The sequence below is a fragment of the Mycobacterium bourgelatii genome, from assembly GCF_010723575.1.
Taxonomy (GTDB): Bacteria; Actinomycetota; Actinomycetes; order Mycobacteriales; family Mycobacteriaceae; genus Mycobacterium; species Mycobacterium bourgelatii.
This window is the reverse complement of the sequence record NZ_BLKZ01000002.1, coordinates 860,411-918,081: the sequence shown is the minus strand read 5'-3', so window position 1 is coordinate 918,081 and position 57,671 is coordinate 860,411. Positions and strand designations below refer to the sequence as shown.

At 65.1% G+C, this 57,671-nt stretch carries 50 protein-coding genes and 1 pseudogene (2 of these 51 running past the window's edge); 22 read left to right on the top strand and 29 right to left on the bottom strand.

From position 1 onward, the window contains the following. The 3 genes in view from G6N68_RS29235 to G6N68_RS29225 are tightly spaced (at most 3 nt apart) and all read right to left on the bottom strand, a layout consistent with a single transcriptional unit that may run on beyond the window. Positions 1–1,034: the 5' portion of an LLM class flavin-dependent oxidoreductase gene (locus G6N68_RS29235; RefSeq protein WP_163719633.1), read on the bottom strand. The gene continues 157 nt to the left of window position 1, outside the view; 1,034 of the gene's 1,191 nt are visible here — the first part of the coding sequence; the start codon lies at positions 1,032–1,034; the stop codon falls past the left edge of the window. A 3-nt stretch (positions 1,035–1,037) separates the two neighbouring features. After that, positions 1,038–2,405 (bottom strand): aromatic ring-hydroxylating oxygenase subunit alpha, encoded by a 1,368-nt coding sequence (locus tag G6N68_RS29230; protein ID WP_240355988.1) that lies wholly within the window; start codon positions 2,403–2,405, stop codon positions 1,038–1,040. Beyond that, positions 2,402–3,295 carry an SDR family NAD(P)-dependent oxidoreductase gene (locus G6N68_RS29225; protein ID WP_163719629.1) on the bottom strand — a complete coding sequence of 298 codons (894 nt, stop codon included), beginning with the start codon at positions 3,293–3,295 and terminating at the stop codon, positions 2,402–2,404. Before G6N68_RS29225 ends, G6N68_RS29230 begins: the two co-directional genes overlap by 4 nt. 139 nt (positions 3,296–3,434) lie before the next feature. Here G6N68_RS29225 and G6N68_RS29220 point away from each other — a divergent pair, with 139 nt between their 5' ends. From G6N68_RS29220 to G6N68_RS29205, 4 genes are read left to right on the top strand one after another with little or no spacing between them, the layout of a single operon-like run. Next, the gene (locus G6N68_RS29220; RefSeq protein WP_163720059.1) at positions 3,435–5,237 is read left to right on the top strand and encodes an SMP-30/gluconolactonase/LRE family protein; all 1,803 of its coding nucleotides are present in this window, start codon (positions 3,435–3,437) and stop codon (positions 5,235–5,237) included. Positions 5,238–5,249: 12 nt separating this feature from the next. Further along, entirely contained in the window at positions 5,250–5,999 is a 750-nt protein-coding gene (locus G6N68_RS29215) for a GntR family transcriptional regulator (RefSeq protein ID WP_163719628.1), read from the top strand. A 10-nt stretch (positions 6,000–6,009) separates the two neighbouring features. Then, entirely contained in the window at positions 6,010–7,593 is a 1,584-nt protein-coding gene (locus G6N68_RS29210) for an AMP-binding protein (RefSeq protein ID WP_163719626.1), read from the top strand. A 1-nt stretch (position 7,594) separates the two neighbouring features. Then, positions 7,595–8,383 (top strand): SDR family NAD(P)-dependent oxidoreductase, encoded by a 789-nt coding sequence (locus G6N68_RS29205; RefSeq protein WP_163719624.1) that lies wholly within the window; start codon positions 7,595–7,597, stop codon positions 8,381–8,383. Here G6N68_RS29205 and G6N68_RS29200 read toward each other — a convergent pair. The 3 genes and pseudogenes from G6N68_RS29200 to G6N68_RS29190 all read right to left on the bottom strand — a co-directional run. After that, entirely contained in the window at positions 8,365–8,826 is a 462-nt protein-coding gene (locus G6N68_RS29200; RefSeq protein ID WP_163719622.1) for an SRPBCC family protein, read from the bottom strand. The genes G6N68_RS29205 and G6N68_RS29200 overlap by 19 nt on opposite strands. A gap of 60 nt (positions 8,827–8,886) precedes the next feature. Continuing rightward, the gene (locus tag G6N68_RS29195; protein ID WP_163719620.1) at positions 8,887–9,738 is read right to left on the bottom strand and encodes a rhomboid family intramembrane serine protease; all 852 of its coding nucleotides are present in this window, start codon (positions 9,736–9,738) and stop codon (positions 8,887–8,889) included. A 139-nt stretch (positions 9,739–9,877) separates the two neighbouring features. After that, positions 9,878–10,162, bottom strand: a pseudogene (locus G6N68_RS29190) (PE family protein); the annotation flags it as partial. Between the two features lie 273 nt (positions 10,163–10,435). Between G6N68_RS29190 and G6N68_RS29185 the strand changes: the two are divergent. Further along, positions 10,436–10,669 carry a hypothetical protein gene (locus tag G6N68_RS29185; protein WP_163719617.1) on the top strand — a complete coding sequence of 78 codons (234 nt, stop codon included), beginning with the start codon at positions 10,436–10,438 and terminating at the stop codon, positions 10,667–10,669. A gap of 311 nt (positions 10,670–10,980) precedes the next feature. Further along, a complete protein-coding gene (locus G6N68_RS29180; protein WP_240355986.1) occupies positions 10,981–15,822 on the top strand; it encodes a cation-translocating P-type ATPase in 4,842 nt (1,613 codons plus the stop codon). 17 nt (positions 15,823–15,839) lie between these two features. Here the strand turns inward: G6N68_RS29180 and G6N68_RS29175 are convergent, their stop codons facing one another. The 3 genes from G6N68_RS29175 to G6N68_RS29165 form a co-directional block, all read right to left on the bottom strand. Next, positions 15,840–17,402, bottom strand: coding sequence for an AMP-binding protein (locus G6N68_RS29175; RefSeq protein ID WP_240355984.1), 1,563 nt, complete (start codon positions 17,400–17,402; stop codon positions 15,840–15,842). Then, positions 17,399–18,298, bottom strand: a complete 900-nt coding sequence (locus tag G6N68_RS29170) for an SDR family NAD(P)-dependent oxidoreductase (protein WP_163719615.1) — start codon at positions 18,296–18,298, stop codon at positions 17,399–17,401. The genes G6N68_RS29175 and G6N68_RS29170 overlap by 4 nt, the downstream gene beginning before the upstream one ends. Positions 18,299–18,500: 202 nt before the next feature. Next, positions 18,501–19,448, bottom strand: coding sequence for an oxygenase MpaB family protein (locus G6N68_RS29165; RefSeq protein WP_163719613.1), 948 nt, complete (start codon positions 19,446–19,448; stop codon positions 18,501–18,503). Positions 19,449–19,570: 122 nt separating this feature from the next. Between G6N68_RS29165 and G6N68_RS29160 the strand changes: the two genes are divergently transcribed. The 4 genes from G6N68_RS29160 to G6N68_RS29145 all read left to right on the top strand — a co-directional run bounded on the left by G6N68_RS29160 (position 19,571) and on the right by G6N68_RS29145 (position 22,802). Next, positions 19,571–20,143 (top strand): TetR/AcrR family transcriptional regulator, encoded by a 573-nt coding sequence (locus tag G6N68_RS29160; protein WP_163719611.1) that lies wholly within the window; start codon positions 19,571–19,573, stop codon positions 20,141–20,143. Positions 20,144–20,145: 2 nt separating this feature from the next. Then, on the top strand, positions 20,146–21,513 hold the full coding sequence (lipJ, locus tag G6N68_RS29155; protein WP_163719609.1) for a bifunctional lipase/adenylate cyclase LipJ: 1,368 nt from the start codon (positions 20,146–20,148) through the stop codon (positions 21,511–21,513). Positions 21,514–21,523: 10 nt separating this feature from the next. Continuing rightward, a complete protein-coding gene (locus tag G6N68_RS29150; protein ID WP_163719607.1) occupies positions 21,524–21,742 on the top strand; it encodes a heavy-metal-associated domain-containing protein in 219 nt (72 codons plus the stop codon). Between the two features lie 223 nt (positions 21,743–21,965). Continuing rightward, positions 21,966–22,802 (top strand): pyridoxal phosphate-dependent decarboxylase family protein, encoded by an 837-nt coding sequence (locus G6N68_RS29145; RefSeq protein ID WP_163719605.1) that lies wholly within the window; start codon positions 21,966–21,968, stop codon positions 22,800–22,802. Positions 22,803–22,847: 45 nt separating this feature from the next. On the opposite strand, the gene G6N68_RS29140 is transcribed toward G6N68_RS29145, so the two are convergent. After that, positions 22,848–24,311, bottom strand: coding sequence for a PecA family PE domain-processing aspartic protease (locus tag G6N68_RS29140; RefSeq protein WP_163719603.1), 1,464 nt, complete (start codon positions 24,309–24,311; stop codon positions 22,848–22,850). Between the two features lie 54 nt (positions 24,312–24,365). Next, positions 24,366–26,300: a cytochrome c oxidase assembly protein gene (locus G6N68_RS29135; protein ID WP_163719601.1), complete on the bottom strand. Its 1,935-nt coding sequence runs from the start codon at positions 26,298–26,300 to the stop codon at positions 24,366–24,368. 108 nt (positions 26,301–26,408) lie between these two features. Between G6N68_RS29135 and G6N68_RS29130 the strand changes: the two genes are divergently transcribed. The 6 genes from G6N68_RS29130 (at position 26,409) to G6N68_RS29105 (ending at position 31,897) form a co-directional block, all read left to right on the top strand. Next, complete coding sequence (locus G6N68_RS29130) at positions 26,409–27,005, top strand: DUF5134 domain-containing protein (RefSeq protein WP_163719599.1); 597 nt, start codon at positions 26,409–26,411, stop codon at positions 27,003–27,005. A 170-nt stretch (positions 27,006–27,175) separates the two neighbouring features. Then, entirely contained in the window at positions 27,176–28,579 is a 1,404-nt protein-coding gene (locus G6N68_RS29125; RefSeq protein ID WP_240355981.1) for a PPE domain-containing protein, read from the top strand. Between the two features lie 22 nt (positions 28,580–28,601). Further along, positions 28,602–29,471, top strand: a complete 870-nt coding sequence (gene scoE / locus G6N68_RS29120; RefSeq protein ID WP_163719598.1) for a (3R)-3-[(carboxymethyl)amino]fatty acid oxygenase/decarboxylase — start codon at positions 28,602–28,604, stop codon at positions 29,469–29,471. Then, positions 29,468–30,022 (top strand): FcoT family thioesterase, encoded by a 555-nt coding sequence (locus G6N68_RS29115; protein WP_163719595.1) that lies wholly within the window; start codon positions 29,468–29,470, stop codon positions 30,020–30,022. Before scoE ends, G6N68_RS29115 begins: the two co-directional genes overlap by 4 nt. A gap of 23 nt (positions 30,023–30,045) precedes the next feature. Continuing rightward, a complete protein-coding gene (gene fadD10, locus G6N68_RS29110) occupies positions 30,046–31,629 on the top strand; it encodes a fatty acid--CoA ligase FadD10 (RefSeq protein ID WP_163719594.1) in 1,584 nt (527 codons plus the stop codon). 10 nt (positions 31,630–31,639) lie between these two features. Continuing rightward, complete coding sequence (locus tag G6N68_RS29105; RefSeq protein ID WP_163720053.1) at positions 31,640–31,897, top strand: phosphopantetheine-binding protein; 258 nt, start codon at positions 31,640–31,642, stop codon at positions 31,895–31,897. On the opposite strand, the gene G6N68_RS29100 is transcribed toward G6N68_RS29105, so the two are convergent. Then, the gene (locus tag G6N68_RS29100; protein ID WP_240356037.1) at positions 31,875–34,682 is read right to left on the bottom strand and encodes an MMPL/RND family transporter; all 2,808 of its coding nucleotides are present in this window, start codon (positions 34,680–34,682) and stop codon (positions 31,875–31,877) included. The two genes, G6N68_RS29105 and G6N68_RS29100, sit on opposite strands and share 23 nt — an antisense overlap. A gap of 86 nt (positions 34,683–34,768) precedes the next feature. Beyond that, complete coding sequence (locus tag G6N68_RS29095) at positions 34,769–37,078, bottom strand: heavy metal translocating P-type ATPase (protein WP_163720051.1); 2,310 nt, start codon at positions 37,076–37,078, stop codon at positions 34,769–34,771. A 113-nt stretch (positions 37,079–37,191) separates the two neighbouring features. On the opposite strand from G6N68_RS29095, the gene sigC reads away from it, so the two are divergent. After that, positions 37,192–37,746 (top strand): RNA polymerase sigma factor SigC, encoded by a 555-nt coding sequence (gene sigC, locus G6N68_RS29090; RefSeq protein ID WP_163719590.1) that lies wholly within the window; start codon positions 37,192–37,194, stop codon positions 37,744–37,746. On the opposite strand, the gene G6N68_RS29085 is transcribed toward sigC, so the two are convergent. The 4 genes from G6N68_RS29085 to G6N68_RS29070 all read right to left on the bottom strand — a co-directional run bounded on the left by G6N68_RS29085 (position 37,743) and on the right by G6N68_RS29070 (position 40,550). Further along, positions 37,743–38,447 carry a zf-HC2 domain-containing protein gene (locus G6N68_RS29085; RefSeq protein ID WP_163720049.1) on the bottom strand — a complete coding sequence of 235 codons (705 nt, stop codon included), beginning with the start codon at positions 38,445–38,447 and terminating at the stop codon, positions 37,743–37,745. The genes sigC and G6N68_RS29085 overlap by 4 nt on opposite strands. Before the next feature lie 101 nt (positions 38,448–38,548). Then, positions 38,549–39,355 (bottom strand): SDR family NAD(P)-dependent oxidoreductase, encoded by an 807-nt coding sequence (locus G6N68_RS29080; protein ID WP_163719588.1) that lies wholly within the window; start codon positions 39,353–39,355, stop codon positions 38,549–38,551. Between the two features lie 36 nt (positions 39,356–39,391). Continuing rightward, the gene (locus G6N68_RS29075) at positions 39,392–39,856 is read right to left on the bottom strand and encodes an SRPBCC family protein (RefSeq protein WP_163719586.1); all 465 of its coding nucleotides are present in this window, start codon (positions 39,854–39,856) and stop codon (positions 39,392–39,394) included. A gap of 1 nt (position 39,857) precedes the next feature. Beyond that, positions 39,858–40,550 carry an SDR family oxidoreductase gene (locus G6N68_RS29070; RefSeq protein WP_163719585.1) on the bottom strand — a complete coding sequence of 231 codons (693 nt, stop codon included), beginning with the start codon at positions 40,548–40,550 and terminating at the stop codon, positions 39,858–39,860. Positions 40,551–40,635: 85 nt separating this feature from the next. Between G6N68_RS29070 and G6N68_RS29065 the strand changes: the two genes are divergently transcribed. Beyond that, positions 40,636–41,232 (top strand): CGNR zinc finger domain-containing protein, encoded by a 597-nt coding sequence (locus tag G6N68_RS29065; RefSeq protein WP_240355980.1) that lies wholly within the window; start codon positions 40,636–40,638, stop codon positions 41,230–41,232. A gap of 13 nt (positions 41,233–41,245) precedes the next feature. Here the strand turns inward: G6N68_RS29065 and G6N68_RS29060 are convergent, their stop codons facing one another. From G6N68_RS29060 to G6N68_RS29040, 5 genes are all read right to left on the bottom strand, one after another. Next, positions 41,246–41,410, bottom strand: coding sequence for a hypothetical protein (locus G6N68_RS29060; protein WP_163719583.1), 165 nt, complete (start codon positions 41,408–41,410; stop codon positions 41,246–41,248). A 182-nt stretch (positions 41,411–41,592) separates the two neighbouring features. Next, positions 41,593–42,078: a winged helix-turn-helix transcriptional regulator gene (locus G6N68_RS29055; RefSeq protein WP_240355978.1), complete on the bottom strand. Its 486-nt coding sequence runs from the start codon at positions 42,076–42,078 to the stop codon at positions 41,593–41,595. Positions 42,079–42,082: 4 nt separating this feature from the next. After that, positions 42,083–42,598, bottom strand: coding sequence for a PaaI family thioesterase (locus G6N68_RS29050; protein WP_163719581.1), 516 nt, complete (start codon positions 42,596–42,598; stop codon positions 42,083–42,085). A 53-nt stretch (positions 42,599–42,651) separates the two neighbouring features. Beyond that, complete coding sequence (locus tag G6N68_RS29045; RefSeq protein ID WP_163719579.1) at positions 42,652–43,431, bottom strand: DUF2127 domain-containing protein; 780 nt, start codon at positions 43,429–43,431, stop codon at positions 42,652–42,654. Between the two features lie 305 nt (positions 43,432–43,736). Beyond that, positions 43,737–44,330 carry a class I SAM-dependent methyltransferase gene (locus G6N68_RS29040; RefSeq protein ID WP_240356035.1) on the bottom strand — a complete coding sequence of 198 codons (594 nt, stop codon included), beginning with the start codon at positions 44,328–44,330 and terminating at the stop codon, positions 43,737–43,739. Between the two features lie 163 nt (positions 44,331–44,493). Between G6N68_RS29040 and G6N68_RS29035 the strand changes: the two genes are divergently transcribed. Next, the gene (locus G6N68_RS29035) at positions 44,494–45,312 is read left to right on the top strand and encodes an SDR family oxidoreductase (RefSeq protein ID WP_163719576.1); all 819 of its coding nucleotides are present in this window, start codon (positions 44,494–44,496) and stop codon (positions 45,310–45,312) included. On the opposite strand, the gene G6N68_RS29030 is transcribed toward G6N68_RS29035, so the two are convergent. The 6 genes from G6N68_RS29030 to G6N68_RS29005 form a co-directional block, all read right to left on the bottom strand. Beyond that, positions 45,300–47,045 carry a SulP family inorganic anion transporter gene (locus tag G6N68_RS29030; RefSeq protein WP_163719574.1) on the bottom strand — a complete coding sequence of 582 codons (1,746 nt, stop codon included), beginning with the start codon at positions 47,043–47,045 and terminating at the stop codon, positions 45,300–45,302. The two genes, G6N68_RS29035 and G6N68_RS29030, sit on opposite strands and share 13 nt — an antisense overlap. 15 nt (positions 47,046–47,060) lie before the next feature. Further along, complete coding sequence (locus G6N68_RS29025) at positions 47,061–48,131, bottom strand: sulfate ABC transporter substrate-binding protein (RefSeq protein ID WP_240355976.1); 1,071 nt, start codon at positions 48,129–48,131, stop codon at positions 47,061–47,063. A gap of 247 nt (positions 48,132–48,378) precedes the next feature. Continuing rightward, positions 48,379–50,244, bottom strand: coding sequence for a PE family protein (locus G6N68_RS29020; RefSeq protein ID WP_163719572.1), 1,866 nt, complete (start codon positions 50,242–50,244; stop codon positions 48,379–48,381). A 148-nt stretch (positions 50,245–50,392) separates the two neighbouring features. After that, complete coding sequence (locus tag G6N68_RS29015; RefSeq protein WP_163719571.1) at positions 50,393–51,946, bottom strand: flavin-containing monooxygenase; 1,554 nt, start codon at positions 51,944–51,946, stop codon at positions 50,393–50,395. Continuing rightward, positions 51,943–53,742, bottom strand: a complete 1,800-nt coding sequence (locus G6N68_RS29010; protein WP_163719570.1) for a flavin-containing monooxygenase — start codon at positions 53,740–53,742, stop codon at positions 51,943–51,945. The genes G6N68_RS29015 and G6N68_RS29010 overlap by 4 nt, the downstream gene beginning before the upstream one ends. 80 nt (positions 53,743–53,822) lie before the next feature. Next, positions 53,823–54,458, bottom strand: coding sequence for a TetR/AcrR family transcriptional regulator (locus G6N68_RS29005; protein ID WP_163719569.1), 636 nt, complete (start codon positions 54,456–54,458; stop codon positions 53,823–53,825). A 94-nt stretch (positions 54,459–54,552) separates the two neighbouring features. On the opposite strand from G6N68_RS29005, the gene G6N68_RS29000 reads away from it, so the two are divergent. The 3 genes from G6N68_RS29000 to G6N68_RS28990 all read left to right on the top strand — a co-directional run bounded on the left by G6N68_RS29000 (position 54,553) and on the right by G6N68_RS28990 (position 57,025). Beyond that, the gene (locus tag G6N68_RS29000; protein ID WP_240355974.1) at positions 54,553–55,203 is read left to right on the top strand and encodes a TetR/AcrR family transcriptional regulator; all 651 of its coding nucleotides are present in this window, start codon (positions 54,553–54,555) and stop codon (positions 55,201–55,203) included. 12 nt (positions 55,204–55,215) lie between these two features. Continuing rightward, a complete protein-coding gene (locus G6N68_RS28995) occupies positions 55,216–56,208 on the top strand; it encodes an LLM class flavin-dependent oxidoreductase (RefSeq protein WP_163719568.1) in 993 nt (330 codons plus the stop codon). A 73-nt stretch (positions 56,209–56,281) separates the two neighbouring features. Further along, on the top strand, positions 56,282–57,025 hold the full coding sequence (locus tag G6N68_RS28990; protein ID WP_163719567.1) for a cutinase family protein: 744 nt from the start codon (positions 56,282–56,284) through the stop codon (positions 57,023–57,025). Positions 57,026–57,043: 18 nt separating this feature from the next. Here the strand turns inward: G6N68_RS28990 and G6N68_RS28985 are convergent, their stop codons facing one another. After that, positions 57,044–57,671, bottom strand: partial view of a TetR/AcrR family transcriptional regulator gene (locus G6N68_RS28985; protein WP_371871757.1) — the 3' portion only. Its footprint extends 41 nt past the window's final position; 628 of the gene's 669 nt are visible here — the last part of the coding sequence; its start codon lies off the right edge, out of view — the gene reads right to left on this strand; it ends in the stop codon at positions 57,044–57,046.

Genomic DNA, 57,671 nt, shown 5'->3' with positions numbered 1-57,671 from the left:
GAGCAGGCCTCCTGCGCCGCTTTGATTCGATTGAAGATCTCCTCCGGTGTGCCGATCAGCAGGTTGGAGGCGTGGTAGCCGGGTGTCTTTGAGGGGCCTTTTGCCGGTCCGTCCTGCGGGCCGGTGACCGAGGACGCCAGCACCGCCGTCGCCGTGGCCTCCCGCGCCGCGTAGGCCTCATATCCCTTGACACCCCGGAAGTTTGACGCGTCGGCGAATCCGTAGTGCACGGTGACATCCCGGTTGGCCGTCCAGATCCATTCCTCGGACTTGGCCGCATCGTCGGGGTTGGCCGTGCAGTACATGAACATCACGTTCTTGGGTTGGCACGGCGGCAGGCCCTCTTCTTGGCGGAAGGTGTTGACCTTCTGCACCTCCCGGCCGGCATCCTCAATCGGCTTGTTGCCCACGAACAGCGGCACCATGCCGCGGCGGGCGAGGATCTCCAGCGACTCCGCGGTCGATGACGAAGAGTAGATGCGGGAGAACAGGTCTGGACTCTTCGGTTCGGGCCGCAGCGACATCTCCGGCACCTTGAAGATCTCGCCCTCGTAGGCGAACCGCTCGCCCGAGAAGGCCAGTTGAAGAATGTCCAGCGTTTCGTTGAAGCGCTGCCGACTTTCCTCCCGGGGGACGCCGACGGCGTCGAATTCGCCCTTCGACACCCCGCGCCCGATCCCGATGGTGTCGTAACGCCCGTTGGAGATGATGTCGAGGTAGGCGATCTGGTGCGCCAACCGGATGGGGTGCCACCAGGGCGCGACGGCGACGAATGTGCCGAGACTCACCCGTTCGGTGCGCCCCGCGAAGTAGCTCAACGCCTGAATCGGGTTAGGGGTCATGCCATATGGGGTTCCGCAGTGCTCGGGCATCCAGATCCCGTCGAACCCCAGCGGCTCGGCCAGGTCTGCGAGCGCGAGGGTGCCCTGCACGCATTCCCAGTCGGGAGTCACCGGCGGGCTAGTGAAATCTTCGGCGAGAACGCGGTCCCAGTCGCGGGAATTGTGCGCGCCGAATCCGAGATTGACTTTCATTGCTCAGCTCTCTTTCTGGTGACGGGTCAGCTCGGTCGGTGCCCCGGTGCCCATGTATTTGGCCAGGTTTCGGTGCAGATTGGCGGTGCTGCGTTCCATGTAGGGGTTGGGCCTGGGACCTCGGAAACCCAACGACTTCATGCCTTGCTGAACCGCGGCCATGTTGGAGAAGTCCTGCGGCAGCACGGTGCGCCAACTCGGGTCATCCGGCGGCGCGTACACCCATTCGGTCTCCGGCTCTTCGCCTTTCGGGTAGAGCTCGTAGCAGGCGGCTTCGAAGATGCACTGATCGGGGTCGTAGCCGTGCGGGCGAGCGCTGTAGCACAGGGCGGTCGTCAGGCCTTGGCCGATCTGGAAGTTCGGAAAGATCTGCCAGGCCGTGCCGCTCTTGGCCAGGTGTTCGGGATCAATGGTCGGCCAGATCACTCCCCGGGCGGCATCGTCGCGTCGCGCCGAGTTGAGCCAGTGGCTGAGCACCTGGTCCGCGGGCGCGTCTGCGGGTAGCTCGTCGACCAGTCGTTGCGCCGCGTCCACCAGCGTCTTGGTGGTGGTGGCGTTGGTTTCTTCCAGTGTGTAGAGCTGCATTTCAGCGGTTGAGACGCGGGGGTCCGCGCCGGTGCCGAGCCGGATCTTCGATTTGGTCTCCGACAGTTCTTCTGGCGCGTCGTAGCCGATGTTGCTGTGCTTACCCTGCGCGGCGGCCCAGCCGCGGAAATTGCCGAACTTGTTGAACTGCGGATGCGTCGTGGCCACATGGTAGGTCTCGTTGAATGCCTCCATGGCTACCTTCCAGTTGCACTGGAAATGCAGCCATTTCCGCCATTTGCAGCGCATGTTCTGCAGTTGGAACGGATCGAGCATGGTGGCCGCGGGCTCGAGGTAGTCCCGCAGCGGCTCGGCGTCGGGGTCCATGTTGATCCAGATCCAACCGCCCCAGGTGTCGACGTGGACCGACGCCAGACGGGTGTTGTCAGGCGTCAGCGCGCCCTGCCAATCCTGCTTCTCGGGAATGTGGATGCAGTTGCCGTCCTGGTCGTAGGTCCAGCCGTGAAACCCACATACGAACGACTTCTTGTGTCCGCAAGCACTTCTGGCGCCCGGCGGGGTATCCACCAGCCGGCGGCCGCGGTGCACGCAGACGTTGTGGTGGGCCTTGAAAGTGTTCTCCCCGGTTCGTACCACCAGGATCGAGTCGTCCAAGATTTCGTAGGTGAGAAAGCTGCCCACCTTGGGCAGGTCTTCGACTCGTCCAACCTGTTGCCACACCTTGCGCCACAATTTGTCGCGTTCGGCGCGCAGGTAGTCCTCGGAGATGTAGGCCTCAACGCCGATTGAGACAGGCCCGGACAGCTCCCCCTTGGTGTCGGTCACGTCCCTCCTCCTTTCTCGTCCACATCTCGTCCCCAGCGCTTGATCGCGGCGCGAAACGATTCGTCCTTCAGGAACAGCGAGGTGTTGTCGGCACCTAGGTGCCCCCATTTGAGGTTCAGGCCGCCGTCGACCAACAGCGTCTGTCCGGTGATGTAGGTGGACAGGTCCGAGAGCAGGAAGAGGATGGCGCCGGCAACCTCCTCGGGACGTCCCCGCCGTCCCATCGCGATTGCCTTGCGGTCACGCGCGGGATCGTGGTCGGTATAGGTGCGTGACGCGGGCGTCTCGGTGACGCCGGGCGCGACGGCGTTCACCCGAATGCTGGTGCCGTCCTCGTCGCACGCCAGTTCCAGCGCCATCGTGCGGGTCACCGCGACGATCGCGGCTTTGGCGGTGCCATAGGCGATGTGGAAGGGCGCCGTGTTCATGCCGCTGATCGAGGAGATCGAGACGATCGAGCCCGGGCGCCGTTGGCTCTTCAATTCCGCAGCAACGGCCTGGCTCATGAAGAACATCGTTTCGAGGTTCCGAGTGAACAGGTCCCGCCAATCGCTGCGCGTCACTCGCGTCGACGGCATCCAGGTTGACGGGTCCGCACCCCCGGCCACATTGACCAGCCCGTGCAACTCCCCTTCTGCTCGCCGCACCGCCGCCATCGTGGCGCTTACACCTTCATCGGTGGAGGCGTCTGCGGCAACGGGAATCACCGCCAACCCCTCGTCCACCAGCGGGCCGACATGGCGGTCGAGATTGTCCTGGCCACGACTCACCGCGACCACCGTCGCCCCTGCCTGCGCAACTAGGCGGGTCACGGTGGTGCCGATGCCGCCGCCGCCCGCGCCCGCGACCACGACGATGCGTCCGTCCAACCGGAACGGATCTAACGACATCGATTTGTCCGGACAAGATAATGACGTGCACTCATTAGAGAGCATGATTCTCCGACCCAGGCCAGCACGTCAAGGCCGAAGCGGTTTCGGCTGTTCAGTATTGTCTGGACCACGGATCGGTTGTAACGTCCCACCGGTGATGGCCCGCTACCCCGTCGCAACGTCACCACGCCTTGCCGAGGGCTGGACCCTGACCCGGCTCACCCCGCCCAGTCGGCTGTTCGGCGCCAACGGTCTGCGCACGGGTCCCGACGGCCGCGTCTACATCGCCCAGGTGACCGGCAGCCAGATCAGCGCGCTCGACGTGGCGACCGGCAAGTTGGACACGATCAGCGCCAAGGGCAGTGACATCATCGCTCCCGACGATGTGGCCTTCGACCCCGCCGGCAACCTGTACGCGACCGAAGTCATGGACGGGCGGGTCAGCGTGCGGGATCCCGCCGGGCGCACCCGGGTACTTCGTGCCGACGTCCCGAGCGCCAACGGCATCACCGTCCACCAGGGCCGGTTGTTCATCGGCGAGTGCCGCGAGGGCGGGCGGCTGTTGGAACTCGACCTAAATGGCGGTCCGCCCCGCGTGCTGCTGGAGAATGTCCCCTCGCCGAACGCGATGGAAGTCGGGCCGGACGGTCTGTTGTATTTCCCGGTCATGGGCGCCAACGAGATCTGGCGCATCGACCTCGAAGGGGGCGAACCCCAACGGGTCGCGGGTGATCTGGGGGTGCCCGACGCGGTGAAGTTCGACGCCGAGGGCTACCTCGTCTCGACCCAGGTGCATAGCGGGCAGGTGCTGCGCATCGATCCGCGCAATGGTGACCGGACCGTACTGGCCAACCTGAATCCGGGTCTGGACAACTTGACCTTCGTCGGCGGGCGGCTGTTCGTCTCGAACTTCACCGGCGAGATCACCGAGATCCTCGGCGACGGTGAGTCGCAGACCGTGCTGGCCGGTGGGTTGAACTGGCCACTGGATCTTGCCGTCGGAGCGGACGGGCTTCTCTATATTGCCGACGGCACGTACTTCTACGCGCTCGACGATCGCGAGCGCGGCGAAGCCGGGCGAAGCGGGTCGTCGACGATCAGATCCGACGATCGCGAGCGCGGCGAAGCCGGGCGAAGCGGGTCGTCGACGATCAGATCCGACGATCGCGAGCGCGGCGAAGCCGGGCGAAGCGGGTCGTCGACGATCAGATCCGACGATCGCGAGCGCGGCGAAGCCGGGCGAAGCGGGTCGTCGACGATCAGATCCGACGATCGCGAGCGCGGCACGCTGCGGACCGCCGGAATGTTGTTCAGCCCTGGGTATCCGGGTTTCCTGCGTGGCGTCGCGGCCACCGGCCCTGGCGAATTCATCGTCACCACGTCGAACGGCGAGGTGGCGCGCTACCGGCCCCAAGCCAACGAAAGCGATTTCTTGGCAACAGGTTTCGATCAACTGTACGGAATAGCCGTCGCGCCGTCGGGCGCCGTGCTGGTCGCCGAACTCGGGACCGGCCGGGTGTTGTCGATCGCGCAGGGTCAAGCGAATGTGGTGGCCTCGGGCCTGAACGAACCGGTCGGCGTGGCGATCGCCCCCGACGGCGCCTGCCTGGTCTCGGAGTCCGGCGGCGGGCGGGTGGTCAAATTGGACGGCACGGGCACCGTCGTGGAGGGACTGCAACGGCCGCAAGGGATTCTCGTCCTCGACAACACGCTCTACGTGGTCGACGCCGGCGCCAAAGAGGTCGTTGCGGTCGAGTTGGCCGACGGCACCCGGCATACGATCGCCGCCGATCTTCCGGTGGGCGCCCCGCCCGGCGTGACTCCGAAGCCGTTGCGCGGCATGCCCCCGTTCTCCGGGCCGCAGGGACCGTTCGCGGGCATCGCCGCCGGACCCGACGGCACCCTGTATGTCTCGGCGGACGGCGACGGCAGCGTGCTGGCACTGCGCCGAGGTTCGTGAAGGGCGACGCCGATGCCCGAATCCAAAGTCGTCGACCACCGCTATCTCCAGGTGGCGCGCACCTTGCGCAAGGAGATCGTTGACGGCGTGTATCCCGTCGGGTCGCAGCTGCCTACCGAACACGAACTGTGCGAACGATTTGCCGTCAGCCGCTACACCATTCGTGAGGCGTTGCGGCGGCTACGGGAAGACAACCTGGTGTCCTCGCGGCCACGCACCGGGACACTGGTGGTGCCGCGACCCTCGTCGGATTCGTATGTGCAGCACGTGATGTCGATCAACGACCTACTGGCCTTCGCCACCGGCACACGGTTCGCGATCGACTCCATCGCCATGGTCACCATCGACGACGACGTGGCGGCCAGTACCGACCTGGCCGTTGGCGAACAGTGGCTGTCCGTTCGTGGATACCGGCAAGCAGACGACGCGGCTCCGTCCGCGGCTGCGCTGTGCCGCACCGAGTACTACATCAACCGTGCGTTCGCGGCGGTCGGGCGATTGCTGCAGCGGCACGAAGGCCCCATCTTCCCACTGATCGAGGACCTGTTCGGACTGAGTATTGTTGAGGTTCATCAGGAAATCGCCGCTGTACTCATCTCGCCAGAGCTGGCACGGGGCCTCAAGGCCGAGGCCGGGGCACCCGCTCTGGAGGTGCTGCGCACCTATTCGACGTCGGACGGGCAGGTCGCCCAGGTGACGCTCAACACCCACCCCGCAGCCAGGTTCCGGCATTCCATGACGATGCGACGGGTACGTGGCTAGCGCACGCCGAATGCAGATCGGCGGTCGGTGGGTCCGCTGGGACGAGGACCGCGCTGCCCAAGCGTATGCACAGGGCTGGTGGGTCCGAACCACGCTGGCCGATTCGCTGCGGGAGGCCGCGCAGCGGACACCCGAGCGGGTGGCGTTGGTCGACGGTGATCAGCAGGTGACCTGTCGGGACCTGTATGCGCGTGCGACGACGCTGGCACACGCGATGCACCAACGGATTCCACCGAGCAGCGTGGTCTCATTCATGCTGCCCAACTGGCACGAGGCCGCGGTCATCTATCTGGCCACCACGCTGGCCGGGATGGTGGCCAACCCGATCCTTCCGTCCATGCGCGATCGTGAACTGCGGTTCATCCTCGAAGATGCCGACAGCCGGATGATCTTCGTCCCTGCCGATTTCGGCGGGCACGACTACACCGCGATGTTGGGCCGGGTCGCAGCGCAGCTAGAGTCACCACCGGACGTCGTGGTGGTGCGGGGCAACGCCGGTGCCGGCCAGCTTCCGTTCGAGTCGCTGGTTAGTGAGGCCGGTCGGCCGCTGCCGACCCTGAATCCCGACGCCGTTCGCATGATTCTTTACACATCCGGCACCACGGGGCGACCGAAAGGCGTTCTGCACAGCCACAACTCGATTCATGCGCTGATCCGCCAGATCCGTGAGCATTGGCGGGTCGAAGGCGGTGACGTATTCCTGGTTGCCTCGCCGATCGCGCACATCGGTGGATCCATCTACGCGTTCGAGTCACCGCTGCTGCTGGGCACCACCGCGGTACTCATGGATCGCTGGAACGCCGACGAGGCCGTTCGGCTCATGCAGCACCACCGGTGCACCCATATGGCCGGGGCGACACCGTTTTTGGAGCAGCTCCTGGCCGCCGCCCAACGCGGTGATACCCAGCTGCCGGACCTCAAGCTGTTCATCTGCGGTGGTGCATCCGTGTCGCCGTCGTTGATCCGCCGGGCCACAGCGTATTTCGACCGCGCCGCCGTCAGCCGCGTGTACGGTTCGACCGAGGTGCCGGTAACCACCGTCGGTTCGCTGGATGATCCCGACCACGCCGCGGACACCGATGGTCGGATCGGGGTAGCCGAAGTCGAGGTGGTCGGCGGAGAGATCCGGGTGCGGGGCCCGCAGATGCTTGTCGGCTACCAGCACCGCGATGACGAAAGCGAGTCTTTTGATTCCGACGGCTATTTCCGTACCGGAGACCTCGGGCGCTGGGTTGACGATGGATACCTGGTGGTCACCGGACGAGCCAAAGACATCATCATCCGCAACGGCGAAAACATCTCGCCCAAGGAAGTCGAGGACATGTTGGCCGCCCATCCTGGGATCGCTGAGATCGCCATCGTCGGTGTGCCCGATGACCGCACCGGAGAACGGGCATGCGCGGTGGTCGTGGCCAACACCGACACCGAGCCCGCGCCCGACGTGGCCAGTTTGCGTGCCTTCCTGGAGGCAGCGGGCGTGGCGCGGTTCAAAGTTCCTGAACAAGTGGTCATCTGGGATGTATTGCCGAAGAACGACGCGGGAAAGATTCTGAAACACCAGATCAAGGCGGCGCTGATGAATGCGGTGCGGTGACATGCAGGTAGCGATCGTCACTGGGGCGACCGGCGGAATCGGTTTCGGTTGCGCCACCAAGCTTGCCGAGGCGGGCATAGCGGTGTTGGCGACGGGACGCGACGAAAGCAGGCTCGCCGAACTGGCGCGGGCGATCGGTGATCCCGACTGGGTCGCAACGCACGCCGCCGATCTCACCGACGACGACGCACCGCGGCAGATCGCCGACGCCGCCGTGTCCCGATGGGGGCGGATCGACTTCCTGATCAACAACGCCGGGGTGGGCAGCCCCAAGCCCCTGCACGAGACCGACGACGAATCCCTGGACTATTTCCTGGGTTTGATGCTGCGGGCGCCATTCCGGCTCGCTCGCGAAGTGCTGCCGCACATGGCACCCGGCTCGGCGATCATCAACATCACCTCCACATTCGCGGTCGTCGGCGGAATGCGTGGCGGCGCCTACTCCGCCGCCAAGGGCGGGCTCACGGCCCTGACCAACCACATCGCCTGTCAATACGGATCCCAGGGAATACGCTGCAACGCGGTGGCTCCCGGGGTGATCCAGACCCCGATGACCGAGCAGCGACTGCAGGACAAACGTTTCAAGCGCATGCAGGTGGAGATGACGCCGCACCAGCGGTTAGGCACCGTCGACGATGTCGCCAGCACGGTCGCGTTCCTCTGCTCACCCGGCGGCGCCTTCATCAACGGGCAGACGATCGTCGTCGACGGGGGCTGGAGCTCGACGAAGTACCTGTCCGAATTGGCGTTGACCTCGGAATGGAAACCCGCTCAGCTCGATTCGAAGTGACGCCGGATCCCTGAGAGCATCTCGATGTGCGCCTTGACCGCTTCGCGGGTGGTGAATCCCGCCAGCGGGCGGGGCGCGGCGATGTGAATCCGTTCGGTGACCCGGGTGCCGGCTCCGGTGGGCGCGAACGTCACCGTTCCGCGCAGGCGCACGCCCGGTGACTGGTCGGCCTCCGTCTTCACGTCACCCGACACGGGCACATCCAACCGGGCGACGTAGCTGGTTCGAATGGTGATCGGACCCAATGGAATCCGGTCGACCACCCGGTACGTCTGCCGATAGCCCTCCGGCGTTTCGCTGCGGGACAGCACCTGAACCGACACGATCAATGGGTGGACAATTCTGATGTTGTCGAGGTCCACATAGAAATCGCGGACCGCGTCAGGTGGTGCGGGCACCTCCTCGCTCAACGTCCGCTCCGCGTGCGCAACCCACCAACCCATGCGACACAACGTAGCCTTACCGGCACCACCATTCGCGCTCGGACGCGCTGCTGCGGCTGCTCACGCCATAAGAGGCAGTAAAACAGTTGTGCGCCACCAGATCAGCGCGACGAAAATGACCAGCAGAACGGCCGTAGTTCCGACTTGGATCTGCGTGCGCCGCTCCCGGGGCGCGTAGACGAACGCCGCGGCTACCAACGCCCCGGTCACCAACCCGCCCACGTGTGCCTGCCAGCTGATCGGCCCGGAACCCATGGCGGGGGCAGCGAAGTTGAAGGCCAGGTTGATCGCAATGACGGCAACGATCCAGCGCACGTCGACCTTGAGTCGATTCGCCACCACTGCCAGGGCACCGAACAGGCCGAACACGGCGCCCGAGGCCCCCGCCGTCAACGAGTCGAGCGGCGAGATCAGATAGACCAGCACTGAGCCGCCGAGCGCACTCAACGCGTACAGCGCGACGTACCTCACCTGACCTAGCAGTGTCTCCAGCGGCGTCCCCACCACGTACAGGCCCCACATGTTCAGCAACAGATGGGTCACGCCGTAGTGCAGGAACGCCGAGGTCACCAGTCGGTACACCTGTCCGTCGGCGACGCCGGGGGCCGATAGGGCGAATTCTCGCGTCAACCCGGGCAACGCGATCTGCAAGATGAAGGCCAGCACGTTCACCCCGATCAGCGCAATGGTGACCACCGGGGTTGGCGACAGTTGTTGCCCGCCGAATTGCAGCGTCGGCTGACGGACGGTCCGGGCTCCCTCTTCCACGCACTCGGCGCACTGGTGGCCGACCGGGCTCACCCGCATGCACTCCCCGCAGATGTAGCGGTCGCATCGGGTGCAGCGGACGTACGTGGTCCGCTGGGGGTGGCGATAACAGGCTGGCGTCTGCGACGTGCTGGGCCCACTCACCGCACCATTGTTGCCTGAGACACGATGCCTAAACGACTAGCGTCGGTTTCGTGGAGTCGCTCGGGACTGGATTGGGCTGGCCGCCACGATCGCCGATGACGGCCCTGACGGGTCGTAACGAGGGTGTCTACAGGGGCGTCGCGTTGCCGGCTTCGGCGGCTTCGTACGCCTTCCCTCCCGCGGCGAGCAATTGAACAACTTGGTCGTGGAACGCGACCGCCTGAGCACTCAATTTCTGGTAGGCCTGAGCGTGCGCGCCGAACAGGGCAGCGATGGTTGCCGAAACCGCGTCCGCGCCGGGAGGCGCGACACCCGCCGTGGGAACTGCGGCGGCGGTGTTGGCGGCGCTGATCGACGAGCGGATGGCCGCCAGATCTGCTGCGGCCTCGGCCACCTTCTCCGGCAGTGCAATCACAAACGACATTTGGACGCCTTTCACTAAGCCCGGGGACCAGTCGGATTTCTGCGGTCGCCGTTGAAATTCGGCAGTAAATAAAGCGTAACCGCGCCTCGGAGGTGCCCCGTGCACCAATTTTTTGGCCTTCCGGCGCGCCGAGTAGCCCGAATCGCGACGCCAAAGCAGTTGGCCGACAGCGCTTCTCTCGGTGCACCACCGGAGGCTGTGTAATGGCCGTGATCAGGCATTACCGACTCACAGGTGTTCCCTGGTCAGCGGAATTGGCTTACTGTGAATCGCGTGGAGTCAGAGGGATCAGACGGAGATGCCGAATTAGTACCCGTGGAGGCTTTGCACTCGGGTGACCCGATCACCGATGGCGGTCAACGCTACATAGTTCTCGAATCCAAGACCGTCGGCGACAGCTGCGTGGTCCTGGAACTCGAGTCCAGGGTTGACCACCAGCTTCAGGTCATCGAGAAGTCATTCCCCACCGGGTACCACGTCGGCAAGGCACACCACCGCTACCTGTAGTCCACCTAACTGGGGGAATGGCGGGTCAACCCCTCACGGGGCCATATCTCCGTGCGTCGACTCTGCGCTCTTGGCGGCGTCTTCTCGCACATTCCCGCCAAATCCGCAGAGTCATCGCGGCACCCGACACGCGAGGCAAATTCATCGCGCTAGGCCAAGTTTTTCCGCCGCTGGTTGGGTACTGCTGTAGTCAGCCAGCTGACACGCCCTTCCCTGGCGGCATCGTCGGATGCGCGTACGCACTCACGTGTGGACAGCACCGTTGGACGCCAGGAGGATTGGGGCGCTGGACGTAGTCGAGAGGTGGCCGAATGAAAATCCCGGGTGTGGCCGGCGTCGTCGGCGGTATCACCAGCGGGGCCGCCCTGGCGTTGCGAGCCGGGATCAACGGTGCGGCCGGCGCCGCCGGCACCGTTCAGACCCTGACCAGTCCAGTGGTTGAGCTCGTCGTTCCGGTGGTGCAGACCGCGGCTCAATCGACCAATCGAATGCTCGGCCAACGGGACTCCACACACGGCGCCAAGGACACCATCGAGCCACCGATTCGGTGGCAGAGCGGGCGACGGGTGCACTTCGACCTCGACCCGCTGCTGCCGTTTCCACGCTGGCATGAGCACGCCGCCGTGGTCGAGGAACCGGTGCGCCGAATTCCCGGTGTCGCCAAGGCCCACGTCGAAGGGGCCCTCGGCCGACTGGTCGTGGAGGTCGAGGCAGACGCCGACACCGACGACGTCCTGGACCAGGTGCGCGAGACCGTCGCCGCCGTGAGCACCGACCTGTCCGAGACGGATTCCGGGTCGGCGCCTCCGGCCGCACCCTTCGCCGACCCGGGCAACCCCCTGGCCATTCTGGTGCCGCTGACCGCCGCGGCCATGGACGTCGTGGCCGTCAGTGCCGCGGTGACCGGCTGGTTCACCCGGCTGCCGATGGCGCCGCGCAGCGCCCGGGCTGCTGCGGCCCTCATCAACTATCAGCCGCGTGTGGTGTCGGTCCTCGAGTCCAAGCTCGGCCGAGTAGGCACCGACATCGCGCTGAGTGGTTCGACCGCTTTGGCGTACGGGTTGAGCCAGTCAGTCGGCACACCGCTATTGGACCTGGTCCAACGTGGCCTCCAGCTGTCCGAGGCGGCGGCGCACCGCCAGCGATGGCGGGAACGGGAGCCCGGGTTGGCCTCGCCAACCCGGCCACAGGCACCGGTGGTGCAGGTGCTGTCTTCCGCAGGGGACGAGCAGGCGCCTCGGCACAACTGGGCGGCCGCGGCCGCGGGCGAGGCCTCGCACGTCGTCGTCGACGGCGCCATCGACTCCGCGATCGACACCGCGAAGGGGGCGATGGCCGGCCCCATCGAGGAGTACGTCAACCAGGCGGCGAACGGCTCGGTGGTAGCCGCCGCAGGCGCGTTGTTCGCCGGCGGCGGCGCCGCGGAGGCCGCCGAGGCGATCCTGGCCGGCGTGCCCAAAGCCGCCCACCTCGGTCGGCAGGCGTTCGCCGCGACCCTGGGACGCGGGCTGGCTAACCAGGGCCTGCTGGTACTGGATCCGGGCGCACTCCGTCGCCTGGACCGGGTGAAGGTGGTCGTCATCGACGGGGCCGCGCTTCGCGGTGATCACCGCGCCGTCCTGCATTCCCGCGGAGAAGTGCCGGGCTGGGACGACGATCGCGTCTACGAGGTTGCCGACGCCCTGCTGCACGGGGAGGAGGCACCGGAACCGGATCCCGACGAATTGCCGGCCACCGGCGCGCGGCTGAAATGGGTCCGATCGCAGGGGCCGTCGGCAACACCCGCTCAAGGCCTCGAACACGCCGAGCTCGTGGTGGACGGCGAGCGGGTCGGCAGCGTCGACGTGGGATGGGAGGTCGACCCGTACGCGGTTCCGCTGCTACAAACCGCCCACCGCACCGGAGCGCGGGTGGTGTTGCGCAATGTGGCCGGCACCGAGGACCTGTCGGCCAGCGTCGGGTCGACGCATCCGTCGGGCACGCCCCTGCTCAAGCTCGTGCGGGAGCTGCGAGTCGACCGCGGGCCGGTATTGCTGATCACCGCGCTACACCGCGACTTCGCCTCGACCGACACGCTGGCCGCGTTGGCCATCGCCGACGTCGGGGTGGCCCTCGACGATCCCCGGGCGGCCACCCCGTGGACCGCTGACATCATCACCGGCACCGATTTGGCGGCGGCGGTGCGGTTACTGTCAGCCCTTCCGGCGGCGCGCGCGACGAGCGAATCGGCCGTACACCTCGCGCAGGGCGGCACGACGCTGGCCGGCCTGCTGCTCGTTACGGGTGAACAGGACCGGTCCACCAATCCGGCCAGCTTCCGGCGCTGGCTCAACCCAGTCAACGCCGCCGCGGCGACGGCCTTGGTTTCGGGAAGCTGGTCGGCCGCCCGGGTGCTGCGGCTACCGGACCCCACACCGCAGCCACTGACCGCCTGGCACGCGCTGGACCCCGAGATCGTCTACTCGCGACTGGCGGGCGGGAAGCGCCCGCTGGCCGTCGAGTCCGCGACCCCGACCTGGCGACGCCGGCTCAGCGACCTCTCCTACGAGCCGGCGGTTGCGCCGCTACGCGGCCCGATTCAAACGATGGGCCGCTTGGCACGTGCCACGCGGGTCGAACTGTCCGATCCACTGACCCCGATCCTTGCCGTCGGAGCGGCGGCTTCCGCGATCGTCGGCAGCAACGTCGACGCGGTGCTGGTGGCGGGCGTGATGGCCGTCAACGCACTGACCGGCGGCGTGCAGCGGTTGCGAGCCGAAGCGGCGGCCGCCGAATTGTTCGCCGAACAGGATCAACTGGTGCGTCGCGTCGTCGTTCCGGCAATGGCGACGACCCGGCGACGGCTGGAGGCGGCGCGGCACGCCACGCGCACGGTAACGGTGTCGGCGAAGTCGTTGCGGGCAGGCGACGTCATCGATCTGGCCGCACCGGAAGTCGTCCCGGCGGATGCCCGCGTGTTGATCGCCGAGGACCTCGAGGTCGACGAGTCGTTCCTCACCGGCGAGTCGTTGCCAGTGGACAAGCAGGTGGATCCGGTCGCCGTCGCAGACCCGGACCGGGCCAGCATGCTTTTCGAGGGAAGCACGATCGTCGCCGGACGTGCCCGCGCGATCGTGGTGGCCACCGGGGTGGGCACTGCTGCCCACCGCGCGATCTCGGCGGTCGCCGACGTCGAGACGTCGGCGGGGGTCCAGGCCCGGTTGCGCGAGCTGACCAGCAAGGTGCTGCCGATGACCCTCGCGGGTGGCGCCGCGGTGACCGGGTTGGCGCTGCTGCGCCGCGCCTCGCTGCGGCAGGCCGTGGCCGACGGCGTGGCCATCGCCGTGGCTGCCGTCCCCGAGGGCCTGCCGCTGGTTGCCACCCTCTCCCAGCTCGCCGCGGCCCAACGGCTGACGGCGCGGGGGGCCTTGGTGCGCTCACCGCGCACCATCGAAGCGCTGGGCCGGGTCGACACCATTTGCTTCGACAAGACGGGCACCCTGACCGAGAACCGACTACGCGTCGTGTGCGCCATTCCGCGCGACGCCGCCCCGGGTGATCCGCTGCCCGACAAACCCGACCCCGAGATACTGCGAGCCGCAGCGCGCGCATCGACCCAGCCGCACAACGGCGAGGGACATGCCCATGCCACCGACGAAGCGATCATCACCGCGGCGAGTTCGCTTAACGGGCAAGGTGATTCGCATTGGACGGTGCTGGCAGAGGTGCCATTCGAGTCCAGCCGCGGCTACGCCGCCACGATAGGCACGGCGAGCGCCAAGCGCACGAAACCGATCTTGATGGTCAAGGGCGCGCCGGAGGAGATCCTGCCGCGCTGCCGATTCGCCGATCCCGACACCGAGATTGAACACGCCGAGACGCTGGTGCACGAGCTCGCCGAGCAGGGCTTACGAGTGCTCGCGGTGGCGCAACGCCCGTGGGACAACGGGACCACCGGGGAAGAGGACACCGATGCCGATGCCGTCGACGAGGCCGCCAAAGACCTCGAACTACTCGGCTATGTAGGACTGGCGGACACCGCGCGGGCGTCGTCGCGTCCCCTGATCGAAGCCTTGCTGGACGCCGACCGCAACGTCGTGCTGATCACCGGCGACCACCCCGTCACCGCGCGGGCGATCGCCCGCCAGTTGGGGCTGCCGGCGGACGTCCGAGTGGTCACGGGTGCCGAAATCGCCGGTCTGGATGAAGACGCCTGCGCCAAACTCGCTGCGGACGTTCAGGTGTTCGCTCGCGTCAGCCCGGAGCAAAAGGTGCAGATCGTGGCGGCGCTGCAGCGCTGTGGGCGGGTGACCGCCATGGTCGGCGACGGCGCCAACGACGCAGCGGCGATCCGGATGGCCGATGTGGGCATCGGAGTCAGCGGCCGCGGTTCCTCCGCCGCGCGTGGGGCTGCCGACATCGTCTTGACCGACGACGACCTGGGCGTACTGATCGACGCACTGGTCGAGGGGCGGGGCATGTGGGCGGGCGTGCGCGACGCGGTGACGATCCTGGTGGGCGGCAACGTCGGCGAGGTGATGTTTACCGTCCTAGGAACGGCTTTCGGCAACGGTAGGGCGCCGATCGGCACGCGTCAGCTGCTGCTGGTGAACCTGCTGACCGACATGTTCCCCGCGTTGGCGGTCGCCGTGACGTCGCAGTTCGCCGAGCCGGATGAGGCCGAGTACGACACCGAGGAAGAGGCCGAGGAGGCACGCCGTGCCCATCGCCGTGCGGTGCTGACGGGTCCCAGGCCTTCATTGGACGCGCCATTGATGCGCCAGATCGTCAACCGCGGCGTGGTCACGGCCGCCGGGGCGACTGCCGCCTGGACCATCGGACGCTGGACGCCTGGAACGGAAAGGCGCACGGCGACAATGGGACTGACCGCTCTGGTGACGACGCAGCTGGCGCAGACGCTGCTCACCCGACAACACAGTCCGCTCGTCGTGGCGACGGCACTGGGCAGCGCGGGCGCGCTGATCGGCATCATCCAAACACCGGGGCTGAGCCAATTCTTCGGGTGCACGCCGCTGGGGCCGGTGGCCTGGCTCGGGGTCGGCGGTGCCACCGCAGGGGCGACCGTACTGTCGGTGCTGGCGCCGAAGTGGTTGAACAACACGGTCATCGCCCTAGAGCCCGGCGAATCCGAGGAACTCGAAGAATCCGAGTAGGAATTGCGCCGAGCCGCTCAGCGCGTGAGCTCCCGGCGTATTACCTTGCCGGCGGGATTGCGCGGGATGCTTTCGACGATGTGGATGTCCCGCGGCTGCTCGAAACGAGACACCTTGCCCTTCAGGAACTCTCGCAATGCGGGCACGTCGACGGCCCGGTCCGCCTTCAGGACGACGTAGGCGGCAAGCCGGTGCCCGAATTGTTCGTCGGGCACCCCGACGACCGCGTTCTCGGCGATGTCGGGGTGGGTGGCCAGGGCATTCTCCAATGCCCGCGGGTATACGTTTTCCCCGCCGGAAAGGATCATGTCGTCCTCGCGCCCAACGATATACAGCCGACCGGCATCATCGAGGTAACCCATGTCACCGGTGCTGACCATCCCATCGATGACGGCCTTGGAGCCACCGCCGGTGTATCCGTCGGATCCCATTGCGCCGCCGACGAAGATGCGTCCGGTGACCCGCCGTCCTACCGGCCGACCGCGCCTGTCGTAGATGCGGACCGGACATCCGGCGACCGGTCGGCCCACCGTTTCCGGGGAGCGACGCAACTCGACCGGCGTTGCCAGCGAACCGATTCCGACCTCGGTGGAACCGTAGAGGTTGTACAGCACGTCGCCGTAGGCGTCCATGAACCGGCGCGCCAGGCTGGGATCGAGCCGGTCACCGCTGGAGATCACCACCCGCAGCGACGGCAACGGATTCCGTGCACGTACCCGCTGGGGCAGGTCCAGAATGCGGGACAGCATGATCGGTACCACGCTGAGCGCATCGGCGCGTTGCAGCGAGGCCTGGGCGAGCGTGGTCTCGGCGTCGAAACGGCGATGCGTGAGCACGGTGCCACCCAGTGCCACGGTGAGCATCAAGATGCCGAAGCCCAGCCCGTGAAACATCGGAACTGCCAAGCCAACTCGAGATCCGACCTGTAATCTGGTGCGTTCGAGGATCGTCACACCCACGCCCAGTCCTGAACTCACCTTTGGTGTGCGTGGCACCCCCTTGGGCACACCCGTCGTCCCTGACGTCAATAGGATCATTCTGCCGGCCGGCGCCACCTTCGGGCGCGCAACGGCGGCCTGCGCCGGGAACTCCTGCGGATCGAAAAGCTGTATCTGCTGCCCGGTTTCGTGGATCTGGTCAGCGAATTCCTTGTCGCAGAACATCGTTCTAATCGAATGGGAACTGAGGGAACCGCCGAGCGCGTCGCTGCGGAACTCCGTGTTGACCAGAACTACGTCCGCACCCACCAGGGCCGTGGCGAATACGGAGGCGACAAAGTCGCGTCCGTTGCGGCACATGACGCCCACGGCATGCCCCGGCCCCACCCCCGCTCGGCGGAGTTCGTCGGCAAGCGCCTCGGTGATCGATTGCACCTCGCGGTAGCTCAGCGCGCCGTCGTCGTCGATGATCGCGGTCCGGTCAGGCCATCTCGCCGCCGAAATAGCCAGCAGCGTATAGAGATTCGTCCCGCTTCGGACGAGCTCGCGGACCAGGCGCGCGGCTGCGCTCGGACCGGGCGGACCGAGCAAGCCCGAAAGCAGCACTGCCCGCGCCGCCGTGCCGACCACGCCGGCCGTCACTGTTCGCCCTTCCTGCCCGCTTCGGCGAAGAACCTGCGGTGCCACAGCCGGGCCGCCCGATCGGCAGGCCCGGCAAGCAACACCGACGCCACCTCGGCGGGCAACATCCACGGCGGCTCGTTGGTGCGCGGCCGTTCGATGATCGCCTTGGCAATGGCGTCGGCGGCCTGGTCGGCGTTCAACGCCGGAAGTCGTCGCAAGACGGGGGTGGGCTCGATCATCCGAGTGCGAACCAGGGCGAAATAGACCGACGTGACGTCCACGCCGTCGGCATGCAGTTCCGGTGCGACGCTGCGCAGCCAACGATCGAAAGCACCCTTGGACGCCTGATACGCCCCCCATTGCGGCCCCGGTACCACCCGCACGCCGACGCTGGACACGTTGATGATGTGTCCGCGGCCCTTCTCCCGCATCGCCGGGAGTAGCCCCAGCAACAGCCAGATCGGGCCGAGGTAATTGATGTCGATGGTGCGCTGAAAGTCATGCGGCCGGTCGTATTGGTTGTGCAAGGACCGGCGCAGTGATTTGCCGGCGTTGCTCACCACGATGTCCAGCGCCCCGTGGTGCTCGGTGATCTGCTTGGTCAACACGTTGACGGCGGTCTCGTCGGTCAGGTCGGCCGGATAGGCGATCGCTTCGCCCCCGCCGGCGTTGATCGCCGCGGCGACGTCGTCGAGCCGTTCGGCTGAACGCGCCACGATCAGCACCCGTGCTCCGGCAGCAGCCACCTTTCGCGCGGTCGCCTCGCCTATCCCGTAGGAGGCGCCGGTGATCAGGACGGTCTTGCCCGAAACGGCGTTGCGGAGCTTGTCAGGGTCGGAATCCCGCGCCGGGTTGGCCAATCTGTCAGTAGCTTCTCCCCAGGCCTGTTGCCAAGCCTGCGCTACCAGATTCATGGGCGGCACCCCTCGATTGCTCGATTGCGGTCGGCCTCTATGTGCCCATTCTGACCCACGGTCACAGCGGCGCTAGACGCGGCACACTCGCCGCGACCCCTACCCCGTCCCCGCGAGCGCGCGTACTTGTACGGCGACACTCCGTCGAGGCTGGCATTTTGCGCGCGCTCGGCGCCGCCAGATCGGCCGCCGACCCGTCTCGCTACGCCGCGCGGTTGTGCAGCCGGCGCGGGTCGACGCCGGCGCGAGTCCACGCGTCGGCCGCCCAGGACATGTAGATCATCCGCAGTGGCAGCCGGTTGATGAGCGGGTTCAATGCGCGCATTGCGGCGGCGAACCGCTGAAAACGCTTCTCTTTCTTGGCGCTCCACTCCAGGTCACACACCTCACGCATCTGCGGCGGCAATGTTCCGACAACGACGAGGCGGACGTAGGCGTTGAGCGGTGCGGAGAGCACCTTCCATATCGGCTTGGGAATCATCCGCGGACCCGGGATGCCTTTGCGGATATAACCGGTGCCGTACAGCACGGTCTTGTGCGGCACGAAGCGGTCCAGCATTCCGTTCCAATACTCGACGAACTCGTCGTAGGTCTGCGGTTGGCCGCGGTCACTGACGCCGTAGAGGCGGTACCAGATCTTGCTTTCCTCGAAGATCTGCTCTTTTTCGGCGTGCGACAACCTTCTGATGAAAGTGTCGGTGTTGTAGAGGACCTGATCGACGAACGTCGCGTGCGCCCAGTAAAACAACTCCGGGTTCAGCGCGTGATACCGCGAACCGTCGCTGATGGTGCCCTTGATCGGCTTGTGGAAATCGCGCACCGTACGGCCCCACGCCTGCGGATCGTCGGAATAGACGGTCTTCATCAGCGGCGGCGCGGTGCGCTTGGCCCTGCCCAGGGTGTCGCTGAAAATGACCGAGTGGTCGAAGACCCCTTGAGCGAGTTGTTCGATGCAGTTCTCGGTGCCTGCGGTTCGTTGGAACCCGAACAGCTGGGTGCGGTAATCGCCGTAGAATTTCCAGATCAGCGATTCCGGCCCCAGCCGGGACACATCCTCGGCGGCGTCGTCCTCGATCAGTACCGGAACAGCTTCCCGCACACCGCTGTCAAAGTCGGTGCCCCCCGGCGGTTCAGCCCACTGGGCCGTCATGCTTCCTCCTTGCCCGCGACCCCTCCCCGCGGGGTGAATCAGTGACACAAAGTTGTGTCTTTGTCCCACTCTAACATGTTGTCACGCCCGGCTACGCGTTTGAACGATACGATCCGGCCCATATGCCGACGGAATTAAGTCTCGAGCTGGACGAAATCATCCTGGACACCGCCAGAGCGGTGTTTGAGACCTACGGCGTGCGCCGCGCGAATATCGAAGACATCGCAGCCCGGGCCGGAGTCAGTCGCAGCACCATCTACCGGCGCTTTCCCACCAAGGACAAGCTGTTCGAACGCGTCGTGCGACGCGAGGCAGAAGTTTTTTTCACCACGCTGGACCAGGCCACCAAGGGGTGCAACCCGCGGGAAGCCGTGGTCGAGGCCTTCGCGCTCGGGGTGCGTCTGATCCAGGACTCACCGCTGTACTCGCGCATCGTCGAAAGCGAACCGGAATTGCTCGGCATGTTTTCGAGGTCGGAGGTCTTCCCGATCAGCCGGTTCGCCGACGGCATCGCGTATACGCTGCGTCGCTGCGGCGCTGACATCGCCGATATCGACCTCGCCAACATCTCTGACATCTTGCTGCGCGTCGCATTCGGCATCATTGTGTTCCCCACCGACCGTCTCGACACCTCGGATTACGAGGCCGTGCGCGAATACGCCGCCCGCTATCTGGTTCCGATCATTAGCCTGTAGGAGTGGCGCAAGCCCCACGAACTCGCTATGCAACCTGCGGCGATGTCGACATCGCATATCAGGTGTTCGGCGATGGCCCCACCGACCTCCTCGTACTACCCGGTCCCTCCATCCCGATCGACGCGGTCGACTCCGAGCCGTCCATGTACCGCTTTCACCGCCGCTTGGCCTCCTTTGCCCGCGTGATCCGGTACGACCAGCGCGGGATCGGCCTGTCGTCTCGGGTTTCAACGCAGGACATGATCGGGCCGCGATTCTGGGCCAAGGATGTGATCGCCGTGATGAACACGGTGGGCTGCGAGCGGGCGACGCTGCTCGCGCCCGGTTTCACCACCATGACCGCGCTGGTGGTCGCGGCCGACTATCCCGAGCGGGTGAGCGGCCTCGTGCTCATCAACGGCAGCCCCCGGACACTGCGCGCACCCGACTACCCGATCGGGCATGAGATTGACGACGCCGACCCATATACCACCATCGCGATCGAACCGGATGCCGTCGAACGCGGCTTCGACATCCTGGGCATCATCGCTCCGAGCGTGGCGCGCGACAACGCGTTCCGCGCGTGGTGGGATGCGGCCGGCAACCGTGCCGCTTCGCCGAGCATGGCCCGCGCGATCATCACCGCGATCAGGAACGGCGACGTGCGCGATACCCTGCCGCGCATCTCGGCACCGACGCTGATCCTGCATCGCGACAATCGGCAGTTCAGTCCGATCGAGCACGGGGAATACCTCGCCGAGCACATTGCAGGGGCACGCCTGGTCGAGTTGCCCGGCGACGACAGCCTGTATTGGGTCGGGGACAGCGGGCCCATGGTCGACGAAATCGAAGAATTCGTCACCGGTGTACGCGGTGGGGGCGATGCCGAGCGGGTGCTCACCACGATCGTGTTCACCGACATAGTCGGCTCGACCGAGCGGGCCGCCCTGCTCGGCGACCACCGGTGGCGCGATCTGCTCGACCGCCACGACACCATCGTGCGGCACGAGATCCAGCGGTTCGGCGGCCGAGAGGTCAACACCGCCGGCGACGGCTTCGTAGCGACGTTCACCAGTCCAAGCGCCGCGCTCGCATGCTGCGACGAACTCGTCGACGCCGTGCGCGTACTGGACATCGAGATCCGGGTCGGCATCCACGCGGGTGAGCTCGAGATGCGAGGGGATGACGTCGCGGGCATGGCCGTCCACATCGGCGCGCGCGTCGCGGCGCAAGCCGGCCGCAGCGAGGTGCTGGTTTCCTCGACGGTGCGTGACATCGTCACCGGTTCGAGGTACCGCTTCGCTGATCGAGGTGAGCGTGAACTAAAAGGGGTACCGGGAAGATGGCAGCTGTGCGCTTTGGTACGCGAGCACGCGGCAAGTCGGGTTTAGAAGGTGAGACATGACTGAACAAAGCTTCTCAATAGACGGGCTGAAGTGCGAAGGGTGCGTGGAGACCGTGACGAACGCCCTGAGTGCGTTGCAGCCCGTCCATGACGTCAGCATCGACTTGAACGCCAATGGCACATCGACGGTACGACTTTCGACCGATGTCGAACTCACCCGTGACGAGATTCAGGCGGCGTTGAAAAGCGAGGGCGACTTCTCGGTGGTGGGCTGACGGCGGCGCGCGTTTCGGCGTCTGTTACCACGTCGTCTGTTACCACGTCGTCTGATACCACTAGGCCTTGCGGGGCTCTGAACAACCGCCGCGTTTGTGTCAACTGCGGGACACCGCGGCGGCATTTGTCCATCAGTTCAACATCGATTCGACCTGATTCAATTGTGTTGACGATTCGTACATTTCGGTTAAAAATCTTTGAATTCTCATAGCCAATAAGTAATTGTCAGCCCGGGTAATTTCTTGTACGGTCCCTTACCGAAGGACTCGTATCCGGTGTGAGACAGGAAAACTCGTACCGGTCCATGAATGGGACGAAACAGCCAGCGGCTTCGACCTTGCGCGTCGAAGCCGTTGCATTTGGGTACATGTCGATGCGGCCGCCGGGGGCTGCCTGATGCTGAGCGACGCCCACCGGGACTTACTCGACGGGATCAGCACTGCCGACTCGATCACCATCGACTTCCACAAGCTGCTGTTTCAGGCGATTAGCTGTGGCGCGCTCCTGCTACGAGATAGAAACGACTTCGAGGTCATGCGCAAGCACGCCGACTTCCTCAACCCCGAGGATGACGACCCGGAGGACACGCTGAACCATGTCGAAAGGTCATTGCAGACGACACGTCGGTTCGATGCGCTCAAAGTTCTCGTGACGCTGCGGTCCCTGGGCCTCGATACGGTGGCGGCGATGATCGGGCGCACGGTAGATACCGCCCGCGCCGCGGAGAGGGCAGTGGCCGCGGATCCTCATCTCGAGCTGATCAGCCCCTGCATGACCAACACCGTGGTCCTGCGGTGGACAGGTAGCGATGTTTCGCCTTCCGAGCGAGAGGTCGTCAACGTCGAAATACGCCGGCGCCTGGCTGATACCGGTCAGGCGATCGTCGGCCGAACACGAGTCGACGGCGAAGCCGCGTTGAAGCTCACCTTCGTCAATCCGGTGTGTACACCTGACCTGGCCCGCGATCTGGTGCGACGTATTGCAGACTGCGGCAACAATATTCGCCTTGAGTCGCGCGAAATCCTCGAGGCTTCAGCGTCGGGCGCGGCTAGCTGTTGACCGCTTTACTGCCAGGACTTTCTGCGCCACACCCCGCTAGGCGGTTCATGGTGGCGGGTAATTGAAAACCACCGTCCCGACGCCGCTGGGGCTGTTAGAGATGTACACCGGTCCCAGCAAGAAGGGCAAAATGCCGGTGTTCATCGGAGAGTTGACCGTGACGACCGGACTGTTGGTCGCTGTCGTCATGTACGAGTACAGCAGCGTTTGATTGTCGTTGGTGGAGACGGAGATTACGGTTCCAGCGGGCAGAACTCCTGAGGTTTGACCAGTACCGAGGATGACCCCTGGAATGGATCCGTGGTTGCCACCGGAATCCACAATGGAGGTAACCGAGTAATAGGGGCCGAGCGGGTTGTAGCCGCCGAACTGCACGTCTAGGCGGGTGACCGGCACCCCGGTCACCGCGGTGATGGGGGTGCCGGTGTTGGGGCCGAATTGGATGTAGCCCTGTGGGAGGTCGATGAGGATGCCCTCGTTGAGCTGGCCCGGCAGCGCCGTGGTCACAACGGTGCCCTGACCGCCGATGGCGTACGAGTTGATGTTTGGGCCGACGCCCAGTATGCCGTGGCCGCTGGGGCCGAAGCCGTTGCCAGAAGCGATCAAAACTAGCCCGTCCAGGTTTCGCGGGAACGGCAGGAACCCGACCTGGACGTTGGTTGGCGCAGTGGCTGCTCCACCGCCGAAGTCGACCGTGGTGTTGAAGTTGGCGTAGAGAATGCTCACCCCGTTGCCATAACGGATGACGTCGAACCCGGTGGGCAGGCCGAGGTTTTGCCAGCCCACATTCCAGAACGGGACGACGAGCCCAGCAGATCCGGTATCGAGGAGCACAGGGACAGCAGGCCCGCCGTTGACCGAGACGTTCACGACCGGAAAGTTGCCGTCCATGCCCAGCGGCACGGCCACGTTGACCGCCGTGCCGGTACCGGCGGCGCCGTTGTTGCCCCACAGCCAGCCGCCCAGGCCGCCTTTCCCGCCGGCCGCGGCTGCTCCACCGGCGCCGCCGCTGCCTCCGTTGCCGATCAACCCCGCCGAGCCGCCCGCGCCACCAGCCAGCCCCGACGCGGTTTGGGAGTAACCGTTGCCACCGTTGCCGTACAGCAGACCACCGTGCCCACCATTGGGGTTGGCGGCCGTTCCGTCGGCTCCATTGCCGATCAGTGGGCGGCCGAATAGCAGCTCGGTAGGCGTATTAATCACTGCCAGAATCGAATTCAACGGGGACGCAGCGGCGGCCTCAGCGCCGACGTACTGTGCTACCCCGCCGTTCAAGAGCTGTGTGAACCGCACGTGGAACGTCGACGTCTGGGTGCTCAATGCCTGAAAGGCCTGGCCATGCTCGTTGAACAGATCCGCAATCGCCGCGGAAATTTCATCTGCGGCTGCGGGAAGAAGCCCGCTGGTGGGCTTGCTGACTGCCGCGGTGGCTGCGTTGATCGCGTCTCCGAGATTCACCAGGTCGGCACCTGCAGATGCGATCAATTCCTGCGCGATCACGACCGACAATGGACCTCCTGATCCCGAACTTGGCCTAACACACGATGTTCGACGCGACGCCGCTCAACGACGCATCCGCGACAACTCACGAAGCATCGCGTTGTAAGCGTCTAGGTCGTCGTCGGCGTAGTCGCTGTCCGCATGCCGATCCGACCGTGCCGCCACCCGGCGGTCTTGGCGCGCCCATTGGGTCACCAGCGCGACAATGACGATGACGACGGGCAATTCCGTTAGGCTCCAAGCGATTCCGCCGCCCAGGTGCTGGTCCTTGATGATGCTTGCCAACCACGGCAGGCTGACCGACCGATAGAACGTGCCGCCCACCGGCGATGCCATCGTCATCAGGGCGATGCCGAAGAAGGCGTGGAACGGCATCACCGCGAAGAGCAAACCGATGCGTCCCGGGTACGGCAGCCGCCGCGGCCCCGGGTCGATGCCGATGATGGCCCAGTAGAACAGGTAACCGACGATCAAAAAGTGGATCGCCATGAACTCATGGCCCCAGTGGTAACGCACCAAGGTGTCGAAAAACGGCGTGAAATAAACGACATAGGGCGAGCCGACGAACAGGATGAAGGCCGTCACCGGATGCGAAAAGAACGCCGTCACCCGCGAATGCAGCAGCCATTGCAGCCATTCCCGCGGACCGGGCTGATTGCCCTCGCCCGCCGCGGGCAGCGCCCGCAGGGCCAATGTGACGGGCCCGCCGAGCACCAACAACACCGGGATGAACATGTTCAGCGTCATGTGCTCGGCCATATGGACGCTGAACATCGCTGAGCCGTATGCCCGAACACCGGAGCTGCTGGTGAAGACTAGCGCCACACAACCGATCAACCAGGACACCAGGCGGCCCACGGGCCAGCTGTTACCCCCGCGCCGCAACCGGACGTAGCCCACCACATACGCGACCGCCAGCGCCACACCCAGTCCCCCGACCAGAACGTCAAAGCGCCACAGGGTGAGCACCCTGAGAATGGTCGGCGGGTGCGGCAGTTCGTAGCCCAAGAAGATGTCCCACGCGGTGAACTGATGCGAAAGGAATCGGGGCGCAACCTGAACGGCCATGGCCGCGATGGCACCCAGGGCGGCGATGATGGCCAGCGCGGCGACGGTTCGGCCGCGAGCGGCATGTGACGGCCGGACCAACCCCCAGCAGTCGTGCAGCCACACCAAGGTCACGAGTAGCCCCGCGAGCAGACCGAGGCGCGCGAAGTCCGAACCGAACTCCAACCCCGGGATCAACAGGTAGAGGAGCAGTGCCCCGTAGCCCAGTGCCAACGCGCCACACACGACCTGCAGCAGTTGCACCGCGCGCAGGGGATCCCCGCCCGAGAGGGCCGCGGAGACCTTTAGTCCCGTCAACGCGGCCGCCGCGACCGCGAAGACAATGGCCGCGCTGGTTGCGTAGTCGTGGTCGGGGCCCTGGCCCGCGTTGCCGGTCACAGCTACCGCGGCGACGGCCACGATGGCCGGAATCAACAGCACGACGTGGCCGAGCCAACGGGTGGTGAAACGCAGCGACACTGCGATCACCAGCGCGCAGATCGCCACCACGATCCACGCGCGGGAGACTTCCGAGGCGGCTATGGCGTCGAATAACACGGGACTGCCCACCAGGCGAGTGACTGAGAGGCCGGAGTCATGCGCTGCTTGCATCGGCACCATCAGCACCGCAAGCCCCACCCAGGCGAGAGATATGCGTTCCGCTACCAGATGGATACGAAACGCCCCGGGATCCAGCAGACCGTCCTGCTCCGGCCGCGACGCAACAACTACGTACAGCAATGCGCCCAGGCACACCGCGCTCATCAGCGTCGCCAGGAAGAAGCCGACCGGCTCACCGACACTGACCAAGGCGCCGGGGAACGGGTTCTGAGCCAAGGCGTAGCGCCGTGGTCCTGAATTCAGGCCGTAGCCGGCGACGGCCAGGCAGATGAGCAGAGAACCGGCGGCCAGCCACGCCGTTGCCCCGCGCTGCGGCCGCTCAGAGTCCATAGCTGCAGCTTACGGGTGCGCAGTCCAGCGCAGTACAGCCGATGATCGTCGGGAACCGGCGGACCACATAGTCTTGGTCACCGCCGAATCCGAACCCGAAAGCACTGCATGATCGACGACTTACCGCTGCGCTGGATCCTCACCGGTTTGTTCGTGCTGAGCGGCGCCGGCTTCGCGGTCAGCATCAACCGTCGATCGTGGACGTCGATCTTGAGCCACGGACTGCACGTCGTGATGTCGATCGCAATGGCAGTGATGGTCTGGCCGCAAGACCTGCAGTTGCCGACGAGCTTTCCCGAGTTGTTCTTCCTGGCGGGAGCGCTGTGGTTCGTCATGACGGCTGTTCTCGCCGCCCGCGCGGTCACGCAACGCCTGGTGCCGGCCTACAACGCGCTGACCATGGTGGCGATGGTCTGGATGTACGCCATCAGCGGCCCGCTGTTTCCCGCCTGGTTGAACGCGGAACACCCTCACCACCACCACGTGCCGGGCATGGCGATGCCGGGCGACCCGCCGCCATGGATTGACACCGGCAACGGCATATGGACGGGCATTTTCACAATTGCCACTGCGGTCTGGGCCTACCGGTACCTCGCGAAACCGCGCGGGACCCGCTCTTGGCGGAAGCGCGTCGGCAGTGCCGTGCAGGCCATGATGGCCGCCGGAATGGCAATCGTCTTCGCCAGCATGCTGTTCGAAATCTGATTGCCCCTGACCAGCACCATCCGCTGAACGGGCCCAGATTTTTGGGCGACGCGGGAACTTCTCAGCTGCTCTGGCCGACTACACCGCAAACAAAGCGAAGCAGTCTGACCCCGTGCGGACGCGCAGTCTGACGCCCGGCAAGGAGGTGGAGCCTGACCACGCCGGTCTGGATGGCTTTACCCCCGGAAGTGCATTCCGCACTGCTGAGCGCGGGGCCAGGCCCAGGATCCATGCTTGTCGCTGCGCAGCAGTGGCAGGAACTCAGCAACGAATACAGCCGCACGGCTGTCGAGTTGGGTCAGCTGCTGACCCAGGTCGAGGCCAGCAGCTGGCAAGGCGCGAGCGCCGCCCAGTATGCGGCGGCGCATGTCCCCTACCTGGCGTGGCTGGAGCAGGCTTCGATCGATAGCGCACTCACCGCCGTGCGGCACGAAGCGGCGGCCACCGCCTACAGCACCGCTTTGGCCGCGATGCCGACCCTGGCGGAACTGGCCGCCAACCACGTCGTGCACGGCGTCCTGGTCGCCACCAACTTCTTCGGCATCAACACCATCCCCATCGCGCTCAACGAAGCGGACTACGCCCGCATGTGGGTGCAAGCCGCCACCACCATGGCCACCTACCAGACCATGGCCGAAGCGGCGACGTTCGCGGTCCCGTCGGCGCAGGCGGCGCCGCCCATCCTGACGCCGGGCGCCGAAGCCCAGAACGTGCAGGACCCGGTGGGCTGGATCACTCAACTCATCAACGACATCACGCAGTTCATGGCGGACCCGTACGGCAATTTTCTGCGGTTCTTCGAGCAACTGGGGGTCGGCCCGGGTGCAGCAGTGATCCTTGCGATCATCGCCCTGCAGTTGTACGACTTCCTCTGGTACCCCTACTACGCGTCGTACGGGTTGCTCCTGCTGCCCTTCTTCACCCCCGCATTGAGCGCGTTGAGTGCGCTGAGCGCCCTGACCTATCTACTGCAGCAACCCCCCGTGGAGCCGCTTCCCGTTCCCACCGCCCCCGGCGAAGCCGTACAAGATGGCTCGAACGTGGCTGCCGCAGCAATGGCAACCCCGTCTGCCACGGCGGGTGCCACCGCACAAATCGGCAACACCGCCACGAGCACACCCGGCGCAGCCGCGGTCAGCAGCGTCACCTCGGCGGCAGGACTCAGCTACGCCGTGCTCGGCCTGGCGCCGCCCGGGATCAGCTTCGGCCCCAAAGCCGGAACGAAAGCGCGCGACACCGTTACCGACGACCTCGAAGCCGCCGCCGCAGCTCGAATGGGAACTGCCCTCGCCCGGGCTCGGCGCCGACGACGCGCCACGATCGGGGCACACGGCTACCGTGACGAGTTTCTTGACGCGACGGCACACCTAGCCGAACCGGCCGCACCCGTCGAAGCCGAATCCACCTCCGTCGCAAGTGATCACGGCGCCGGTCCCGTCGGCTTCACGGGCACCATCCCCGCCCACGACAGCTCCGCCGCGGGGATGGTGCAAGGCACCCGCGACCGCACCAGCATCACCATGCCACTTCTGCCCAGCACTTGGGCAGCCGACAACGAGACGCCCGAACAGTAACCCGGAGTAGGTAGGAGAACCGATGACGCTCAATGTGAAAGGCGAAGGGCTCGGTGCACAGATCACCGGTATCGACCCGCAGAACCTGGACCATCTTTCCGGCGACGAGATCCGCGAAGTCGTCTACCAGAACAAGCTGGTCGTTCTCAAAGACGTTCATCCGTCTCCGGAGCAGTTCATCAAGCTCGGCAGGCTAATCGGAGAGATCGTCCCCTACTACGAACCCATGTATCACCACCAGAACCATCCGGAAATCTTTGTCTCCTCGACCGAGCAGGGCCAAGGCGTCCCGAAAACCGGTGCGTTCTGGCACATCGACTACATGTTCATGCCGGAACCGTTCGCCTTCTCCATGGTGGTGCCCCTTGCGGTGCCCGGACAGGACCGCGGAACCTACTTCATCGACCTCAACCGGGTTTGGGAGTCGCTACCTCCTGACAAGCAGGACCCTGTGCGCGGAACGGTCAGCACTCATGATCCCCGGCGCCACATCAAGATTCGACCCAGCGACGTGTACCGCCCCATCGGAGAGGTGTGGGCCGAGATCAGCCGCACGACACCGCCGATAAAGTGGCCGACGGTCATCAGGCACCCGAAGACCGGTCAAGAGATCCTCTACATCTGCGCTTCGGGCACCACCAAGATCGAAGATCGAGACGGCAACGTGCTCGACCCGGCCATACTCAACGAGCTGATGGAGGCCACCGGTCAACTCGATCCCGAGTTCACCTCGCCGTTCATTCACACTCAGCACTACGAGGTCGGCGACATCGTGTTGTGGGACAACCGCGTTCTGATGCACCGGGCGAAGCACGGCACCGCCGCCGGTACCCTGACAACCCATCGGCTCACCATGCTGGATGGCCTCAAGACGCCGGGATACGCCGCATGAGCACCGCCGAACTGACACCGTCCGCACAGACCGACTCCGCGCCCACGCACACCGTCCCGATCGCTGAGCCGCTGCTGGCCGAAGTGCTTGAGCCGTACTCCTTTAAAGGCTGCCGCTACCTGCTCGACGCCGAATACAAGGCAACCGAGGAATCGGTCCTTGCGTACGGAAACTTCAGCATCACCGAGTCCGCCTACATCCGAAGCACCGGGCATTTCAACGCGGCCGAACTCATACTGTGTTTCAACCAGCTCGCGTATTGCGCCTTCGCGCCCGCCATCATCAATGAAGAGATCTCCGTGCTGCGGGGGTGGTCCATTGCGGACTTCTACGACAATCAGCTCCCGAGCATGCTCATCAAGAGCACCTCGTCACGATTCAAGAGGCCGATCAATGCCCAGAAGTTCTCGGCGCGCCTGCTGTGCAAGGACTTTCAGATCGTCGAACGGTCATTGCGTTATCTGTTGATACCGTGTGCCATCGAGTTCTGGGACGACGACGGCGGGGCCGCATCCGGTCAGGTCGAACTGGCCGCCTTCAACATCCCGTAGCCCTACCAGAGGAGCCTCACCAAATGTCTGTCTTAACGCCTTCCGTGTGGGAACGGGTCTGCGCGCAAGCACACCAACGGCCGCAGGCAACGGCGTTGCGGCGCTGCGACGGGACCAGCGCCATTCGGTACGGAGAACTCGTGACCGAAGCGGAGAGGCTGGCTGCCGAACTTCGGACCCACGCGGTTTCTCAAGGTGCGCGGGTAATGGTCCTCTCGGACAACGGTCCTGAGACGTACCTGTCGGTGCTGGCGTGCGCGCGACTCGGCGCGATCGCCGTCATGGTGGACGGCAACCTGCCCCCGGCGACCGTCGCACGTTTCGGTCAAATTACCGACCCCAGCGCCACTCTCGTCACACCCGGGAGTCGGATCCGTCCGGAATCGTTGCCTGACGGACTGCGACTGCCACCCACTATCCCGGTCCAAATAGCTACTGACACCGAGCGTTCCACTAAAGCCGTCGGCGACTACGCAGTGCACGGCGCTGACGATCCGCTGGCGATGATCTTCACCAGTGGCACGACGGGTGAGCCGAAGGCCGTGCTGTTGGCCAACCGCACCTTCTTCGCCATCCCAGACATCTTGGAGCGGGAGGGATTGAACTGGATCACCTGGGTGGCGGGCGAGACAACGTATTCGCCGCTGCCTGCAACGCACATCGGCGGATTATGGTGGATACTCACCTGTTTGATGCATGGCGGGGTATGCATGACCGGCGGCGAGAACACGCCGTCGCTGATGGAAATTCTCAACAAGAACTCTGTCGCCACGACATGCTTTGTGCCCACGCTCACTTCAAAGTTGGTCGCCGAGATGAAGGCCGCCAACGCGGGGGTGCCGTCGTTGCGACTGCTCGGGTACGGGGGTTCACGGGCGATCGCCGATGATGTGCGCTTTGTCGAAGCGGCTGGAATCCGCACCGCACAGGTGTACGGACTCAGCGAAACAGGCTGCACCGCTTTGTGTCTGCCCACCGACGACGGTTCGATCGACAAGATCGAGGCCGGCGTGGTGGGTCGACCTTATCCTGGCGTGGAAGTGTTCCTGGCCGACAGCGAAGGTGTGGGACCGACGGGACCCGCGCCCGCCGAGTCCGCGTCGTTTGGCACACTGTGGATAAAGTCGCCGGCCAACATGCTGGGATATTGGAACAATCCGAAACGCACGCAAGAGGTTCTGGTCGACGGCTGGGTGAACACCGGCGATCTCCTCGAACGCCGCGAAGACGGGTTCTTCTATATCAGGGGACGGTCCTCGGAGATGATCATCTCCGGCGGTGTCAACGTCGTGCCCGACGAGGTTGATCGCATCGCCGAAAGTGTTGCGGGCGTTCGCGAGGCGGCGTGCTACGAGATTCCGGACGAGGAGTTCGGGGCACTGGTAGGCCTGGCCGTGGTCCCGTCAGCATCTCTTGACGACGCGGCGGCCACCGAACTCAAGCAACGGATCGCGGCCACCTACCGGCGTGAATCGGAGTCGATGGCGCGGCCCGCGACCATCACCATCGTCGCAGAGATTCCACGGACGCAGTCCGGCAAAGTCATGCGTGCATCATTGGCAGCGACGCTGAATGGACGCAAAACCGGAGTGGGCGCCGGTGTCTGATAAAGACGTGTTGCGGACCAGGATTTTCACCGCGCTATGTGAGGTGCTGTATATCGACGACTCGGACCTTGCCGACGGCGATGACACCGACCTCAGGGATCTGGGACTGGACTCGGTTCGCTTCGTTCTCCTGATGAAACACCTTGGCGTGGACCGCGAATCCGAACTGCCGGCCCGACTGGCCGCAGACTTGTCGATCAACGGTTGGGTCCGGGAGTTGGCGGTCGCGGGGCCTATGTGTGCCGCTACCCCACGGGGACCGGCTTAGCCAGATTCCTGGCCGGCCGCGACCGCACCCTGATCGGCCACCAGAACCAACGACCCAGCAGCGCGGCAATAGCGGGCGTCATGAATGCGCGCACGATCAAGGTGTCGAACAGCAGGCCCAAACCGATGGTGGTGCCTACCTGCCCGACCATCCGCAGGTCGCTGACCACCATCGACGCCATGGTGAACGCGAACACCAGACCGGCGTTCGTCACCACCTTGCCGGTGCCGCCCATCGAACGGATGATGCCGGTATTCAGACCGGCGCCGATCTCCTGTTTGAACCGGGAGACCAACAGCAGGTTGTAGTCGGATCCCACTGCCAACAGCACGATCACCGACATAGCGATCACCAGCCAGTGCAACGGAATTCCGAGGATGTGCTGCCACACCAGCACCGACAACCCAAAGGATGCGCCGAGTGATACCGCGACCGTCCCGACGATCACCGCGGCGGCCACCAGCGCGCGGGTGAGGATCAGCATGATGATGAAGATGAGGCAGAGCGAGGAAATCCCGGCGATCACCAGATCCCATTTCGCGCCCTCGGAGATGTCCTTGAACACCGCGCCCACTCCGGCGATCTGAATCTCGGCGCCTTCCAGCGGCGTTCCCTTGAGCGATTCCTCGGCCGCGGTTCGTAGCTTGTTGATACTCGCGATCCCCTCATCCGACGCGGGGTCGCCCCGGTGCAGAATGATGAAGCGAGCCGAATGCCCGTCGGGCGAAATGAAGCTCTCCATCGCGCGCTGAAAGTCCTTGTTTTTGAACACTTCCGGCGGCAGGTAGAAGGAGTCGTCGTTCTTGGCCGCGTCAAACGCCTTGCCCATGGCGTTGGCGTTTTCGCTCATCTCATTCATCTGGTCCAACATGCCCGCCATGGTGCTGTGCATGGTCAGCATCATGGTGCGCGTGCTTTCCATGGTCTCGATCATCGGCGGGAACGTCGCAATCATCTCCGGCATCAACCGATCCAGGTTCTTGATGTCGGCAACCAGCGCGTCAAGTTTCTCGTTGATCTGGTCCAAACCGTCGACCGCGTCGAATATCGAACGGAAGGACCAGCAGAGCGGAATGTCGTAACAGTGTCGCTCCCAATAGAAATAGCTGCGAATCGGCCGCCAGGTGTCTTCGAAGTCGGCGATGTGGTCGCGCAGTTCGTTGGTGAGTTCCTGCATCGCGATGGTGTCGCCCACCATGCGATGCGTGGTCGAGACAAGTTGGGTCATCAAGCCGTACATCCGCCGCATGAGGGCCGCCGTCTTGGCCATTTCGTCGGCCTGCTTCAGCATGTCCTCCATCCGGTCCCGCTGATATTTCAGGATCTGCACCTGGCCGGCGTTGCGCATGCTGAGTTGGAACGGGATCGACGTGTGGTCCATCGCGGTCCCCTCGGGCCGGGTGATCGCCTGGACTCGAGAGATCCCCGGGACGCGAAAGAGGCCCTTGGCGAGCTTGTCCAAGACCAAAAAGTCGGCGGGATTCCGCAGATCGTGATCCGACTCGATCATCACGATCTCGGGCTTCATCCGAGCCTGGGAGAAGTGGCGATCGGCGGCGTTGAAGCCCTCGTTGGCCCGAATGAAGGTGGGCAGATAAGCCCGGTCGTCGTAGCTGGGTTTATAGCCGGGCAGGGTGAGCAATCCGATCATCGCGATCGCGAACGTCACCGCGAGAACGGGCAGCGGCCACCGAACCACCACCGTCCCAACCCGTCGCCAACCGCGCACGTTCAGGAACCGTTTGGGATCGAACACCCCGAACCGGCTGCCGACGACCAAGATGGCCGGCCCCAGCGTCAGCGCGACGGCCACGGCCACCAACATGCCGACCGCGCATGGCACGCCCAGGGTTTGGAAGTAGGGCATCCGCGCGAAGCTCAGACAGAACGTCGCACCGGCGATGGTCAAACCGGAGCCCAAGATGACGTGGGCCGTGCCCCGGTACATGGTGTAGAAAGCCGATTCCCGGTCTTCGCCGGCCTGGCGGGCTTCCTGGTAGCGCCCGACGATGAAGATCCCGTAGTCGGTCCCCGCGGCGATCGACAGCGACGTGATCAGACTGACCGCAAAGGTGGAGAGCCCGATGAGCCCGGCGTGCCCGAACAAGGCCACGGCACCCCGCGCAGCGGACAATTCGATGCCGACCGTGAGCAGCAACAGAAACACCGTCAGCGGTGACCGGTACACGAAGAGCAACATGACGACGATCACGCCGACGGTCGTCAAAGTGATCTTGGCCATCGATTTGTCGCCGCTCTGCTGCAGATCGGCGGCCAACGCCGACGCCCCGGTCACGTAGACGTTGACCCCGGGTGGCGGCGGGACGCTGTCCACGATCTTGCGCACGGCGACAACGGAATCGTTGGCCAGCAGCTCACCCTGATTGCCTGCCAAGGTCAACTGGACGGTGACCGCCTTGCCGTCATTGCTCTGCGCGCCGGCGGCCGTCAGGGGATCGCCCCAGAAGTCCTGGACACCCAGGACGTGCGCATTGTCCGCGCGCAACCTACGGACCAGGTCGTCGTAGTACTTGTGGGCGGCGTCGCCGAGAGGTTGCTGGCCCTCCAAGACGACCATCGCCACACTGTCGGTCTCGCCTTCGTTGAAGGCGTGGCCGATCCGTTTCAACGCGATGAGCGACGGCGCGTCCTTGGGACTCAACGACACCGCCCGCTCTTGTCCGACGACCTCTAGCGAGGGCACAAACATGCTGAGGACGACCACAAACGCTATCCAGAACAGGATGATCGGAATCGCCAGGCGATGGATCACCCTTGCGATCAACGGCCGCTCGGCATGGGCGTCAGCGAGCTCGTCAGGACCTTTTCCCGAGAGCCTTTCGTCGCCCTTTTCGTCGGCCGCCGTGGCAGTCAAGAGTCAAACCGAGCTAATTCCGCTCGCGTTCCAGCACCCGAGTGTGCACCGCCGAAGTTCCGCAGGCGCAAACTGTTCGAGACGACAAAGAACGACGAGAACGCCATAGCCGCCCCTGCGATCAGGGGATTGAGCAGGCCGGCGGCCGCAATGGGGATAGCCGCCACGTTATAGCCGAAGGCCCACACCATGTTCATTTTGATGGTGCGCATGGTAGCGGCAGCGAGATCCAGCGCCAGGGGCACGACGTCGAGACTATCGCGGACCAGGATGATGTCCGCGGCGCCGATGGCAACGTCGGTGCCGCGCCCGATCGCCATGCCCAGATCGGCGCGTGCCAGCGCCGGTCCGTCATTGATGCCGTCGCCGACCATGGCTACCACCCGGCCACTGTCGCGCAGTTGCTCGATCACGTCGACCTTGCCTTCGGGCAGGATGTCGGCGATCACCTCGTCGATACCGACTCGAGCGGCCACCGCACCCGCCGACGCCGCATTGTCGCCGGTCAGTAGCACCGTGCGGAAGCCGCGCTGGTGCAGGGCGGCCACGGCGTCGGCCGCCGAGTCCTTGACCGCATCCGCGACCGCGATGACTCCGCATGGTTCACCGTCGACCTCGACGAATACGGCCGTTTCCCCGCGGGATTCCGCGGTGCGCCGAGCCGCAACCAGCGCCGGGGTTTTGCATGCCGGAGCGATCCAGGACGGCTTGCCTACCCGGACCGTCCGCCCGGCTACCACGCCATAGACCCCGCGGCCGGGGATCGCCCGAAAGTCGGTTACTGGCTGTTGCGCTGCATTCGTGGCAGGGCTGGACGCAGCGATTGCGATCGCGACGGCGTGCTCGGACGCGGCTTCGACCGCCGCAGCCAGTTCGAGCACCTGCTCGGTCCGCCAGCCGGGTGCGGCCTCCACTGCGCTGACCGTCAGCTGTCCCGTCGTCAGCGTGCCGGTCTTGTCGAACACGACGGTGTCGACTGCACGGGTGGCTTCCAGCGAGTTGTAGCCCTTCAGGAAGATTCCGAGTTGAGCGCCGCGACCGGAGGCCACCATCATGGCCGTCGGAGTCGCCAGTCCCAGTGCGCACGGGCAAGCGATGACGAGCACGGCCAGTCCGGCCGTGAATGCCCGGTCGGTTCCGCCCCCGGCGAGGAGCCATGCGGCAGTCGTCAGTACGGCGATGGCGAACACGACGGGTACGAACACCGCGGAGATGCGGTCGGCCAGCCGTTGTGCGTTGGCCTTCTGGGCCTGGGCCTGCTCGACCAGGCGGACCATGCCGGCGAACTGGGTGTCGGCGCCGACCGCGGCGGCCTCGACGATCAGCCGGCCATCCAGTACGGCCGTGCCGCCGATGACCTGTGCGCCCGGCTGCACCCGCATCGGCTTCGCTTCGCCGGTCATCGCGCTCATGTCGACCGCGGCCGATCCCTCGATAACGAGGCCGTCGGCGGCGATCGTCTGCCCCGGCCGCACCACGAAGCGTTGCTGCTCCTGTAGTTCGTCAGCCGGGATGACCAGCTCCGATCCGTCGGGTTGCAGGACCGAGACATCCTTTGCGCTCAGTGCCGCCAGTGCCCGCAGCGCGCTGCCGGCCTTCGACTTGGCGCGGGCCTCGAAGAACCGCCCGGCCAAGACGAAGACCGTCACTCCGGCGGCGACCTCGAAGTAGATGGCGTCACTGCCCAGCAGCGCCTGCCATACGTCCCGCCGCTCGGTGGGCTGGCGGCCGCCGAACACGGTGAAAAGCGACCACGTCGTGGCGGCGGTGATCCCGACCGAGATCAGCGTCTCCATGGAGGCGCTCATGGTGTGCACTTTTTGCAGCGCGACGCGGTGGAACGGCCAAGCTGCCCAGGTCACGACGGGAAGCGCCAGTGCGGTCAACACCCATTCCCACCCGCTGAAGCGAGAGCTGGGGACGACGGCGAACAACACCGACAGGTGGGCCAGCGGCACGAACAGGACGGCCGCGACAGCCAGCCGGATCAGCAGGTACCTCGCGTGATCGGCGTCGGGATCGCTTTCGCTCAACGCGCCCCCGGCCTCCCGCGGTTCGGCCCCGTAGCCGGCCTTCTCGACGGCCTCGCACAGTGCGGAGACCTCGGCGTCCTCGTCGGTTTCGATGGTCGCCACCCGAGTGGCGAAATTCACCGACGCCCGGACCCCGGGCAGCTTGTTCAACGTCCGCTCGACCTTCTTTGCGCACGCCGCGCAGGACATTCCCGTGACTTCGAGCTGGACCCGCTGGACGTGCGTGAGGTGCTCGTCCGATGCCGCGGTCGGAGACGATGCAGACGCCGACATCGTGGCCGTCACCTCCTCTAGCTTTAGTTGTGAGCTCACGCTGACAAAGTCGTCACCGCCTAGCCCCTGGTTCCCGTTACCTGTCCGGCACGCATGGCATACCCTCACTATCCGTGACGACATGCGGCGACGATGACCAAATTACCCACCTCGCGATGGCCGCGGGGCAGGGTGACCGGGTCGCGCTGTCTCAGTTCATCGCCGCCACCCAGTCGGACGTCTGGCGGACGGTCGCCTATCTCGCCGAACCGGCCAGCGCGGACGATCTGACGCAGGAGACCTTCTTACGGGCGATCCGCTCGCTCCCCCGCTTTGAAGCCCGATCGACCGCGCGTACCTGGCTGCTCTCGATTGCCCGTCGGGTTGTCGCCGACCAGATCCGGCACAATAAGAGCAGGCCCCGCACCGCGCATGTGACGGACCTCGATGCAGCCATGACGCACGGCCGCCGTGCCAGCCGTATCGAAGACGTCGTGGAGATCCGGATGCTGCTGGACGGACTGGACCCGGAGCGGCGCGAGGCCTTCGTTCTGACTCAGGTCTTGGGTCTGTCCTACGCCGAGGCGGCGGAGGTCAGTGGCTGTCCGATCGGGACCATCCGTTCGAGGGTGGCACGCGCGCGTGGCGATCTCGTGCGCGCGGCCAGCGAGGCCGACCGGGCAGGCTAGGCCGCCGACCCATCTGTCGGCCACAAGTGTCCGCGCCGACGGCCACGAGATGCGTTGGGCGGCAGAACAATATCTGGTTCAACGGCGGACCCGTCCGGCTCCGGCCGTACGTCGTGGCTGCGCCATACCAAGATGGTGAGGACCGCTCCGATCAGCACCGGGACGTGCGTCAATATCCGCGCTGTCGTGACGTCCCCGGAAACCGCATCCGCCACGACATAAACCGACAGAACACCGACGTAGACGGCCAGCACGCCCGCCAGGCCCGCGGCGGCCCGCGGCCAAACGGCCGCGCCCACCATCACCACACCCAGCGCGACCGACCACGCGGTGGATTCGTTGAGCAAGTGGTTGCCAGAACCGACTGCGTGCTCGTGGGTCAAGCCGAGACTGAACCCGAACCCCTGCCCGACGGCGAGCACGGCTTGCGCGATGCCGACGCCCATCAATGCCCATCGTGACCACGTGAGCGGCATGCGCCGCGCCGGTACTCGCCCGCTGGGTAACGGGCTGAGCGGTGCGATCATGGGGCGCGACTCGATCAACCGCCGCAGGTCGCGCGCCTGCTCGGACACCTGATCGAACCACTCGCGGCACGCAGCACACTCGTCCAGATGCTCGTCGACACGCGCCGCGGGCACTGGCTCTCGCTCACCGTCGAGTCGCGCCGAGAGCGCTTCGCGGGCCACCTCGCAATACACGTTTCTATAGTCGCGCAAGACCGACGGCCGGTTCCGCAGAGCAGACATAAATCTCCCCAACGCTCGGGGCCCTGGGGAGATTTTGTGTCTGCTCGGCGGGCTTACTTGCGCTTCAGGGCGGGATGATTTCGCGCCAGGAACGGCAGCATCAGTTCCGGCGGTGCGACCCGGAAGATCCCGGCGGCCACTCGGTTGACGCGACCCGGGATGACGACGGCCTTGCCGGCGGCCAGGCCGTCGACCCCGCCCTTTGCCACTTGCTCGGCGGGAACCCACATGACCCGCGGCAGGGCGGAATCGGCTTCCTCCTTGGTGAAGCCGGCCGCCTCACCGAAGCCGGTGTCCACCGGGCCCGGGCACAACGCGGTGACCGTGACCCCGGTGCCCTTCAACTCACCCCGCAGGCTGTGCGTGTACGACAACACAAATGCCTTTGCCGCTCCGTAGGCCGCTTGGCCAGGCAGCGGCCCAAAGGCGGCGACCGATGCCACGTTCAGGATGGCGCCGCGGTGACGTTCGACCATCCCCGGCAGGAACCTGCTGCACAGGTCGACCACCGCGGCCACATCGACCTCGACCAGGTTGAGTTCTTTCTCCGGAACCGATTCCGCGACAAGTCCGAGGGTCGACAGGCCGGCGTTGTTGACCAGGATGTCCGGACTCAGTCCCAACGCGGCGACCCGATCGAGTAGGCCCGCGCGGTCGGAGCGGTGCGACAGATCGGCGGGCAACGGGTGCGCTTGCGAGCCCAGCCGGGCCGCGAGGTCTTCGAGCTTGTCGGCGCTGCGGGCGACCAAGATGACCTGGTAGCCGCGCGCGGCGAAAATCTTGGCGAACTCCTCCCCGATACCGGATGAGGCTCCGGTGACGATGGCGGCGCTGTCTGTTCCCGGCGGTGGAAGGGCCATAGGGCGACGGTACCGGGCACAACGTGCCGCGAGAAGCTAGTTGAACTCGACGAGCGCAGCCAGCCGGTCGATCGACGCTCGTAGGTTGGCTGGGGTCGTCGCTCGGGCGCGAGGCAGGCGGGTGGCGTCGGTCAGCTCTGTCCAGTCGTAAGTATGGGTAACTTTGGTGCGGGTGCCGGTCACCGGCACCAGCTCCCAGCGCCATAGGTGGCCGGGTGGCTCCTTACCGGGTTCTGAAGGGCGCCAGGCGATTCGGCGCCCCTCGACGAACTCCACCACATGATTTTCGCGGACCGCACCCATGGTCAGCGCCATCCGGAAGACGTCACCTACCCGATGCACTCGCTGACCTTCCGCGGCCTCGGCGAGGTTGTCGTTGCCGTCCCAGCTCGGCTGCCGCGACGGATCTGCGATCAATTCGAAAATCCGCTCCGCACTTGCCTCGACGTCTCGGCTTGCGTTGACGATGCGGTCGCCGAATCCAGTCGCGGGGTCGGTCATCTCAACTCGCTCGCAGCGCTTCGACCGGTCCCGACAGGTTGGCCTTGACCTGCCGGGTGAGGTCGTCGGCGAGCACCTCGGCATCGCCACGTTCCACAGCGTCCACGATCTGCTTCGCCACGTCGCGCGGGTCGTTCTTGGGCACATCGAAAGAGGAGACCATATCTGTATCTGTGTAGCCCAAATGCACTCCGGTCACCAGGGTGCCCTGCGGTGCGAGTTCGATACGCAGTGAGTTGGTCGCGGACCAGATGGCCGCCTTGGAATCACCATAGGCACCGAAGCCTGCCAGCCACGACAACACGGAATGAATGTCGACCAACGCCCCGCCACCGTTGCGGGCCAGAATGGGCGCGAAAGCTTGGGCGACGCGCAACGCACCAAAGTAGTTGGTGTCAAACACCGTTCGAATTTCGTCGATGTCGCTGGTAAGCAGTTTCGGCGCGCCGAAAGTTCCCGCATTGTTGACCACGACGTTGGCGTCGGACGCGGTATCAGCCAGCGCCGCAACCGATTCAGGGTCGGTGACATCCAGCGCTACGCTGACCACCCGCGGGTCGTCACTCGGCCGGGGTGCCCGAGCCGTGGCGTACACCTTGGCCACACCGCGCTGCAACAACTCGTCCACGATGGCTTTGCCAAGCCCTCGCTGCCCGCCGGTGACCACGACCGTCGATCCTTGGATGCTGACCATAGTGCACGCTCCTTGACTGAGGTAAAAATATTTTGATTCTGTCAGCGTAGTTGACCGTTGCGACATAGGCAAGTATTCTTTGCCTATGTCAGTCACGTGGTTTGCGTCACAGCGGTACCGGCTGGCGCCGGCACCCGGCGGCTTGGGACTGGTTCAGGACTTCCTCAACACCGTCGGCATCGGGGACTACGGCCCGGATCTACTGGCGGACCCTGAAATGGCGCGCGACTGGGCCGTGCGGGCGGCGCACGCCTGGTCGACGGTCCGCGGAGTCGACGCCCAACCACCCCCGCTGAGCGATTCGGACACCGCCAAGCTGCACGCCTTGCGCGGCACGATCGCCAAGCTGGTGGCCGGCGAGGCGACGCCCGGGCGCGTCGGGTCCGTTACGGCGTCTTTCGCGGTCGCGGACACCGGCGACGTACGGCTTGAACCCGCAGGTGGCGGCTGGCGTTGGTTCGCTTCCGCGTTATGGGCAGAGATATTGCTCAGCCAGCAGGACGGCACCTGGCGGCGGATCAAGCGTTGCCACAACCACGCCTGCGCGTCGACTTTCTACGACCGCTCCAAGAACAACAGCGGCGTCTGGCACGACGTCAAGACCTGCGGAAACGTCGCAAACTTGCGCGCATCCCGGGCACGTCGCCGCGAGCGCGAGGAAGCAAAAAACAGCGATATCTAGCGCGTGGAGTCGCTCAGCAGCGCTCCGCGCCTCGCCGCATGATCTTGAGTTCGGTGCCGATCTTGCGCTGACGAATCCGCCAGCGGGAGCGCCGCGGGTCACACGCCCGCGCCTTGATGGGCGTGACCGGGGCGAAGTCGGCACTTCGGTTCTCTGGCCGCGTTTGTGCTGTCGTCACGATCGTTGGTCCTCCGTCAGTTTGGCGAACGTAGATCGCCTACTTGAACTTAACCCTGGATTGTTGACCAAAACGACAATTAGGTTAACGAAACAATAACGGCCACTGTGGGTTCGGTCACATTACACGATGTCCGCCTTGCGACATCACAAAATTCGGCGTTTAAGACGACGTATGTTGGCTCAGCGCTTGGTAATTCGAGCCGTCGTCTCGGACAGAGCGACATCGTGACCCGCCGCACATCGGACTCGTAATTCGACGGGTTCTCCGCATCCTTCATGAACCAATTCCATTGCACTGGAATCGCCTTGCAACATCCTGCCGAACTCGATCAGGCTGACCAAGACCGGAAACAGCTCACGGCCCCGCTCGGTGAGCACGTACTCGTAGCGGGTGCGCTGCCCCGGCTGCCGGTACGGCTGTTTGGCCAACAGCCCCGCCTCAACGAGCTGGCGTAGCCGTTTCGCGGCGATCTGTTCGGTTACCCCGGCACGGCGTGCCAACTCGTCGAAACGCCTTCCACCCCAAAAGGCTTCACGGAGCAGCACCATGGCCGAATGCGTGCCGATGAGCTCCAGTGCGCGTTCCATCGGACACCAATCCGCAGCCGTCCACCGGTCCCGATCAGCGAGCGGGCCCGACAACTTCATCGCGTCGGAACTGGTCATGTCATCAGGGCCGGAAGAGGAGACAATTGCTGGTCGCGCTAGCCAGCAACTTTCCATTGCCGTCGGTCAGCACCGCCTCGGCGAGGGCAGTGCGTCGACCCAGGTGCTTGACGGTTCCGGTGCAGGTGACGGGCCCGGTGTTGACGCTGATGGCGCCGATGAAACGAACCTCCAGATCGAGGCTGGTGTATCCGACTCCGGCCGGCAACATGCTGTGCACTGCGCAGGCCGCCGCCGAGTCCAGCAGTGTCGCGTACACACCACCGTGAACGGATCCGATCGGGTTGTAGTGCGACTCGGCCGGCGTCAGGGTGAATACCGCCCGACCCGACGCGACGGACTCCAACCGGGCGCCCAACGTCTGCATGATCGGTGGCGGCGGAAGCTCCCCGTCGACCATCGCCTGCAGGAACTCCAACCCAATGCGACTGCGGGCCGCACTGGCCGTGATAGCCGGGTCCGCCCACTCGATAACACGGGTCCGGTCCGTTGTTGGTGCCTCGAAGACTGTGTCGGTCATGCCACGAGTGTTGCCCGCTGACTAAACTTTGGTCAAGCCAGCTTGGGTGTTGCCTACCTCACGTCGACTTCCATCGCGGCTCGTTCGAGATCGAGCAACTGCTCGCCGTGCAATTCCTCGTCGTAGGCCTTGCGCCCGCCGCGCAGACCGAACAGCCGTTTCGAGATCAGCAGGTAGATCACGGCTGCGATGTTGATGGTCAGGGTCGCCACCCTGGTGACCGTGATGCCCTTGGTCAGGTCGTGTATCTCCAGTGGCAGGAAGATCGAAGTGGCCACCACCGCGAGGTACTCCCCCCACCGTTTCAGCATCCACAGGCCGACACCTTCGATCACCTGCAGTAGCGCGTAGGCGGCAAGCATGGCGGTGATCAAGGCCAGCGTCGACGGTTTGGCGGCCAGCGCCTTTTCCAGGTGATGTATCGCCGACATCTGATCCACTTTGAAGCCGGCCGCGCGAAAGATCGGCAGGTCACGCTCCAGGGTGGCCTGGATGGAGCCGCGCGCACCGCGGAACTCCCACACCGCCCAGGCGGCGAGGGCCAGAACCAAGGCCCGCAGCAGTCGCTCGACGCCAAGAGCGCGAATGATGATCGCCTGCCGCAGTGCCTTGCCGCGCATGATCAGTGGCGCGTCCTCCGGCCGCCCGCTGCCATGGGGTTCGCCGAGTGCGAAGTCACCGCAGCGCAGGCAGCGCCACACCTCACCGAGCTTCGTCTCCGCCCTGAGTCGTTCGGCGAGGGCCTCGTCGACGGGCGCATAAGTGGCATGCCCGCTGATCGCGCAAGTGATCAGCTCCCAACGGTTGGTACCGCGATTATCCCGCTTACCCACGTGCGCTCCTTCGCTGTCAGGATGCGCCGATCATTCTTTCAGGACCGGAGCTACCTGCGGGGACCTTACGCTTTCGGACTAGGCGGCACCCACTGCGCTCTCCGCTGCCACGACAACGGAGACCAGGTATTCCCCGCTCCTCTAGTGCCGCAATGTCATTGGGACGGCATCCCCTGCCTAGCCGGCAGCTGCGCGTCGTCACCAACGACGTTTCGTTGAGATGCCATGGCAATCCCGGGGATCCGGACTCCGCCGTTCTGTATGTCGGAGGCGGTTCGCACCGCGTGCCAGTCTGTCGCCCGCGGCTAGGCGGGCGCACGCCAGGTGATCAGGACACGTCCGTAGCGCAGCCTGCGCACGCGGGCCCCTGGAAGCACGGCGCCGACATTCTCGCGTAGCTGAGCAAGGGTGTCCGGCGGTGGCCACTTGATCGGAGCCGTGTGCTCCCACTTGCCCTTGATGCGGTTGATGACCGCGCAACGCACCGCCGTCGTCAGGTGCCACAGGCCGTGCCGCAACGAGAATCTCACGAAAGTCACCACGGCCAAGGTCCCTCCTGGGACCACCAGCCCCGCAAGTCTTTCCAGGGCGGCACGGGTGTCCTCGACGTGATGCAACGCGGCGTTGGATACCACCGCGTCGAACTGCGCATGGGGCAGTGACGCCGTCATGACATCCCCGTGCACCCAGCGGACAGGTCTTTCAGCGAACCGGTCCTGCGCGCGTTGCAGGACCGGCGCGTCGACGTCGACCGCCGTGACATCCGGGACGCGCTGAGCCAATCGGGCCGCTAAGAAGCCGTCGCCACACCCCGCGTCAAGAACGCGCCTGGCATCGCACGGCACCTGGGCATCCAGCAGACCGTCGTAATGGATGTTGATGTTCCAGGGTCGTTCCACTCCACCGGTCATATCATGCTCACCTCATGGCGGGATTCGCCTGCAGGAATTGCGGAGAAAGCCCGCGGTAAGGGCCCGGGTATCGCGGTTATCGCGACCGCTACCGTACAAGGGCGGAAGCGCTTGGTTTCGAGGGACATATCGCGTTGGCGAAAGGCGTGGCATGACAGATGTGTTGGCGGTCATCGGCGTAGGGGGTATGGGCCAGTCGATAGCCCGACGGCTGGGCTCCGGCAAGACCGTGCTGCTGGCCGACTACAACGAAGAGACGTTGAACTCCGTCGCCTCATCGCTGTCTGCGGACGGCTATCGAGTGGAGAGCCGCCACGTCGATGTCTCGTCGGCGGAATCGGTGGGCGGCCTTGCCGAATATGCTGCGTCGCTCGGCAATGTCGCACAGGTGGCACACACCGCCGGGCTGTCGCCGGCACAGGCATCGGCCGACGCGATCCTGGCCGTCGATCTGGTCGGCGTCGCCCTTGTCTTGCAAGCATTCGGCGATGTCGTCGCTACCGGCGGAGCGGGTGTCGTGATCGCCAGCATGGCCGGGCATCTGGTTCAACCGCTGACAACCGAGCAAACGCATGCCCTGGCCCACAACCCGGCCGATGAGCTGCTCGAGCTGGAGTTCCTTAGCCCGTATCGGGACGCAGGTCCGGGAATCGCATACGCAATAGCCAAACAAGCCAACCTCGTTCGTGTTCACGCCGCGAGCGCCCAGTGGGGAAAACGTGGAGCCCGGATCAATTCGATCAGCCCCGGGATCATCTCGACGCCAATGGGGCAGCAGGAGTTGAACTCACCGGTTGGGGACGGCATGCGGGCAATGATTGCCATGTCGGCGACCGGCCGGATCGGAACCCCTGACGACATCGCCGCCGCCGCCGCATTTCTGCTGGGCCCCGATGCCACCTTCATTACCGGAACAGACCTGCTGGTTGACGGGGGCGTCGTGGCGGCCGCCAAGGCTCAGACGAGATAGTAGAGATCCGGATCCTCCGGGGGTCCGGTCGCTGCCTTGCGGTGCGCGTACCGGACTGCCTTGAGCGTGGCGGAGAATTCCTTGTCCTCTTCGGGAAACAGTTGCTCGGCCGGAAACCACTTTTGCAGCCCGACGTTCTTGAAAGCTGTCAGCAAGTCGGGACGCACCCCGGCCAACAGGACCGTCACGTCACGGTCGGTCAGCTCGCGCAGAAAGTGCTCGATGCGCTCGATGCACACAACGTCGGGATGACGCACCCGCTTCAGCCGCAAGATCACGGTCTTGCCTTGGTCATCTGTCTCGATTCGACGCCTCAGGTCCGCCAGGTAGCGCTCCAATGCCGGCGCCGCACCGAAGAACAGCTCGCCCTCCAAGTCGTAGATGACGGCGGTCGGATCCGCATCGTCGCCCGGGAGGCGTTCGCGGACAACACGTTCGGGAGCCACGATGAGCTCGGTGGCCCTCAAGTTCGCCGCACGAGGGACGAAGAGCGCAATCGACAGGACGACACCGAGCAGCACCGCCTTTTCGAGGTCGATGGCGACCCCGGTGAGTGCCGTCGCGATCACCAGCCCTGCGTCATACCTCGACGCTCGGACCGTGTAGAACAGCCGCTTGAGATCAACCAATCGCGCCGCGGTCACCAGGAGCAACCCGGCCAGCGCCGGTTGCGGCACGTAGTGCAGTATCGGTGCAAACACCAACAGGGCCACGGCGACCGTTACGGCCGAGACGATTCCGGAGAACCTTGAGGCCGCACCGGACTGGAAGTTGATCGCCGATCGGGTCAGCGACCCGGACCCGGGCAGGCTCTGAAAGAAGCCGCCGCCGAGATTGGCCAGACCCTCGGCCATGATCTGACGGTTGTAGTCGATCTTCTGCTGGGTTTGGTGCGCAATGGCTTTGGCGATCGACAGCGCCTCGATGATGCCGACGAATGCAATTGCGAATGCGCTCGTTGTCAGGTGGGGCAGCCAGCTAGCGTGAATCTCCGGAATGTGCGGGCTTGGCAGGCTCCGTGGAACTTTCGCGGCGACGGCGACGGCGGTGTGACCACCAGGGCCCGAAATCGACCATCCCGCGAGATAGGCGATCAGCCCGGTGATGATCAGCACCACAAGCATGTCGATCTGCGGCAGCCCATAGCGCTGCACAATCTTTCGCAACAAAATGGCCAGTATCACCGCCGAAATGCTCAGTACCACTGCGCGATAGTTGACCTTGTCACCGTGGAACAGCGTGACGTACACCCGCCACAGCACATGCATGTGACCGTTGCCTTTGTCCTTGACCCCCAGCGCATTACCCAACTGGCCAAGCGCAAGCAGAAGGGCCGCGGCCGCCATGAAACCGATGATCACGGATTCCGAGATGTAGCGCGTCAGGTTGCCGAGCTTGAACACGGCGATGATGATCTGGAGCGCGCCGACCAGGATCGCCAGCAGGAAGAGAGCCTCGAACAGTTCTTGGGTGTTCTCTGGATCCAGGAAGGCGAGCGCGGTGAAGACCAGCAGTGAGATGGCGCTGGTCGGGCCGTTGATCAAGTGTGACGACGACCCGAAAATCGCGGCGAGAGCGGTCACGACGATCGCCGAATAAACGCCGAACCGCGGGTCGACACCGGCGATCAGCGCATAGGCGATCGCTTGCGGAAACGAGATGGCAGCGACGGTAAGTCCGGCGACGACATCGGCTCTGCCTTTGATCCAGTCGTAGTCAAATATGCGGCCCAAGGGTTCGGTCTTCCGTTATGGCGCTGATGCCGCGGCGACCGGTGGCGCCGACACGGTGTCGTAGATTCCGTTGTCGCCGAAGAACTTCTGTCGCGCATCGGCCCAATCGCTGGCCACCGCGGTGATCGGGAACAACTCCAAGGCCGGTAGCCGGTCGCCGTACTTGGCCAGAATCTTCGGCTTGATCGGCCGATAACCATTGCGCGCCATAGTTTCTTGTGCATCGTCAGTGAACAGGTAGTCGAGAAAGGCCTTGGTGTGGGCCGCTGTCGCGGGATCCTTGACATTGGCATCGACCCAGGCCACCGCCGGCTCGGCCCGGATACTCACCGGGGGATAGATGATCTCGTATTCGTTCGGGTTATCCCGGGCCACGCGCAGGGCTTCGCTTTCCCACGTCAGCAGCACATCGCCGATCCTCTGCACGGTGAAACTCGTACTCGCGCCGCGCGCTCCTGCGTCGGCGGCCACGACGTGTCGCAACAGTGACCTCAGGTATGCCGCCGCTTGGTTGGAGTCGCCGCCGCGAGTGGTGACACTGCCCCAGGCGGCGAGGATGCTCAATTGTCCGTTGCCAGACGCGCGTGGATTCGGTGAGACAACAGCGACGTCGTCCCTGATCAGATCGGGCCAGTCGTGGATGCCCTTGGGATTGCCCTTGCGGCCCAAGAACACGATGGTCGAGGTGTACGGCACCGAATTGTTCGGTAACCGCCGTTGCCAATCGGGCGCGATGAGGCCGCGTTTACGCAATGCGTCGATGTCGCCGATCAACGCCAGCGACACCACATTGGCCCGTTGCGAACCCTCGATGACGCTGGCCGCCTGCCGGCCCGATCCGCCGTGCGACTGCTTGATGGTCAGGGTGGTTCCGGTTTGCGTGCGATACCGCGCGGTGAAAGCCGCATCGAGTTCGGCATACAGCTCGCGGGTCGGATCGTAGGAGACGTTGAGGATCTGATTGGGCCGGTCGTCGGGCAGGTTCCTGATCACGATCGCAGTTGCGGCGACGATGATCGCGACGAGTCCGAGGACGTTGAGCCAGGGAATGCGGCGGGGAATGCGCAGACGCAAGCGAGAGAGCACGCGTCCACCCACCACGATCTCCCTTGACAACTGTGTTGCTCGTCTAGTCAATGCGCAATCTGCCGATGTTAGCGGCGAGCCCGCCGCCGGGCAGCGCTGAGAATCAACCTGAAGATAAGTCGGACGGCGGCAACACCGGCATGGATGAAGCGACTACCGGCGGCACCGGCGGACTGGCGCTCAGTCAGAATGGGCCGAGCGGATTGCCCTAGCCGCCCACACGGTTAGGGCAATCCGGTCATCGACATCACTTGACGTTGAACTCGTGCAGGGTTTGGTTCGACTTCTCACTGACCGTGACATAGCCGCGCCCGTCGTTGTGGAAGGCGATCGCCTCGCCTTGTGACTCACTGACGTCCGGGGCGTAGACGGGATGCTGGCTGAACGGCGACCAGGCGCTACTCTCGGGCGCGCGGTTCCACAGCAGGACATCGTCATAGGTACGTACGGCCAGTTGCGAACCATCCGGCGAGAAGTCGGCCGCCGTGACCCTCTGTGAGTCAGCGTCCGACAAGTCCAGCGTGGCAACTTGTGTCAACGTTTCGACACTGCTGCTGCCCCACTTGCTCGCGGACACCGAGTAGACGCGGGAGACATCGTCACCGGTCTTCTCGATGGTGAGGATGTCGCCGGTCTTCGGGTCCACCAGCAGCGCCTCGGAGTTGATCTTGGCGCCACCCTGATACGTCAGACGCAGCTTCTCCACCCCGCTGAGCGTGCCGTTCGTCGGCTTGCTCGCGGTGCCCGTCACGATGGGTTCGGGGACTCGGTAAACGACGACCTCGCTGCGGGAGTAGCCGTTGTCGCCGATATCGCCGATGTAGATGTAGGACTTGCCGTCAGGTCCGGCGGCGACCGCGATGTCTTCCCAGTCTTTGGCCGATGCGCCACTGAGCTTGTACGTGGCCAGCGTGTCGCCCGTCTTGGCGTCGATGGCGAAGATGCGCGCCGAATCGCCCGAATCATTGTGCACCCAATAGACATTCGGGTTTCTGATGCCGGCGTCGATGCCCGAGATCTCGTCCAGGGAACTATTGGTTATCTTGCCGCCACTCGAGGATCTGACGTCACCGTCACGGGCCGCGTCGGTGACGTTCGGTCCGGGATCTGGATCCGGGCCCGGATCGGGACCAGGACCAGGCTCGGGCTCCGGCTCCGGCTCAGGCTCAGGGCCAGGACCGGGATCAGGACCAGGCTCGGGCTCCGGCTCAGGACCGGGCTCGGGCTCCGGCTCAGGACTAGGGCCAGGCCGGGGCTCGGGCTGGGGACCAGGATCGGGTCCAGGATCGGGTTCTGGCTCGGCGATTCGCGTGCCTAGTGCGCCGTCCGCGCCGGCCTTTCCGGAAAGTTCGCCGCCCGCACCGCCCTTGCCCCCGGCGCCAGGGTCGGCGCCCAAGCCACCCGCCCCGCCGGCTCCGCCCGCGCCTCCGTCGCCGAACAGCCCGGCATTACCGCCGGTTCCACCGGCGCCGCCGACGCTGCCGACCAAGGCCGTCCCGCCGGCCCCGCCTGCGCCCCCGTTGCCCGATAACCACCCGCCAGTACCACCCTGACCACCGGCAGGAGCAACCGTCGAACCCGCCAGCGCCGCCCCGCCTTGCCCGCCGGCGCCACCATTGCCGATCAGCCCGGCACTACCGCCGTTGCCGCCGGCCTGGCCGGGCGCGCCCGAACCACCCCTGCCGCCATTGCCGTACAAAAAGCCGCCGTGACCGCCGCTTTGGCCGGTGCCGGGTGCGCCATCGACGCCGTCGCCGATCAGCGGACGGCCAACGAGTGCCTGGGTGGGCGCGTTGACGACGTCGAGCACCACCTGCTCCAGTGGCTTGGCGTTGGCTAATTCGGCGGCCGCGTACGCCTCCGCGCTGGCGGTCAATGTTCGTACCAGCTGCTCATGGAACGTCCCGACCTGAACGCTCACCGCCTGATAATCCCTGCCCCACCCGGAGAACAGCGCCGCTATCGCCGCGGACACCTCGTCCTGCGCGGCGGCCAGCAACGATGTCGTTTGAACGGCGGCCGCCCCGTTCGCCGCACCTAACGCCGAGTTGATACCTCCCCAGTTCCCCGCCGCCGCCGACAACAATTCCGGCACTGCCACCACATACGACATCGCTGCTCCCGGTCCAGATCATGTAATCAATCGCTTGATAGTATGTTCCACACCGGGCGTGCGTAAGGCTTTCGGCAAACCTAATCAATCGTTTGATCGTATGTTTCTCAGCAGCACCTCCCACTCCCCGGGCGGGTGCCGACGCGCCTTACTTCTGCGCTAGGGCGGGGCTTCTGCGGTTGCTCGGCGAAAAGGTAAGGGCGCGGTGCGACCAGTCGCGCGGGCGTAGCCGCCACGTGCGCCGCGCGTATTCCAACTCCGTATATGGCCACTGGGTCACCACGCGACCGCTCGGCGAACGGAAGTAGCTGTCGCAGCGTGTCCAGATACTGCGTTCCAGGTCGGCCGATAGTTCGTCGTTGAAGCGTCGCTCGGCCTCGGGTCGCACATCGACGTATCCGCCGCGGCGCGCGAGCCGAGTGACCGCGCTGGCCACCAGCCGCGCCCCGGCCTCAAGGATGTAGACAATCGAATTGCCGCCCTGATTGGTGTTGGGGCCGTACAGCATGAAGAAGTTCGGGAACCCGCTGATGGCCACGCCCAGGTAGGCGCTGGGATCGGTGCCCCAGCGCTCATGCAGGCTTTGGCCATCGTTGCCCACGAGCTCGATGCCCGAAAGGTAGCTCGACGTTTCGAACCCGGTGGCCAGCACGAGCGCGTCAACCTCGACGGCCTCACCCGCGGCAGTGATGACCGAAGTCTCCGAGACCCGTTCGATCGGTTCGGTGACCAACTCGGCATTCTCTTGCTGCAACGCGCGGTAATAATCGTCGCCCAGCAACACCCGCTTGCAGCGGAACGGATAGCCCGGTGTCAGGGCGGCCCGCAGTTGCTCGTCGGGCACGGTGCGCTCCAGAAAGGATGTCGCGATCGTCGACCGCGCGGCCACCACCGGATCGTCGGCCATTGTTGCGGTGTTGTCGTGCTGGAATTTCCAGATCTGCCAACGGGTTCGGCGCACCGCCAGTGGGTCGCGCCGGAAGCGCGCCAATTCCGCTGCGGTGTACGGGCGGTCATCCTTGGGAACCATCCAGGGCGGATTGCGCTGAAACACCGTCAAGCGACTTGCAACCCTGGCCAATTCGGGGATGACCTGCACGCCACTGGCGCCAGTACCGATCACCGCCACCCGCTTGCCGGTCAGGTCGACACCGTGATCCCACTGTGCGGTGTGCATGAGGACGCCGTTGAAGTTTGAAAGACCGGCGATGTCAGGTAGCTTCACCGATCCGAACAGACCGACCGCGCTGACCACCACGTCGGCGGTCAGATCCGAGGACCGCCCGCCGCTGTCGAGCCGCAAGTCCCACTGCCAGGTTTCCGAGTTCCATCGAGCGCTATGTACCCGCGTTTCCAACATCAGGTGGCGACGCAGATCGAACTCGTCAGCCACCGATTCCAGGTAGGCCAAAATCTCGGGCTGCCGTGCGTAGGTGCGGCTCCAGGATTTGTTGGGCGCGAACGAGAACGAATACAGATGGCTCTGGATGTCGCATGCGGCACCGGGATAGGTGTTTCGCCGCCAGGTACCTCCGACGCCGTCCGCGGCCTCGATGATGACCAGATCGCCGATTCCCCGGCGCCGCAACGCCACCGCCACGCCAAGCCCACCGAATCCGGCCCCGATGATCGCCACCCGCGGCGATCGGCGACGCCGAGTGGCCGCCCACAACCGCCCGATCACGTACCGCCGGCCCGTCATCCGCTGGCCTGTCCGCCGCGAATCTCTAACCCCGCCATGTCGCCGTGCGCCCGCCACGCCTCGAGGAGGTCGGCGTACTCGGTGGGCGTACCGAAGAAGAAGCTGCCCTGACGGGTCTTGGTGTCGGCCATGCCCTCCCGGTTGTAGTAGCCGGGGGTGCAGGTCTTTGCCCGGCCGGCGCTCGCTGTCGAGCGCTGTAACACCGTATCCACCCATTGAGCCTCGGCGCTCGGCGCGGCTTGCACCTCGACGACGCCATGCTCTAGCGCCCAGGCGATGATCCACGCGGTGTGGGTGGCCTGCACGTCGAGCAGGTACGGGAAGTTCACCGTCAACCCCGCCTGGGCGATGCTCTGGATGAAGCAATTCGGAAAACCGTTGGCGTGCAAGCCCTGGAAGGTACGCACACCATCGCGCCAGCGCTCGGTCAATGTCATTCCATCGCGGCCGATCAACTCGAACCCGGTGCGACGGCAGTAATCAGTGCCGACCTCGAACCCGGTCGCAAAAATCAAGCAGTCAAGCTCATACAGCACGCCGTCGACGACCACGCCAGACTCGATGATGCGCTCTACGCCGCGTCCGCGGGTGTCGACGAGCGTGACGTTGTCGCGGTTGAACGTCTGCAGATAGTCGTCGTGGAAGCATGGCCGCTTACAGAAATAGCCGTACCAGGGTTTGAGCGCCTCGGCGGTGGCGCGGTCGATCACGACGTCGTCGACGCGCGCCCGGATCTCCTCCATCTTGGCGAAATCCGCCAATTCGATGTCACGCGTGCGTTGTTCGGGGTTCACCAAACCGTCGGTGTCATGGCGCATGACGGGCAGCTTGCGGGTGATGCTCGTCCAGGCATCGGCGACCAGGTCCTTCTCCGCCTGTCCACCGGCGGTCAGGATCTGGAAGTTCTGGATGCGTTCACGCTGCCAGCCTGGCCGTAAACCGTTGGCCCACTGCTGATCCGTGGGCCCGTTGGCGCGCACATCGACTGACGACGGGGTGCGTTGGAAGACGAACAATTGTTGCGCTGCCGCCCCGAGGTGCGGCACGCATTGAATCGCCGTGGCACCCGTACCGATGATCCCGACGCGCTTATCACCAAGCTGTTCCAGATTCTCACCGGTGTAGCGGTAATCCCAGCGGCTGGTGTGGAAGCTGTGACCGCGAAACGACCGGATTCCTGGAATGCCGGGCAGTTTGGGCTTGGCCTGATAGCCGTTGGCCATGGAGACGAATCGCGCCCGCATCTCGTCGCCGTGGTTGGTTCGGATGATCCATCGTGAAGCTGCCGAATCCCAACGGATCTCGTACACATCGGTCTGCAGGCAGGCGTCCCGGTACAGGTCGTAATGCTCGGCGATGCGTTGACAGTGGGCGAAGATTTCCGCCCCCTTGGCATACTTCTCCGTCGGCAAGTATCCGAGCTCTTCCAACAGCGGCATGTACACGTAGGACTCGACGTCGCAGGCAATGCCCGGATACCGGTTCCAGTACCAGGTGCCACCCACGTCGGCCGCGCGGTCGATCAAACGCACGCTTTGCACCCCGAGTTCGCGCAGCCGCGCACCCGTCAGCAAGCCGCCGAATCCGGCCCCGATGATCGCGACGTCCACCTCGTCGGCCAGTGGGTTCCGCGTGAAAGCCGGGTCCGCCCACGGGTCCGCACCGAAGTGGGCAAATTCGCCCGCGATCTCCACGTACTGGGCGATCCCGTCGGTACGCAATCGCCGGGCTCGTTCCTCGGCATATTTCTGGCGCAGGGCGTCGACGTCCAACGCCGGGCGAACCGTCTCCGTCAAGGTCTCGACTCCACTCTCCGAGACATCGACCATATAAGTAATCGCTTGATCAATTCAAGAGGCACCGACGGGGCTTTCCGTCAGGCCGCCTCGAACAACGCGCCCCTGACCATGACCTTCGCCGCATCGAGGGCGGCGGTGTATTCCTCCGGCGGCAATGTCGCCGCCAGTTCCGTCAGGCCGAAGATGAGCGCATAGATCACCTCGACGACACCCTGTGGGTCCGTTCCCGTCCCCAACTCGCCCGCCCGGTTTGCGTCATCGACGAGCCCCTCGATGAGCTGGCGAAACGTCGTGAATCCGCTCTCCGGCCCGAGTCGCCCGACCGTGTCCGGGGCATCCAGGATCATGCCCTGGTCGGCCCGGATGGCCCACTCGAACGCGGCCAGGTCGGGATACCTGCGCACCAGGCGGCCACATTCGTCGAGCACCGCTTCGATCCGGCCGACGATGTCCCCAGGGCCTTCCGCGGCCTTCCGCAGTAGGGGCATAGCGAATTCGGCCCGGGCCGCGATCGTCGCCTTGATCAGTTCCGCCTTGTTCGGAAAGTAGTTGTAGAGGCTCGCGCTGGTCACCTTCGCCGTACGCGCGATCTCCCGGATGGTCGCCCGCGCGTAGCCGACCTCAGCCACGCATTTCATGGCCGCGAAAATGATGCGCATGCGAGTCTCCTCGCCGCTAGCGCCCACCGGGCGGCCCAGCTGGGGACGGGTCATGGTGGTCGTGTCCACCCTTTCGACGAGGGCACCGTTGTCGTCGAATATATTCGATTGATCGATTACTTCGGTTGTCCGCTGAGGGGTTTGCCAAGTGGCCGTCGCGCCATCTGAATCAGGGGCTCACCTGGGCCGACCGGTCGGCGCCAGCGGTGAGCACACCCGCCGGCGGATTCTCACGGCCGCCATGCGTTGTGTCGCGCAGGTCGGCTACACCCAGGCCACCATCCGTGAGATCGCCAAAGCTGCCGACATGACCAGCGGCAGTCTGTACCACTACTTTCCGAACAAATCGGAGCTGCTCAGAGCGACCGGCGCGGAGATCGAGGAGGTCGTTCTGCCGCGGCTTCGCGCCGCTGCGGCAAAATCCGCTGACGTCGTGGACCGGCTCGATGCGGTACTGGACGAGTCGAAGCGGTTGCGGCGCGAATTTCCCGACCTGGCGGCCTTCCTGCGTGCGGTGCGCGCCGAGAGCGCCGCCCAACTCCCCCACGGTGGCCCTCAATACCCGGGGTCCAGAGCGCTGCGCGACGTCGTCACCGAAATCATCGCCGATGCACAGGCGCAGGGGTTGCTGTCACCGGAAACTAACGCGGCCGCGACGGTGGATGCGATTTGCGCGCTGACCCGCGGCCTGTCGGAACGGGCGGCCAGTCTCTCGCCGGACGCCTATGACGCCACCCTGGACTCGGCCAAGAGTCTCATCCGGGGAACCCTGTTCGCACGCACCCGCGGCCAGGCTTGACGACCGTCAAAAATGGGCCTGCTCACCGCCTTACGGCTGAATATGACCAACATTGCCGACCCGAACGCGCGCCATGGGGACCGCTATCAGGCCGCGCTCGAGATGGCGGAGTATGCGGACCGGAGCGGCTTCACCGCCGTAAGCGCGGAGGAACACCACCTTGCGGCGACGGGATGGCTACCGTCGCCCCTGATCCTGGCCGCCGCGGTCGCCGGCAGAACCCGCAAGGTGCGAATCAGCATCAATGCCTTGATCGTTCCGCTCTACGACCCGATACGGCTTGCCGAAGATGTCGCCGTGCTGGACAACATCACCCAGGGCCGTTTCAGCTTCGTCGCCGGGATGGGCTACCGCCCCGAGGAGTACCACGCCGCCGGAAAGGACTGGTTGCGCCGCGGAGTCCTGATGGACCACTGCCTGTCAGTACTGCTCCAGGCATGGCGTGACGAACCTTTCGAATATCAGGGCAAGCGCATCGACGTAACGCCAAAGCCGCACACCCGGCCACATCCAATCGTTTTCGTCGGGGGGATGACCCCAGCGGCGGCGCGGCGGGCGGCGCGCTTCGGATTGCCCTTCTCGCCACCGATGCCAATGCCCGACTTGGTGGCGGTTTACGAGCAGGAGTTGCTCAGACACGGCAAGACCGGCTTCGCCTACTACCCCGAAAATGGCAGTACTGTCACGCTGCTGCACGCCGATCCCGACGAAGCCTGGTCTCGTTACGGCGGTTTCATCATGACTGAGGTCGCCGAATACAGTGCGTGGCGGCGCGCCGGGGTACCCCGGCCCAATGAGACGCCTGCAACATCCGTTGCCGACCTGCGCCGACTCAACAGCGTCGAGATACTTACACCGGCGCAACTAATTGACCAGATTCGCAGCGGGAGAACGGAAGTCGTGGTAAATCCGCTGGTCGGCGGGCTCCCGATCGACGACGGTTGGGCCAGTCTGCAGTTGCTGGTCGACGACGTCCTGCCGCAGGTCAACCGGGCCAGCGCTTAGCTGTATTTGAGCACGATCAGAATGTGCCAAATATGGTGGTTTTGAAACGCGTCTTGGTGGGCACAATTGCGGCATGAGTGCACGCCACGTCGTTCGATTCATAGTTCCTGCAGCGGTAGCGGCCACTTGTCTGGGCACCTCAGTCCTCAATGGATCCGCTGTCCCCACTGCCTCCGCCCAGCCGTGCCCCGACGTCGAAGTCGTATTCGCGCGCGGCACGGGCGAGGAGCCTGGACCTGGACCAACGGGTCAGGCATTCATCGATTCGCTGCGTCCGCGCATCGGCGCAAAGTCACTGGGCGTATACGCGGTCAACTACCCAGCCAGCGAGGAGTGGGCCACCGGCGTCGACGGGATTAGAGACGCGGGGGCGCACGTCGTGTCCATGGCAAGCGCCTGCCCCAAGACCAGCATGGTGCTCGGCGGGTTCTCTCAGGGCGCGGCCGTCATGGGATTCGTCACCTCGGCCGCCGTCCCGGCCGGGATCGACCCCGCAAGCGTTCCGAAGCCGCTGGATCCCGCTATCGCCGACAACATCTCGTCGGTTGTCCTGTTCGGCTTACCGAACGTGCGGGCCATGGAATTCCTCGGCCAACCACCGGTGGCCATCGGCCCCATGTACCAAGCCAAGACCATCAAGATCTGTGCCACCGATGACCCGGTGTGCTCGGAGGGGATGAACTTCGCCGCACACAACACCTACGCCGACGACGGCGCCATGATCGAGCAGGGCGCGGCGTTCGCCGCGAGTCGTCTGAACGCCGGTCCCGCTCCCGCTCCGGCACCGGCGCCGGCTGGCGCGAACTTCGGCGAATAAATCCTGGTCCGCGGATCGTCAGGAACCCATGCCTGACGATCCGCGCTCCAGCCCGGTCACGATCAGCCGTAATCCGAACGCGAACTCCTCTTCCAGAGGAACGGGTAAGTCGCCGGCCACGGCCGCCGTCGCGGGAAAGCCTGCGGGATCAAGACCGCGGAATACCGAGGCAACCTCGGAGTCGTGTCGCTCGCACGTGCGCTGGATCGCGAAACCGAGCACGTAGCGCGTCAGGGTTGCATAGACGCGAGCGGCGGTCGCGGGCGGGAAGTCGTGGTCGAGCAGGACCGACAACATAAGTTCGCGAAGGGCCGTCGCATTGGGTCCCACCGGGACATGCCCGACCAACAACGGCGCGACATTGCCGTGCCGGCTCAGGGCGTCGAACATCCGCTCCGCGAACGACGTACAGGCCTGCTGCCAGGGCAGGACGGCTACCGCGGTGGCGTCCAGATCGACCTCTCCGAGCATCCGGTCGACGACCATCGCGACCACTTCGTCGCGGCTGGCGAAATGTCGATAAAGCGTGGCCGTCCCCGATCCGAGGCGCTGCGCCAGCGATCGCATCGACAACGCGTCTGCGCCTTGCTCATCGACGAGTTCGAGGGCCGCGGCGACGATCCGGTCCGGCGGCATTGGCGGACGA

Excerpts from the sequence above, each read along its gene's own strand:
- G6N68_RS29225 (WP_163719629.1), bottom strand. The coding sequence starts at position 3,295 with ATGTCGTTAGATCCGTTCCGGTTGGACGGACGCATCGTCGTGGTCGCG.
- G6N68_RS29220 (WP_163720059.1), top strand. The coding sequence starts at position 3,435 with ATGGCCCGCTACCCCGTCGCAACGTCACCACGCCTTGCCGAGGGCTGG.
- G6N68_RS29215 (WP_163719628.1), top strand. The coding sequence starts at position 5,250 with ATGCCCGAATCCAAAGTCGTCGACCACCGCTATCTCCAGGTGGCGCGC.
- G6N68_RS29210 (WP_163719626.1), top strand. The coding sequence starts at position 6,010 with ATGCAGATCGGCGGTCGGTGGGTCCGCTGGGACGAGGACCGCGCTGCC.
- G6N68_RS29205 (WP_163719624.1), top strand. The coding sequence starts at position 7,595 with ATGCAGGTAGCGATCGTCACTGGGGCGACCGGCGGAATCGGTTTCGGT.
- G6N68_RS29200 (WP_163719622.1), bottom strand. The coding sequence starts at position 8,826 with ATGGGTTGGTGGGTTGCGCACGCGGAGCGGACGTTGAGCGAGGAGGTG.
- G6N68_RS29180 (WP_240355986.1), top strand. The coding sequence starts at position 10,981 with ATGAAAATCCCGGGTGTGGCCGGCGTCGTCGGCGGTATCACCAGCGGG.
- G6N68_RS29170 (WP_163719615.1), bottom strand. The coding sequence starts at position 18,298 with ATGAATCTGGTAGCGCAGGCTTGGCAACAGGCCTGGGGAGAAGCTACT.
- G6N68_RS29165 (WP_163719613.1), bottom strand. The coding sequence starts at position 19,448 with ATGACGGCCCAGTGGGCTGAACCGCCGGGGGGCACCGACTTTGACAGC.
- G6N68_RS29160 (WP_163719611.1), top strand. The coding sequence starts at position 19,571 with ATGCCGACGGAATTAAGTCTCGAGCTGGACGAAATCATCCTGGACACC.
- G6N68_RS29150 (WP_163719607.1), top strand. The coding sequence starts at position 21,524 with ATGACTGAACAAAGCTTCTCAATAGACGGGCTGAAGTGCGAAGGGTGC.
- G6N68_RS29135 (WP_163719601.1), bottom strand. The coding sequence starts at position 26,300 with ATGGACTCTGAGCGGCCGCAGCGCGGGGCAACGGCGTGGCTGGCCGCC.
- G6N68_RS29130 (WP_163719599.1), top strand. The coding sequence starts at position 26,409 with ATGATCGACGACTTACCGCTGCGCTGGATCCTCACCGGTTTGTTCGTG.
- G6N68_RS29125 (WP_240355981.1), top strand. The coding sequence starts at position 27,176 with ATGGCTTTACCCCCGGAAGTGCATTCCGCACTGCTGAGCGCGGGGCCA.
- scoE (WP_163719598.1), top strand. The coding sequence starts at position 28,602 with ATGACGCTCAATGTGAAAGGCGAAGGGCTCGGTGCACAGATCACCGGT.
- G6N68_RS29115 (WP_163719595.1), top strand. The coding sequence starts at position 29,468 with ATGAGCACCGCCGAACTGACACCGTCCGCACAGACCGACTCCGCGCCC.
- fadD10 (WP_163719594.1), top strand. The coding sequence starts at position 30,046 with ATGTCTGTCTTAACGCCTTCCGTGTGGGAACGGGTCTGCGCGCAAGCA.
- G6N68_RS29095 (WP_163720051.1), bottom strand. The coding sequence starts at position 37,078 with ATGTCGGCGTCTGCATCGTCTCCGACCGCGGCATCGGACGAGCACCTC.
- G6N68_RS29080 (WP_163719588.1), bottom strand. The coding sequence starts at position 39,355 with ATGGCCCTTCCACCGCCGGGAACAGACAGCGCCGCCATCGTCACCGGA.
- G6N68_RS29075 (WP_163719586.1), bottom strand. The coding sequence starts at position 39,856 with ATGACCGACCCCGCGACTGGATTCGGCGACCGCATCGTCAACGCAAGC.
- G6N68_RS29070 (WP_163719585.1), bottom strand. The coding sequence starts at position 40,550 with ATGGTCAGCATCCAAGGATCGACGGTCGTGGTCACCGGCGGGCAGCGA.
- G6N68_RS29065 (WP_240355980.1), top strand. The coding sequence starts at position 40,636 with ATGTCAGTCACGTGGTTTGCGTCACAGCGGTACCGGCTGGCGCCGGCA.
- G6N68_RS29055 (WP_240355978.1), bottom strand. The coding sequence starts at position 42,078 with ATGACCAGTTCCGACGCGATGAAGTTGTCGGGCCCGCTCGCTGATCGG.
- G6N68_RS29050 (WP_163719581.1), bottom strand. The coding sequence starts at position 42,598 with ATGACCGACACAGTCTTCGAGGCACCAACAACGGACCGGACCCGTGTT.
- G6N68_RS29035 (WP_163719576.1), top strand. The coding sequence starts at position 44,494 with ATGACAGATGTGTTGGCGGTCATCGGCGTAGGGGGTATGGGCCAGTCG.
- G6N68_RS29020 (WP_163719572.1), bottom strand. The coding sequence starts at position 50,244 with ATGTCGTATGTGGTGGCAGTGCCGGAATTGTTGTCGGCGGCGGCGGGG.
- G6N68_RS29015 (WP_163719571.1), bottom strand. The coding sequence starts at position 51,946 with ATGACGGGCCGGCGGTACGTGATCGGGCGGTTGTGGGCGGCCACTCGG.
- G6N68_RS29005 (WP_163719569.1), bottom strand. The coding sequence starts at position 54,458 with ATGACCCGTCCCCAGCTGGGCCGCCCGGTGGGCGCTAGCGGCGAGGAG.
- G6N68_RS28995 (WP_163719568.1), top strand. The coding sequence starts at position 55,216 with ATGGGCCTGCTCACCGCCTTACGGCTGAATATGACCAACATTGCCGAC.
- G6N68_RS28990 (WP_163719567.1), top strand. The coding sequence starts at position 56,282 with ATGAGTGCACGCCACGTCGTTCGATTCATAGTTCCTGCAGCGGTAGCG.